This is a genomic window from uncultured Anaerobiospirillum sp. (assembly GCF_902485895.1).
GTDB lineage: Bacteria > Pseudomonadota > Gammaproteobacteria > Enterobacterales > Succinivibrionaceae > Anaerobiospirillum > Anaerobiospirillum succiniciproducens.
On sequence record NZ_CABTML010000098.1, the window covers coordinates 1 to 57,671 of the forward strand.

32 protein-coding genes (1 of these 32 running past the window's edge) are annotated in these 57,671 nt (G+C 43.4%); 8 read left to right on the forward strand and 24 right to left on the reverse strand.

The features are described 5' to 3' along the window. Positions 1 to 167: 167 nt before the first annotated feature. From RDO37_RS07790 to RDO37_RS07820, 7 genes are all read right to left on the reverse strand, one after another. A complete protein-coding gene (locus RDO37_RS07790; protein WP_308498676.1) occupies positions 168 to 683 on the reverse strand; it encodes a metal-dependent transcriptional regulator in 516 nt (171 codons plus the stop codon). Positions 684 to 1,087: 404 nt separating this feature from the next. After that, positions 1,088 to 1,537 carry a transcriptional repressor gene (locus RDO37_RS07795; RefSeq protein WP_052338892.1) on the reverse strand — a complete coding sequence of 150 codons (450 nt, stop codon included), beginning with the start codon at positions 1,535 to 1,537 and terminating at the stop codon, positions 1,088 to 1,090. A gap of 1,126 nt (positions 1,538 to 2,663) precedes the next feature. Continuing rightward, a complete protein-coding gene (locus RDO37_RS07800; RefSeq protein WP_308498677.1) occupies positions 2,664 to 2,852 on the reverse strand; it encodes a hypothetical protein in 189 nt (62 codons plus the stop codon). A 375-nt stretch (positions 2,853 to 3,227) separates the two neighbouring features. Continuing rightward, entirely contained in the window at positions 3,228 to 3,923 is a 696-nt protein-coding gene (locus RDO37_RS07805; protein WP_308498678.1) for a hypothetical protein, read from the reverse strand. A gap of 409 nt (positions 3,924 to 4,332) precedes the next feature. After that, positions 4,333 to 5,415 carry a quinolinate synthase NadA gene (gene nadA / locus RDO37_RS07810; RefSeq protein WP_308498679.1) on the reverse strand — a complete coding sequence of 361 codons (1,083 nt, stop codon included), beginning with the start codon at positions 5,413 to 5,415 and terminating at the stop codon, positions 4,333 to 4,335. 444 nt (positions 5,416 to 5,859) lie between these two features. Next, on the reverse strand, positions 5,860 to 6,657 hold the full coding sequence (locus RDO37_RS07815; protein WP_308498680.1) for a hypothetical protein: 798 nt from the start codon (positions 6,655 to 6,657) through the stop codon (positions 5,860 to 5,862). A 123-nt stretch (positions 6,658 to 6,780) separates the two neighbouring features. Beyond that, positions 6,781 to 16,380 (reverse strand): hypothetical protein, encoded by a 9,600-nt coding sequence (locus tag RDO37_RS07820; RefSeq protein WP_308498681.1) that lies wholly within the window; start codon positions 16,378 to 16,380, stop codon positions 6,781 to 6,783. A gap of 336 nt (positions 16,381 to 16,716) precedes the next feature. On the opposite strand from RDO37_RS07820, the gene RDO37_RS07825 reads away from it, so the two are divergent. Then, positions 16,717 to 17,250, forward strand: a complete 534-nt coding sequence (locus RDO37_RS07825) for a GNAT family N-acetyltransferase (protein WP_308498682.1) — start codon at positions 16,717 to 16,719, stop codon at positions 17,248 to 17,250. 117 nt (positions 17,251 to 17,367) lie between these two features. Here RDO37_RS07825 and RDO37_RS07830 read toward each other — a convergent pair whose 3' ends face one another. The 5 genes from RDO37_RS07830 to RDO37_RS07850 all read right to left on the reverse strand — a co-directional run bounded on the left by RDO37_RS07830 (position 17,368) and on the right by RDO37_RS07850 (position 23,658). Beyond that, a complete protein-coding gene (locus RDO37_RS07830) occupies positions 17,368 to 18,564 on the reverse strand; it encodes a hypothetical protein (protein WP_308498683.1) in 1,197 nt (398 codons plus the stop codon). Between the two features lie 147 nt (positions 18,565 to 18,711). After that, a complete protein-coding gene (locus RDO37_RS07835; protein WP_308498684.1) occupies positions 18,712 to 19,380 on the reverse strand; it encodes a DNA-deoxyinosine glycosylase in 669 nt (222 codons plus the stop codon). 334 nt (positions 19,381 to 19,714) lie between these two features. Next, complete coding sequence (locus tag RDO37_RS07840) at positions 19,715 to 20,209, reverse strand: YbaK/EbsC family protein (RefSeq protein ID WP_303074323.1); 495 nt, start codon at positions 20,207 to 20,209, stop codon at positions 19,715 to 19,717. A 35-nt stretch (positions 20,210 to 20,244) separates the two neighbouring features. After that, positions 20,245 to 21,414 (reverse strand): hypothetical protein, encoded by a 1,170-nt coding sequence (locus RDO37_RS07845; RefSeq protein WP_308498685.1) that lies wholly within the window; start codon positions 21,412 to 21,414, stop codon positions 20,245 to 20,247. 501 nt (positions 21,415 to 21,915) lie between these two features. Next, entirely contained in the window at positions 21,916 to 23,658 is a 1,743-nt protein-coding gene (locus RDO37_RS07850) for a putative transporter (RefSeq protein ID WP_308498686.1), read from the reverse strand. 1,336 nt (positions 23,659 to 24,994) lie between these two features. Here RDO37_RS07850 and RDO37_RS07855 point away from each other — a divergent pair. Continuing rightward, positions 24,995 to 25,489: a hypothetical protein gene (locus tag RDO37_RS07855; protein WP_027940312.1), complete on the forward strand. Its 495-nt coding sequence runs from the start codon at positions 24,995 to 24,997 to the stop codon at positions 25,487 to 25,489. 44 nt (positions 25,490 to 25,533) lie between these two features. After that, positions 25,534 to 26,031, forward strand: a complete 498-nt coding sequence (locus RDO37_RS07860) for a GNAT family protein (protein WP_308498687.1) — start codon at positions 25,534 to 25,536, stop codon at positions 26,029 to 26,031. A 353-nt stretch (positions 26,032 to 26,384) separates the two neighbouring features. Here RDO37_RS07860 and RDO37_RS07865 read toward each other — a convergent pair whose 3' ends face one another. Further along, positions 26,385 to 27,407 (reverse strand): galactose ABC transporter substrate-binding protein, encoded by a 1,023-nt coding sequence (locus RDO37_RS07865; protein WP_308498688.1) that lies wholly within the window; start codon positions 27,405 to 27,407, stop codon positions 26,385 to 26,387. 747 nt (positions 27,408 to 28,154) lie between these two features. Here RDO37_RS07865 and RDO37_RS07870 point away from each other — a divergent pair. Next, a complete protein-coding gene (locus tag RDO37_RS07870) occupies positions 28,155 to 29,432 on the forward strand; it encodes an anhydro-N-acetylmuramic acid kinase (protein WP_308498689.1) in 1,278 nt (425 codons plus the stop codon). A 372-nt stretch (positions 29,433 to 29,804) separates the two neighbouring features. Continuing rightward, positions 29,805 to 31,859, forward strand: coding sequence for a metallophosphoesterase (locus RDO37_RS07875; RefSeq protein WP_308498690.1), 2,055 nt, complete (start codon positions 29,805 to 29,807; stop codon positions 31,857 to 31,859). 279 nt (positions 31,860 to 32,138) lie between these two features. Here RDO37_RS07875 and RDO37_RS07880 read toward each other — a convergent pair whose 3' ends face one another. After that, the gene (locus RDO37_RS07880) at positions 32,139 to 36,236 is read right to left on the reverse strand and encodes a hypothetical protein (RefSeq protein ID WP_308498691.1); all 4,098 of its coding nucleotides are present in this window, start codon (positions 36,234 to 36,236) and stop codon (positions 32,139 to 32,141) included. 389 nt (positions 36,237 to 36,625) lie between these two features. Then, positions 36,626 to 37,135 (reverse strand): chemotaxis protein CheW, encoded by a 510-nt coding sequence (locus tag RDO37_RS07885; RefSeq protein ID WP_044121343.1) that lies wholly within the window; start codon positions 37,133 to 37,135, stop codon positions 36,626 to 36,628. 824 nt (positions 37,136 to 37,959) lie between these two features. Between RDO37_RS07885 and kleE the strand changes: the two genes are divergently transcribed. From kleE to RDO37_RS07900, 3 genes are all read left to right on the forward strand, one after another. After that, a complete protein-coding gene (gene kleE, locus RDO37_RS07890; RefSeq protein WP_308498692.1) occupies positions 37,960 to 38,247 on the forward strand; it encodes a KleE stable inheritance protein in 288 nt (95 codons plus the stop codon). A gap of 75 nt (positions 38,248 to 38,322) precedes the next feature. Next, positions 38,323 to 38,574 carry a hypothetical protein gene (locus tag RDO37_RS07895; protein WP_044121344.1) on the forward strand — a complete coding sequence of 84 codons (252 nt, stop codon included), beginning with the start codon at positions 38,323 to 38,325 and terminating at the stop codon, positions 38,572 to 38,574. A gap of 87 nt (positions 38,575 to 38,661) precedes the next feature. After that, positions 38,662 to 39,153: a zeta toxin family protein gene (locus RDO37_RS07900; RefSeq protein ID WP_308498693.1), complete on the forward strand. Its 492-nt coding sequence runs from the start codon at positions 38,662 to 38,664 to the stop codon at positions 39,151 to 39,153. A gap of 240 nt (positions 39,154 to 39,393) precedes the next feature. Here RDO37_RS07900 and RDO37_RS07905 read toward each other — a convergent pair whose 3' ends face one another. From RDO37_RS07905 to fliA, 9 genes are all read right to left on the reverse strand, one after another. Continuing rightward, positions 39,394 to 41,784, reverse strand: coding sequence for a chemotaxis protein CheW (locus tag RDO37_RS07905; protein WP_308498694.1), 2,391 nt, complete (start codon positions 41,782 to 41,784; stop codon positions 39,394 to 39,396). A gap of 467 nt (positions 41,785 to 42,251) precedes the next feature. Next, positions 42,252 to 43,097 carry a ParA family protein gene (locus tag RDO37_RS07910; protein WP_273320242.1) on the reverse strand — a complete coding sequence of 282 codons (846 nt, stop codon included), beginning with the start codon at positions 43,095 to 43,097 and terminating at the stop codon, positions 42,252 to 42,254. 626 nt (positions 43,098 to 43,723) lie between these two features. Then, positions 43,724 to 44,983, reverse strand: coding sequence for an OmpA family protein (locus tag RDO37_RS07915; protein ID WP_308498695.1), 1,260 nt, complete (start codon positions 44,981 to 44,983; stop codon positions 43,724 to 43,726). 271 nt (positions 44,984 to 45,254) lie between these two features. After that, positions 45,255 to 46,001 carry a motility protein A gene (locus RDO37_RS07920; protein ID WP_303074755.1) on the reverse strand — a complete coding sequence of 249 codons (747 nt, stop codon included), beginning with the start codon at positions 45,999 to 46,001 and terminating at the stop codon, positions 45,255 to 45,257. Between the two features lie 1,089 nt (positions 46,002 to 47,090). After that, positions 47,091 to 48,443, reverse strand: a complete 1,353-nt coding sequence (locus tag RDO37_RS07925; RefSeq protein WP_308498696.1) for a chemotaxis response regulator protein-glutamate methylesterase — start codon at positions 48,441 to 48,443, stop codon at positions 47,091 to 47,093. Between the two features lie 1,788 nt (positions 48,444 to 50,231). Beyond that, positions 50,232 to 52,232, reverse strand: a complete 2,001-nt coding sequence (locus RDO37_RS07930) for a chemotaxis protein CheA (RefSeq protein ID WP_308498697.1) — start codon at positions 52,230 to 52,232, stop codon at positions 50,232 to 50,234. A gap of 9 nt (positions 52,233 to 52,241) precedes the next feature. After that, positions 52,242 to 53,012: a protein phosphatase CheZ gene (locus RDO37_RS07935; protein WP_211232150.1), complete on the reverse strand. Its 771-nt coding sequence runs from the start codon at positions 53,010 to 53,012 to the stop codon at positions 52,242 to 52,244. A 21-nt stretch (positions 53,013 to 53,033) separates the two neighbouring features. Beyond that, positions 53,034 to 53,429 carry a chemotaxis response regulator CheY gene (locus RDO37_RS07940; RefSeq protein ID WP_027939146.1) on the reverse strand — a complete coding sequence of 132 codons (396 nt, stop codon included), beginning with the start codon at positions 53,427 to 53,429 and terminating at the stop codon, positions 53,034 to 53,036. Between the two features lie 1,760 nt (positions 53,430 to 55,189). Next, on the reverse strand, positions 55,190 to 57,671 hold the 3' portion of the coding sequence (gene fliA / locus RDO37_RS07945; RefSeq protein WP_308498698.1) for an RNA polymerase sigma factor FliA. The gene runs 182 nt beyond the window's last position; the window shows 2,482 of its 2,664 coding nt (coding positions 183–2,664); the start codon falls outside the window, past its right edge; the stop codon is at positions 55,190 to 55,192.

A 57,671-nucleotide genomic window follows, 5' to 3' on the forward strand; every position in this document is an offset into this window, starting at 1 on the left:
AGATACCGAAATTTCAAGGTACAGCAAGAAGGAAGAGGTAAAGAGAATTCTGCTAGAACGTCTATCCGGTGCTACTGGGCATCAATAGGCTCTAGTTGCGACATAGGTAGTGAGGATACTAACCACCTATGCCGTCAACAGAGTGCGGATAAGTCCAATAAGGATGTTTAGCTTTGAACAACTTTTTTGGAACAGAGTTCCTCAGTGTAGAGATTGTTCTCTTTTAAGAACATTACCATGCGGTCGACAGTGATATCTGAGATAACGTGCTCAATGCGGCAAGCATCCTGCTCAGCTTGAACGGCTGGTACAGAGAGAACATAGCGCAGGAAGTAAGTAAGAATACGGTGGCGCTCAAATACCTTCTTAGCGTACTCAAGGCCTTCTGGAGTAAATACGATAGCGCCAGAGAACTCAATAGTAATCAGGCCCTTATCTTTTAGCTGACCAAGTGCACGAGACACACTTGGCTTAGAGAAGCCTAGCTCATTGGCAATATCTACTGCGCGTACGAGGCCGCTTTGAGTGCGCTCTTTAATCAGAAGAATGGTCTCAAGATAAGTCTCACCTGACTCGGCAATACCGTAGTAACCGGCACCAGACTTTCCTGGTACTTCAGGAACGGCGTTTAAAACTGTTAATGGAGTTGGTTTTTCTAAATCAACCTTAACACCGTTAGTCATTAAAGAACTCCTCGTTTTTTTTGTAGTTAGCTGCTCAAAGCAGTCTCAACATAATTTGCGGTATGTAGTACGACATTACCTACATTAGCAATCTACATTGCCAAAACTATAAAGTCAGTAACTGACCAAAACTAGGTAGGTAGGATACATGAGCAAGACCGCAATAGACAAAGAGAATGAAATAACTGAGAAATCTTTTTAGCTATCTTACTCAAAGACGGCAAATTAGACATCCGTCAAATATAAAAAGTTGAAGATGTATGTGAGTTACAGTGTCTTAGTGGTGAGATTCAACAAGCACATACAACAAAGGCTGCAATGCAGCCTCTGTAAACATAATATATGTCTCTTCATTAACTCACCATGTAGACATATATATGCATAAATTTCGTAGTTATTTAGAGCTAAGATGCAATCACTACATTGATGCTCTCACCAACTAATGACAGCTCAATCTTATTGTTAGTGCCAATGACGCCAGTGGAGATAAGACCAAGGCGGACTAACTCAGTAAGTTGTACATTAGTACGTGGGGTGATGATCTGTCCGTTGTAGTTAGTGATAGAACCAAGCTGAGGGATTACACGGTTAATACCCAAATTACGATTCTTGGCTAAAACACCGATCTGCTCGAGACGATTAATGAGTCGGTAAACGGTTGCAATACCCAGATCAGGCACATACTGACGTGCCTCATACCATAACTCTTTTGGAGAGGTGCACTGACTCTTAGTAAGGATCTCGATAATATGACGTCTTTGCAAAGTCATGCGCAAGCCGCTTTGCTCCAACTTTTGTACGGTTTCTTCTGTCAAATCGCCGATCTGACTATATACCGAGTCTCGGTTTTGCATGCTTATCCTCAACTTCTCAGTGAACGGTCATTCACCCTCTAGCTGCTCTTACTAGACTTTGTTTAGCCTAAGGCAAGTATGTGAATAACCTAAAACACCACCGAAGCTTTCATCATAACAAAGCTTCTTATAGCGCTTCTGATTGATGACGCTTGCTATTAGCGTTTCAAACAGATATTGCTATTAAGCAATGATTCTAGTTGGTGTTTAACGTTTGATCTTTGCGAGCCTTGCGTTAATCTAACCTAATTTGCAGCACAGTCTAAACTGCTCTTTTAGGCCTGTATAGGCTTAACATCCGTCGAGGTTACCAAGTGCTAGGAATAGAAAAAGAGGCCACGTGAGGCATTACTTAAATGCTTTAGTGCATCTTTTAAGTAATTCACTGTAACCTAAAACAGGATCATATGTCCTGATTATCCTACACTACTAATAACACTGACTGTACAACACAAAGGCAACGCTTGTTAGGATAACGCAACTAAAAGCAAAAGGCTAGATTTAAAGCAAGTTATCTTGCTTGTGTACGTTAGATTTGTGACAAGTCTAGCTATACGACAGATCTATTAAGATAAATTGTTAGCAAGTTCAAAGTTTAGTTAAACACTACTTTAAAACAGCAAAAACACCTACTTTGTCTACAATAACCAGCACCTCTAAAGGTCGCTACGATAGAGATTTTAGTAGCTACAACTTGTCTTTAAGCCACATTTAAGCTCATTGATTGATTTAAGAAATCTACTCACAAATAAACAAAATTTTTGAGTCTAAAGCACCAATCTTTGGCAAATCTGCCGTCACTTAAGCCTATAAGTCACCAAAGCTGCAACCATTGTAGCGCATGTAATTAATGCCTTTATTAACCTTGACAAGTACGAACTAGAAACTCAAATACACCAGCACTAAGCTGTATGCTTATGTCGTAATACAAGTAGCTACTAGGCTTTGCAATCTTTGGTAGCACCATCTTCTAGTAGCTGCACTGATGAGCCTTAGCATCTGCCTAAGTCTGTAGGCTGCATGCTACGACTATGCTCTGCCACACTGTGCCTGTATAAAAATGGTCGCTTCTAGAATGACGCGACTCAAAAACGCTAATCAGGAGCTTCGTGCAAATTGACCAAAACTACATGCTGCGATGACCTGTGCCCTTTTCTGAAGAGCTGGAGTCTCCATTAGATGAGCACTTGCAGTCATTTGAACCACAGCCACAGGAGCTACCTTTCTTTGAGAACATAGCAATGATACGCTTGATACCAAAGTAGAAAGGAATGGCAAGTACTACCAAAATACCAACTAAAATGATCTGATCCATAGCAATCCCGTTTAAGTATTAGCATAGAGTTACTTTAGTTAGCATACGCTATTTAAATAGACAGCACAATAGCGTTTTAGAGATTTTTGTATGTATAGAGGGAATGTTAGACCAATTATTAGATAGATCTTGCTTGAGAAAATGCAAGTTATCACAAGTGCCTGAAGATATGGATAATGGGCGAGAAAAACTCGTCCATTATCATGAAGCTTGATGCGCCATGTTGCAGCTAATGTAAATGCAACGATCTTAGGCGCGTCAATACATCGCTAAGCGCCTTGAGGCAGAGCAGCGCCGTGGCTGTATTTCGCGTTGTTTAGCGGTATTTAGCTGTATTTGCTGATTTAGCTGTATTGATGGGTATGGTGGCTTTGTTTAGATGCCGCCAGTTAAGAAGAAGCCTAAGGCAAAGATGATGAGACCTACCATCATGAGGCCTCGAATTACCATCTTGCCAATACGGGTGTTAACCAGGATGTTATGGGCTTTCTTAACCTTTTCTTGATCAATGCGGTTTTGCAGCTCGTGAGCACGGCAATCACCATTTGGATCACGGGTAGCTAAGATCACAGGAACACCAGTGGCATGGTAGACATTAAAGCCATTGCCCATGGCGTTTTTAAGCTCAATGGTGCACTTGTAAGATACGCAAGAGTTAGCGCCAAAGTCTAGGCAGTCACGGCTCAAACGAATCTTAGCTTTCTCCTCAGTACGCTCGGTACGAGTAATTGGGTAAAGACCGCGATCGAGCACATCGTAGCCATCAGGAATATCTTCTTTTTCAAAGAGGAAGGTCGGTGGCTCACGATAATACACGTCGAGCTCTTCTGCGCTCATTGGATTTGGTACGGTGATCTCTAAAGCTGCTTGCCACTGCTCTTTTTGATTGGTGCGGCGGTTTAGTACCTCAAGAGTACCAGGTGTGAAGTCAACCTCCACATTCATCATCATGTAATCAGCGTCTTCACCCTTTTGCAGACAATCTCTATTGAAGCGGTAAAAAAGACCATCCTCTGCCTGTATACGGCCTTCGCCTTTCTTACTGTCGTAGGTCGTGATCTGTCCGCGCATGATAGTTCCTCAAACTTTGCTCTAGCTGATAGTGAGTGATGAAGCCATGATCTTTACTAAGCGTATTTGCTTAGCTGCATGGTGATGATTTATGTGTTTTTACATATGAAAAAGGCTGCACTTATTTCCTTGATCGCTGACCAAAGGAGTTTCTAAGTTGCAGCCTAATATCTTACCCTAGATTTCTTAGGGTTCTATGAGCCAATGTCTCATTGTCAGAAAGTAATGGCCAAAGCAGCGCTAAACGGCTTTGTTTCACGCACGTTAGCGTTGCTGTGGGTCACATTTGGAGCGCATATTCGCTCAGGGCTATTTTGGTGTACATAGCCGCTAGTTACTTACAATGAGCTTGGCAAAAGCCTAAGAGCGCTTGGCGTGTGATAGAGCGCGTGTTTGGCTTTATTCAAACTTACAGATCGTTTGGTAAGTCACCCTTCTTTAATGCCTCGGCAAAGCGCAGCAGACGATCGAGTGGCTTTAATGCATTAACGCGAACATCATCAGCAACCTCGATAGTGTGCTTGTCACGCTCTGCACCGGTGCTCTCTAAAGCAGAGATGATCTTGCCTAAAGAGTTTAAGGCCATCCATGGGCACTCTGCATTCTCTAAAGGCATCTCAGCACGCTGAGCAACTGCTGCCTCAACAAAGTTCTTATCTGGATTTGCCTGCTTCATCTTGTAGAAGATGCCGCGCTCGGTAGCAACGATGTAGGTTTTAGCTGAGTCAGTCTTAGTGAATGCAAGCAGCTGTGAGGTTGAGCCAACCTTGTCAGCTAAAGCAACTACGTCAGCTGGAGACTCTGGGTGTACTAAGAGCTTAGCATCTGGCATGTCTTTCTTCTGCTGAGCAATAGCAGCAGCTTCAAAAGAATCGTGCACGATGCAGCGGCCTGGCCAAGTGTAAACAGTGGACTCAGAGTTGTCAGCGATGTAACCACCTAAGTGACGATCTGGAACCCACAGGATCTCCTCACCGCGAGCTTTTAAGTACTTGCCGAGCTCAACAGCAGTAGATGAGGTAACGATCCAGTCAGACATTGCCTTAACCTCTGCTGAGGTGTTGGCATAAGCAACTACAGTAGCGTTTGGATGTGCTTCCTTCATGCGCTTGAGCTCAGAGCCCTTGCAGCATAAGTCTAAGGAGCACTCAGCGCTCATGTCTGGCATTAAAACGGTTTTCTCAGGAGAGAGAATCTTGGCTGACTCACCCATGAAGCGAACACCAGCAACAACGATGGTCTTTTTAGGGCTTTCCATACCTACACGAGCCATCTCTAAAGAGTCACCGATGAAACCACCAGTCTCCTCAGCAAGACGCTGAATGATAGGATGAGTGTAATAGTGAGCAATTAATAAAGCGTCGTGCTTTAAGATTGCCTCTTTGGCCTGATCAAACAGGCGACTGTCTTCCTCGAGCTCCTGTGCCGTGAACTTATGAGAAACCTCAAATTCCTTCGGCATAGCGATATCTTTGAGCATGATTACAGACATATGATCCTAACTCCTAAAATGAGTGGTAAATACCACCGAACAACGAACTGGCGATACAATTGTAACCCTTGATGAGCAACTAAAGCACTGCTTTGATCAAAGTATCGTACACAAAAATGATAAGTTTTATTTTTATGTACTGACGCTTTGATCTCACCTGTGCAAGAGATATCTTGCTTTATTGCTTCAGGCTCGTTTTTAAGGCTTACAAAGCCACGAGTTCAGCTAAGCTGCGTCTGTAAATATGTTGGAGCAGCTTAAACTTGTTTTTGTTGAGCACGCTTTCACGCATGCCCTCAAAACTCTGTACGGTGAGTCAAATGTCATCATGTGCCTTTGTAAGTTATAGGCACTGATGACGTTATGTAGTAGCACGCTTAAGCTTTTAGCTACCTGTTTATTTTGTTACTTAAAAGCTCTTAGCTGTACTACTAATTCTTGTGCCTAATCCACCTTGAATGACAGTGGTTCAGCACCTGCCTTAAGTAAGGCATCGTTGATCTTTTGTGCACCACGCATTGCGCCTAAAGCACGCATGCGAGAAGTACATTCCTTTAAGTTAAGGCCATCTTCTGCAGCCTCATCATTTTCATGAGAGGCCATGATCTCATTGAGCATGGCAATAGATAATGGTCTATCGTTGTTATCGTCGACGATAAGGCCATCACCCATTAAGGTTGCAGGTAAGAAGCAGTTGAGCTTTTCAGATGACATCATAACTTCAACTAAATGCTTAACGCCATTGAGAACATAGATGAACTTAAAGCGGAAGTTCTGATCACCTGGATGAGTGTCAGCCTTGCAGGCGTTAGATGCCTTTACAGACACGCATTCGTCAACGTTAACGACACCATTGGACTGATTATCACTGCTTGAGAGCATTTCACTCATAGACTCAAGCAGAATATCAAAGCGCTTTAATGCCTCTTGAGAGCCAGACTTAATTTGCATAGTCAAAAGCTCAAGACCTTCCAACTTAGGCTCATCTTTCCAGAAAGCAGCAAACTCATTGCCTGTTGGGCCATAGTGATCGTCATCTTCATCAACACTATCAACACTTAAAGCCTTAAATGCAGCTGCGTCTTTGGCAAAGATAAGTTCTTTAGAGTCGTAGTTACCATAGCCAAAAGACAGATTACACAGATTCAAAACATGCTCTGTATCTGCCAAGCCATCAACTGACACAACTCTGAACACATGATGCTCAATGCCAAGAGGGGTTAGCTTCAAAACGTACTGCATATTAACAATTACTCCTAAAAGGACAGTGCTGATACAGATCCTAACAACAGGCCTATTAGGCCTATTGTCTACCAAGCAAAGTAATCGCCCTGCCCTTCATTATAAGCTTGAGCAGGATGTGAGCTAACGGCGTGATTTTCTTGAAGATCTCTTGCCTTTAGCACCTTGCTTACGTGCTTGAGTTTGATGATTTTGATCTAGTGATTCGTCTTGAGCCTCTGATGAAGTGCTACGACCGTGACCTTTACCCGATGCCTTGCGCTTTTGCTTTGCTGCAGAATCAGCACTTGCTGCTGCGCCAGTGCCATCAGCGGCGCTCGCGGCGGTGGCGGCATCGGCGGTGACGGTGGCGGCGTCGTCGTCATCGTCATCGTCGGCGATGACGGCATCAATCACATTCTCGTCATGATCTAGAGGAGAGGATTGATTCATCAACTCTTCAAAAGCACCGTGCACGTCAAAATTACCGTCCTTGTCAAAGATACGGTCGACGATCTCGTTATCGGAGATACCTTGCTTACGCATACGCTGAATGTAAGCAGAGGCAATCATCTCAGCCATAGACTCGATGTCGGTTGGATCAAGTTCGTTGCTAGAGAGGAAGTCGATAAACTCATTTACATCGTCTTCAGAGATATCGAGGATACCTCCCTCATCTACTAGCTCAAACTCGCCATCTTCATCATCTGACTCTACGGGCATTTCAAGCTCGTCGTAATCGACTTCGCTATCATCTACCTCATCACTTTGGTAGTGACCACCTCTATTATCAATGTTTTCAGCCTCGGTATCTGCTTGTGAGTAGCCTTGTTGCTTAAGTTTTTCACCTACTTGCTCAAAGCCATCATTTTCAAAATCGTGACTGAAGATGACGGACTCTAAAGAGTGCTCTAAAGCATCGTCGCTAAGCTTGGAGATATCAATGCCTTCTTGAGACAGCTTAAGTTCATATTCATAGGCAAGATCGTGCAGTCCTGCAATTAAATGACGCAGCACCATACTTGCTGAACTAATCTCAGGAACAAAAGGATGCTCTGCATAGAATTTAGCAAACTTCTTTTGCTCCTTATGGCTAATATCAACCTGATCTCTAAACTCTGCTACGGTACCAGTCATCTTAGGAGAGTACTCAAGCATCTTATGCATGAAGGTATAGTTAGCACCGATCTCTTCTATAGTTGAGTTATCCCAAGGGTACTTATAGCTAAGCGACAGACCATAATCAATGTACTCTGCAGTAAATGGATTAGACAGCTTCTCCCAAGTAGAGTCAAATAAGAAGCTAACCAAAGCTTCCTGCATATCGGACATGCCAGTGTAGCTAGTAGCAAAATAGAGCTTATCCTCATGGCTTAGATAATCGAAACTATAACCACCAAAGGTACGAGCAATATAGCGCTCACGACGAGGATCTAAGGCTATGTCAGCTTTTGTATATGCCTTAGCTGAGCCATGGCCTATGGATAAACCACGGTGGAATCTAGCCTGCTCAGTTGTTGCATAGTAAGACTCAGTAGAGTTCACGACTAAAGTGTTGTCGAAAGTTCTCTTATCGTATGCTCTACGCAACTGCAGCTGTAGACTTCTATCTTGCTTGCATGCAGCATTGTCTGAGAATTTCTTATGAGTTCTAAAATGAGATACTTCATCTTTAGACTCATAGTACAGGCAGCCATCTACGTTCATATCTAGAGAGTCTTGATACTCCTTACTATCAGACTTAGCGTCAAGTAACTTATCAAGAGTAGCTAGATACTTGTTCGTAGGCTTAAATGGGGCCTGTAAAATATACTCAGGTAAATCAGCACACTTCACTTCTAAGAAGTCATAGAAAGGCAGCAAATTAGGTGCAGTTAATAGAAGCTCTCTGTTCATAAACAGATCGTAGAAAGCTGCATTTAACAGGGAGTCTTCTACAGTAAATGGCATATTAACTTTCTTAAAGAGCTTACGTGGTGCACTTAAAATTGCTCTATATCTGCTGCTAGCTCTTAACTCAAAATTATCCACACTTGGGTAGAGTACAGACATTAAATGAGCCTTAGTTGAGAACGGCGGCATCAGCAGCTTTTCGGCAACTTTCTTAGTAATGGCATTGCAAGCACTGTCTTCCATACCAAAGAACTTCAGACTATCCTCTGGGCCAATAATGGATGTCACTAAGCTTCTGCAGCTCATCAAGAACTCAAATTCATTTTGCTCAAAGAGTTCTTTTCTTTGGTAACGACAACGATAGGAGTAAAGCACGGTAGCGACAAAGGCACTATCGACTAAGTCACAAGCACCATAGAAATAACCAGTGCGATTGAGGTTATTTAAAGTCTTCTCTTCAAACTCATATTTCTCAATTAACTGGAATTGAGATGAGAGCACATTAATAAACAGGTGCAGCAATGCATGCAGAGGGTTCTCATCCTCATGGAACATCACTGGTCTTGTGTATTGATGCTCAAGTGACTCATCAAAATGCCAAGCATTGGAGAAGATGTAACTTGCAAAGGATGACTTGTTATCGAGCTCGTCTTTTAAGTAATCAACACCCTTATCAGTGCTTTTTACATTCATACGGCTAAACAAGCTCATGAGATCACCAGTGCCCTCAGTTTCAGAGGCATTATTGCCTGACTGAGATGCACTCATATTTTCAGCTTGGATCTCACCGTTACCACCTGAAAGCTTGCCGCTTAAGAATTCTTTGAGGCTAGTAAAGACATCCTCATCGCCACTAGCTGCACTGCTGACAAGGGTATCGGAAGTACCTTGGCTTGGTTTATCTAAGGCAGCTGCACTTAAGTTGTCTTTAATATCATTGCCATCGCTAAGACCATCGTATGATCCATGCGTTAAAGAGCTCTCATCAACCTTAGTTAAAACTGCATTGTCATCAGCATTATTCTTATCAAGCTCCTGCAAGCTTTGACGAGCTAAAGTACTACCTGCATTAGCCGCCATGATCTTGGCACGACGAATCATGGACTCTGGAGTAATCTCAGCGCGAGATACAAAGAGCTGACCGTCATAGTTTTGATGCTTATTGATGCAATCCCACAGAACTGACTCTTCAGGTAAGTATTCTTGAGCTAAAGCCCCCTCAGATAAAGTTGCAGCAGATCCCTCATCGATATCCCAGAAGGCTGCTTCAGATAATACTGAGCTTGACCATGGATTTTTAGAGTTATCTGAACTTGCATCATCATTGCTAGCGGCACTATCTAAGATATCTGACTGATAGTGATACTCATTGGCGCTGCGTTTAGCATCAGTGCTACTTACAAAAGAGGCATTGTCATTATTTGCTCTACGCTGATTAGCGATCAGCACACGCATGCTATCTACTTGATAGATAGCGTCAGAGTATGAAGAGCTAAAGGATCTTAAATTTCTCAATTCCTGAGAGTAGACCACATACTCCTTACTAATCTGCTTTACTAATTGCTCTTTACTTAAATGCCAACGGTTAGCACGCTCATCGTAGGTAATACCCCAAAGCTGAGCAGCATTTAAATCATCAGCCTCGATACGATGTAAGTTAGCTAAATACTGATCGTTGTTCTTGCCCTTGTTAACTGGCTTAAAGCTCTTATTTAAGATTAAGGCCTGATCTTCATAGCTGCAATGCTTGAGAATACTGCTTGGCAAGATAGAGCAAGACTGTGGCATCATCTTGATGAGATCATGCTTAGTCACACCGCTACGATCGTAGAAGGTGTAATTAATCCACTGACGATTATCCTCGTAAATGAGTCTTTCAATATTATCAGGGCCTAAGATACGCTCGATCTCATTACGCAGCACGAGCTCCTTTTCACCATAAGCTTTAATAAACTCATAGTCGCTAGTGTAGAAGTACTGCTCGCGCTCTTTTAAGTCAGCTTTGGACAGCTCGTCGATCTTATGCGCCCAGCCTTTAAGTGAGGAACGGGCAAACAGAGCTTGCTCAGTTGAATAGCATAAGATCTCAGAGTCTAAAAGTGAGTTTTTGACCATGCCAGTTTGAGGGTCGTACTCAAATGGAGGCACCATAAAGCGATAGGTGCCATTTACATAGCCGTTCTCTTCCTCTTCAAGAAGATCAGTAAATTCACTAAAGCCCTCCTCATACATGGATTGGGCAAACTCACTGAACTTCTCTGAATTAATATCAAGCTGCAGTACGTTCTCCACGAAGTTACGAGCAGTACTTATATGCTCGTTTTCAATAAAGAAACCCTCATGAATCTTGTACTTAAAGCGATGGGAGTTGACGTAATAATTAAAGCGCTCTAAAGCTCCTGGCATACCAAGGAGCAAATCTTTAGCAAGCAGTGAGGTATAAGAGCGCTTTGGTCCGTTCATCTTGCGGCCAAGCTGCCAACCATTACGGCTAAAGATAACGCTCTGTAATAAGCTTAAACCTTGAGAACGTTTAAAGAACTCAAAGTTAATCAGGTGCTTTAAGAAATAATTGATCGTGCACTTAATATCGAGTGCATGGCGTGCTTCACGATTGAGGTCATCAAGAAGTTCCTGCGGGTACTCATCCTTGTTTGAAAGATAGTCGCGGTAGTATGAGAACCACATATCTTGTGCGATAAACTCACTTAAGAAGGAGAAGCTAACGGTGCTTAAGCACTTATCTCCTGAATAGAAGTCAGCAAAGATCTGCACGTCATTGAGGCAAATCTGGTTGTAGCATTCTTTTACGAACTTCTCATGCAGAGTTTTGACATGATCTAAAGATGACTCGCTAAGCAAGCTTTGCAGGTCTAGAGCATTAGCTATTGCACGATCTTTTAAGCTAGATGCTAAGTTAACTCCACCATCTTTACCATCTTGGCTATGTTGCTCATCAAAATTTGACTCAATAGCAATGCCATCGGCACTTGCTATATCTTGTGTTGCTAAAGACTCATTGTCCTTATTGGCCTCATCGGCAAAATAGCTCATGCTATCTTGCTTAAACTTTGACTCAACTAAGTTCTGAATGATAGGACTATAGACACTCTCACTCTTATTGAGTTCAGAGAGCATATCTAAGTTGCTATGCTGAGCTCTTAAAACTAAACGGTCAAAAATCTTGCCGTATGGGTAATCGCTTAAATAGCCTAAATCAAGATGTACCAAGCGCTCAGCTGAGGCCATGCCCTGATTAGCAAGGAAGCGGATTAAGTTCTTAAATAAACCAAGATTTGGTCTACCAGGACCACGTAAAGCATTAAGCGCAAAGGCTGTCATGCTGTTAATGGTGATTGGAGCAAAACCACTTTCAGTAAGGTTCTTGAAGATCCTGCCTACCTCATTTGCATCGGCAAGCGGATGTGAATTGTGCTTAATTTGGCTTAATGAATAAGTACCATACAGACCTGTAAAGCTCGAGTCGAGCACATGAGTATACATACTCATCAAGAAATCGATACTAGCAATATCCTCTGGTGACTCGATTACGGTAAGCTCGAGCATGACGTTTCTAGCACTTGCCTTTAAGAACTCAGGGAAGTACTCAGAACGTGTCCAGTTAAAGAGCAGCTTAGTCTCAAAATCAGTTGTACCCTTAGCAAGACGCTCAAAGAGTTTGCCTACGATCTCTTGAATACGTTGATCGGTAATGCAGTTAATAAGATAGTTAAGATCAACGAGCTCGAAAACCTCAATGATGGAATTGCAACGTGCACTATTGCCATCAATATCCTCGTTATTCTTACGTAAGTTTTCACTCTCAATACCAAACATGCCATACCATGAGGTTTGATGATCGGTATGACGCTTGGCGATCGCTGGATTGATAAAGCCACGCTCCATGAGAGCACGCTTAAGTCCTGAATTAGAGAAGATCTGATGATACTTCTCGATAAACTCAACAAAGCGCACTTGATTTGGAGGGAGCAAATCGCCATTTTGACTGAGCAAGAAGAGCACTAAGACTGCTTGTAAATCGCTCTTAGCGAGTTCTTCTAAGTAACGAATGTAGATGACAAATGGTAATGGCTTGAAGAGATTGGCTTTTTCTAAGGCCTCTAAATCACTCATAGCCTCTGCAATGCTCATTCTTGCTGCATAGAACAAGTAAGTATGAGCCTCACTAAGACGCTTAGGATCGTCCTTTAAGCATAAATATCTCTCGTAGTAGCCATATGGACGATTTAAGTAGCAAAGCTGCTTAGAAAATGCATCACGATCGGCATTTAAATCGTTCTTGGTAAAGTAGTGAACGGCATTTTTAAAGGTCTTAGATGCAAATTGTTTGCTGCCAACTAAAGCATAGAGATCAGATTTGCTCTCATGACCTAGTGCCGACTCTACCTCGGTCATATATGACAGGGAATTGCCGTTTTGCAGCGCTGCTGAGGTCTTGTAGAGCTCATCTAAGTATGGAGCGGTTAAAGGCGCAAAGTTACCCTTAAGTGAGTCAAACTTGCTGTTTAACAGCGCATAGCCTTGATCACGGTAGTCTGAGTAGAACATACCGATCTGCAAGAACACTGCAGCAATATCGCTAAGATCAAAATCCTCACCGATTAAAGAACCTGGTACAGGCGCATTCAGACCAGATGGCATTAACTGTCTGGTAATTAAGGAGCCTAAGACTTCACGGCTATGGAAGCGATCTAAGATACGACCAGTAGAAAAAGTGCGATGAGTCCAATCTGAGCTTAAGAAGCGATACATTGCAAAGCAGCAAACAGGAGAGTACTCCTTGGCCATTTGCAGCTCAGTAAGAGACATTAAGATCTCAAGTGTCTTAATATAGCGATCGATAAGTTTTGGCTGATCTAAGAGCAGATCGCACATTAAGATGACGCTGTTGCCAAGCATAGAGCCATAGGCGCTAACTGCTAGTGGCTGAATACCATCAAAGCGATCGTTATCATGTAAGGTTGGATTTAACGACAGGACATAATCAAGCTGCTTATCTTTGTTTTGAATGACCTTATAGTACTTAGCTAGTGAACTACCATCGGTGTACACAGACTGATTGCGGAAGAAGCTAACGCGATTGAACTTCTCTTGTGCGCAGATCTCACCTAATTGATAGGCTAAAACGCCTCTTAAGTGGTACTGCAGCAGCAGTTCGCCGCGTGAGCTTAAGTATGGCTGGAACAGAGGCAGATAGTAAAGTCCAAGGTAGCTAGTGGCCATAAAGCTGCCAGTAAAGTCGGCATACTTAAGTGCACTAAAAGCAAAATCAGGGTTTTGCTCCGCTAAGAACTCACCGTAGGTATAGGCTCTACCAATTAAGAAAGCACTAAGCGCAGGAGTGCCTGGAATGATAGGAATAATGCCATTATCACCCACTAACTCAGGCTCAAACTCTTGACCAGGATAGCTCTCACCACGCATGAGAGCATCTTCTTTTTGCACTAAGGCATCTTGCCACTCAGGTGTATCTTCTTCAATTACATTGCCTTGAGCATCGTAAAGCACTTCTCTACGCATCTCATTGACAAGGAATTTAGAGTAGAAGAAGAGCATCTCCAACATGACACGATCGTTGTCCATGTTTAAGCCGCCAACAGTACCCTCACCAGCGGTGACAGTATTGTTAAGGCGTAAGCATGCCTTATTGAAGATCTCTGTATTGTGGTAGATGTGCAAGGCCCACTCTTTCATCTCATCGGTAAAAGAGTCGTTGCGCACTGCATCTTCGATGGAGTCTTTAAAGATATCTACAGCCTTTTGATACTCGTTAACACGAGTAGCATCTAAAGCCTCTTTGTTTAAGAAGATATCGCATAAGAACAGTGGACGAGTGTCATCATTGGCGATCTTTTCAGATGCCTCCATCACTGCAAGCTGTCCAATATAAGCAGCTCGCTTACCAAAGAGGAAGGTCTGTAGCGCTGGGGTAAAATCGCAATCTGCAGTAAGGTTGCCGCCTACCTTCTTGTTAAGCTCATGTCTAAAGATATTGCTTGTGGAGCTAACTAATTCATTTAACAAAGCAAAACTAGCATCATCGGCCATCAAGTGCATGAACACAGGCTCGAGATAGGCAAAGTGCAGATTATCGATCTCCATAGGATCGATATCGTCTACGCTAAGAGAGGTGTATTGAGTTAGGCCCTTAGTAAGATCGCCTTCATTCTTTAAATTAAAACGACCATAATGTCTAAAGCCATAGTCAAAGTCATTGCTAGTGATAAAGCTTTCATGAATAAGCTTGAACAGGTCGATAAAGTTACTTACATCGACTAAAACTTTATAGCTATCGATATCATGGCTAAGGTGTTTTTTAGCACAAAGCAAATACTCGTAGAAGATAGCCTCATCAAGCTGTAAGCGTCCCTCTACAGTGCCAAGTGAAGAGGTTTCCAGAGTGTCTACAAGGGAGCTTTCAACATCTAGCAAATCCTTGATAATGGTAGAGCGTGCTTTAACGTACTCTTCAGTCTCTTTAAACTCATCATCATCGACAAATAACAGGCCGATGGCTGTTTGGTCTGGATAGTATTTAAAGAAAGTTGGAGCTAACTTACGGGCTCTCTTATCAAGATAAGCAGAATAATCGATTAAACAGATGGTCTCATAGAAGTACAAAGCTGCATCTTTGATGTCATCAAACTCTGAAGAGAGCTTTTGCAGTTGCTCGTAACTAAGATCCTTGATGTAATCGCCGCCACCTAACTCCTCAAGGCGACGATAGACTAAAAGATCATTAGCAGCTGTTGAAAAGCCGCCCATGAACTCCTTTTTAGCCTTTTCTAGCAGCTCTGGAGATAAGTGCTTAAGCTCATCGACCATAGAGCTAACATCAAACTTAGAGCCATTAGCATGCTCAACTTCTGCAGGCGTCTTATAGTGGAATCTTTCTAAAGTCTTAATCCCTGCCTTGTCTTTAGTGCCCAAGAAGGCATTAAAAATACCGATACCGCTTGAGTATGGATCAAAGGCACTATTGCCCATGTTAAGACCATGGTCTACAGCGACATTAGTCTCTGCACTGTCTAGCTTTTCTTCAACACCAAAGCCTACTTGCGCATCATCAGAGCCACCGATTGCATCATAGGCAACACTCTTATCATCACTAGCCTCTAGTGCAATGCCCATAGCATCGTCGTAAGCAGCAGCATTATCTTTAAGATCAGCGCTATCTTTAGCCTTGCTCTTATCACTAGTGTGCTGAACAGAGCCATTATCATCTGCAACTACAGATACAATGGCATCAAGATCGCCAGTGCTATCTTCGCTGCTCTTAGCTGCAGTACGCTTGCTTGCTGTTTTCTTGCTGCTAGAAACTTTAGAGCCATTAGCCTCAATTGCATCGCTCTGAGAGTCCACAGCGCCATTTGCAGAAGCACTCTTTGCAGCGGCCCTTTTGGCCGCAGCTGCGCTCTTACCATGAGTAGCGCTCTTAGCCTCAGCACTCTTTGCTTTGGTACGCTTGCTCTTAACTGCAGATGTTACTGATGCGCCCTGTGCACTTTGAGCAGTATCTAAAAGCGCATCCTCATCGTTATCATGAGTGTTTTTTGAGGCAGTCTTGGCACGAGAGCTAGTCTTCTTTACAGGGGATTTACTAGAAGACTTTGAGCTTGATGACTTGCTCTTAGAGGTAGAAGACTTTGCTAATGTAGCAACATCATCGCTAGTTGATAAAGCATCACCTAACGCTTCAAGTAAAGCGGCATTATCATCAATTCTGATTACATCATCCTTAGAATTTACAGCACTCTTAGATGCGGCACTACGCTTACTCTTAGCGCTTGTAGCTCTCTTTTTAGCCGATGATGAGTTTGAACTAGTCATGATGAAAATCCCCCATTAACATGAAAACGTTCTAACTGTGGTTGAACATATGAGCGTTCATGCCTAAACATCGCCCGCTCACCCATGCATACCTCAAAAACAAATCTTGCCACCATGGCTTGTGGCAGCAAAATCTACAGAGCATCAACTTGTTTAAAGCATAGCAAAACAAGTCTAGGTATTTTATCAGAAAGGCCGTGCACTATTAGCTCAACTGGGTATTTAATGATATATCCTTGATCACATAAGCTTTTCAACGATCATCACTTGCAAGCTAAGATAAAGTTATCTTAGTTACGTAAAGCACTTTATAGTTAGATTCATCTGGGGATTTTTATGCGCAGCTTTCGAGTTTTAACAGTTGAAGAGCTCAAAGTAGAGCTCTTTAATACATTCAATCGCCATCAAGTGGTTGATCGCTGCTATCGCAAAGATCTCAATGGCAATTGGTTGATAAGATCCGATCCATTCATCGATGACTGGAGTGCCGATGAATATGCTTTTCTCTGCCAGTGTCTCAAGAACACACTACTAACCAACGGATTTGTCTATGGAGCCTTTGAAGGTAATGAGCTTAAGGGCTTTGTATCGGTAGAATCAGAGATCTTTGATGATGTGCAGCGTTATGCTGATATGACCAGCCTGCATGTATCAGAAGAGTTGAGAGGGCAAGGGATTGGCAAAGCCTTGTTCATGGCCGCAAAAGAATGGGCTAAGCAACATGGCGCTATGAAGCTTTATATCTCAGCGCACTCGTCCATAGAAACTCAAGCTTTTTACCGCTCCCTTGGCTGCAGCGATGCACTTTCACCCAATGCCAAGCATGTAGCAGCCAAGCCCTTTGACTGCCAACTAGAATGCCCTCTATGACAAACACAAGTGATTAGAAGGCAAAAGATATTCGCACTCCAAAAAGCTCAGCCATACCAAAAACACCAGGCCACGCATAGTGCTTAAGGCTTTTCAATGAGAATAGCTCTTTGGTGCTTAAGGTTTTTCTGGAAAGTCGCTTTTTTCTTGTAGCTGACGATCGGCCTCATCAAGATCAATCACTGAGCTTAAGTTACTGTTCTTAATTGATTCGCGTTGAGCTTGAGTGACAGTACGGGCCTTACCTTCCCACCATTTCATATGCGGCTTGGCAGCTTTGAGCTTGTCGATCTTAATGAAAATTGAATCGGCACTCTTACCATCCTCCTTGACTAATCCAGGAGCAAAGAAGAAGCGCAGACCATTAGCTGTAACAATGAAGTTAGATGGCCGTAATTGAGTTGCTGAGATCACCACTGGCAAGAGCTTGGAGTTGTACTTTTGGTACTTCTGTTCGATAGCACGTGCACAGAGCATGGCTGCTAGTTCATGGTTTTCAAAGAGATCTTTGAATGGAATGAACTTACCTGTACGACTATCAAAGTTGATAGTCTCAACAATTAAGATCTCATTATCCTCTGGAGGGATGCGCTGTTTGAAGATCGTAAACAGCGTCATGATTGGATCGCCAGGTGGTGAGTATGCACTCATAGTTACATGTTGCTCACCACGCTCTCGCTCTTGATAAGTAAGAAAGTTATCTTGCTCTAAAAGCTCGGCATTATTCATAAAGCTATTGGAGTAGTTAGTTACCATGTCTCTTTCAAAACGTCGAGCATAGTAGTTAACTAAACGAGTACAAATAGGCTTAAAGGTAATGTCTTCACAGCGCTTAGGCACTCTAATGTGAGAGACGCTAAAGGTACGCTCGATAGTAATATTCTTACTTTCTGGATCGTTCGACTCACCTCGTAAAGCCTTTTCATCTGGAGCACGTGTCTTCTTTCGCCCCGTCGCATTGATAGCGCTATCCCCTGCTTTACTTTCAGCAACCGCACCCACCTTAGCACTAGAATCAGCTGCAGTTGCCTTACCTGCAGCTGCTTTGGCATCAGCGGCACTTACCTTACTTGTAGCTGCTTTGGCATCAACTGCTATTGTCTTACCTGCTGCTGCATTGGCATCAGCTGCTATTGTCTTACCTGCTGCTGCATTGGCATCTGCTAAAGATGCCTTTGCATCTGATGCAGATGTGGTGGCTGTATCTGAGGGTACTTTTTCTACGGCAAAGCTAGGTGCGCACACACAAGATACTGCTAAGAGTAGTGCAGTCACCAGCTGATTGCGTCTTAAGCAAGCTTTGAACAGTGCCATATCAAGACCCTCACAAGAAAAACTAACTTAACATTATCACTAAACAATGTGCAGCGCTATAGGCTAAAAGAGCGTGCCTGATAAAGACTTATCTATAAGCATTTATGTAGCACTGTGGCTAAACGCATGGTAATTGCCCAATTAAGCTTATCCTACTTTTATGCCTAAATGCGGCAAGATAACAGCATCATAGGCCTCACACAGTTTTTCGAAGCTTACAGTATTAGCTGGTGAGGTTGACGGTAGTGCATGGTAGTCAAAGACTAATTTCCCTGTCTTAACCTCTTCGAGCGATAAAGTAGACTTCTTAAACGCCTTAGCCGCAAACCCACCAGCTGTAATCACACAGCGAATACTGCCATGCTTCTTTAAAAGCGAGGCGATATCGGCATAGGTTGCAACTTTGATGTTTGAGTCTAGCGAGCCATTACGAACACAGCTATCAACTGTATCCCACATTGCAATACCTAAAGTAGTTAAAGCAGCCTTGCGCTCGCTGACGCTAACTAGTGGCAAGGCCTTCTCTACTGAGGAGTGATTGTACAGTGCAAGATAGCGAGCAATAAGCTTAAACATGCGATTTTGCGGATGAGCATAGTAAAAGCCCTGCTCTAAGCTTTTCACTGAAGGCATGGAACCTAAGATAAGTACCTTAGCTCCCTCAGGTACAAATGGCTCAAAGCCATAAATGCGCTCTTCACAAGAGATTGCTTTAGCATCGCAAGATGTAGAGCTTTGTCCATCCTGGATAGCTTTTCTTGAAGCTTGCTTGATAGCAGCTTGCTTCTTTGCTTTAGACTCTTGCTTGCTTGACATATACACACTACCTCATCGCATCAGTAACGCTCCGACCCAATAGCTATCTGTGCATGCCAGGCTCTACATTCGATAGACATATGGGCGCTATGCTACCTATGCTTATAGACATATGGACGCTAGGCTACCTAAGCTTATAGCTATCTGTGCATGCCAGGCTCTACATTCGATAGACATATGGGCGCTAGGCTGCATAAGCTTATAGCTATCTGTGCATGCCTAGCTCTACATTTGATATACGTATGGGCGCTAGGCTGCATAAGCATATAGACATATGGCCATAGCTAAGCACGTTCATATTGAATAGCTACTGATTAAGGCGCACTTTGGGACTCTAGTCAATGATGACGGCACCTTCTACTTTGCACACCTCATGGCCAGTCTTTGCAACTAATGCTTCAAGATCATGGCGAGCAATATCTACTGAAAAGTGATTGTCCAGAGGATGGCAGTTCACTAGATCAAAGTTATCAAGCTCAACTGGCTGCACGTACTTAAACTGCAGATTTAGATCATTGAGCAGACAAAAAGGACTTACATGCCCTGGTGGAATACCAATGTAAGTAAGATCACTTACTGAAGCAAAAGAAAAGCGTGGCACACCTAAGGCGTTGGATAAAGCTTTGAGATTTGCTCTGTAGTGAAGCGGCAAGGTGAACAAGTAGAGATCACGATTCTTATTGGTAAGCACCAGATTCTTAAGCATGGTGCCCTTCATGTCAGGCAAATCAAACTCAATATCACCATGAGCAATAGCATCATGTTGATAGATGGTGTAGTTAATATTCTGCTGATCTAATAATGGCAGCAGTGTGTCCTTAATGTACACGGCGTTTTCCTACAAAATTAGTATGAATTACAAGCTTATCTTACTGATGCAATGGCGCTCTTATTAGAGCGATGCAGCAGTGGCACGGCATTGAGCGACATCAAAATCACAAACATGAATGCCACGCAAAATGCATAAACAATATAAAGTCTCAGAGCAATAAATGGCATGCCTGGATCAAAGTAAGAATGACCAAGTACCATTGCCTCAACGGCGATAACTCTTAAGTGCGCATAGTAACGCTCAACGACTACAAACACGGCATATAAGATACTCATCAGCACAGCAAAGCCTGGTAAGTTTCTAAAGAGCACAGAAAAAGCTGTTTTAAGCGGGCTAATGGATGCTACATCAGCGCCATCTACAGTGGATGCAGTGCCCTGTTCACCACTCTTGTTTGCAATGTTGTTAATACTATCCTTGATAGCAGCTACTACGATGAGCGCAAAGATCACAATCAAGGTTAAGAAGATCACGATGCCGGATATGGTTAGAATGTTATTTACCGCGTTGGCATAATCAAGCTGTTCTGTAGTTGCAATTTGAAGCTGCTTTGAGTTTTTTGCTTTCTCTACATAGATCATCATGGCATTGGAGATAGCAAAGCCAGCAGTCACAAAGACAGAAAAGAAAATAGTGTAGTAAGAAAGCAAGCTTAATGATAAGAGCTTCATATGTGCTGCAATAAAAGCGCTAGTGTTATAGCTTGATAGTGCTGTAGCTACATACTCATGCTTACGCTTAGCTGCATCTTCATCAGATTGCACCTCATCTTCAATGCGCTGTGTACGTTCAGCGACGTTTACAGCTTCTTTCATCTCATCACTAAGTAAGACATCATCAGAACTAACTGCAGAGCCACTTGAAGCTGCACCATTGATCTTCCCCGTCGCTTTACCAGCTGCAGCTTCATTGGCAGCTTTATTGGCAGATTCCTTAGTGGCGCTCGTACCCTCTTTATTTAAAACTGTATCAAAGGCACCTTTCTTGGTATGAGTAAGTCTGTAGTGCCTCGAGAGCACATGCAACAAGTACAGTGGCAAAATGATAGGCAAGAGCAAAATCAGTGGAGATGCAATCAAACAGTAAATTGGACAGAGCAAATACCATGGCAGGCTCTTGCTATAGCCAGTAAGTCCGGTAAACAAGGCCGCTAATGGTCCGCCTATTCCTGTAGTAATTGGTGAAGGAAAGATTGAGCTCATACCAATTTGTCCTGTTGATTAACGATGCCAAAGTGAAAAGTTATCTTAGACGCTCATAAAAGCAACGTCAATTGCCATCACGCGCAAGCCAAAGCGCGGCGGTTTTTGGCCATCACGCGCAAGCAAAAGCGCAGCGAGTTCAAGTCCATCTTACGCAAGCAAATGCACTGCGGTTTTTGGCCATCCGCGCAAGCAAGTGCGGGGCTGTTTATGGCCATCCGCACAAGCAACCGCTGGCCAATTGCTGTTAGAGACTGCTTGGCAATTGTATTTTTGGCATGTCTATCATACGCAATCTATCTTAGCTAAGACTTTAGTATGCAAGATAGCGCTGTCGAAAGTGCTAATTGAGGGACATGCTTTGTGGCGTAGTTTGAGGTTATGGGCAGGATTGAGGTTATGGGCAGGATGAATTTGGGTGGTCTAAAAGCAACAAAGCCGTCTTACTTTGAGCAAGACGGCTTTGTGTTTAGTTAAAGATCAAGCTTAATGCTAGATGCTTTAGATTCCCGATACGAGAACTGCGATGATAATCATCACTTGAGGCGAGAGGATACGCAAGAACATGGTTACTGGGTAAACAGTTGCATAACCTAATGAAGAAGCCTCTGGGTTTGAATGCAGACCGTTAGCAAAAGCAAGTGCTGGAGGGTCTGTCATGGAGCCAGCGATCATACCGCACAGCACGAGGTAGTTAACCTTGGAGATCTTGTAAGCCAGGATACCCACAGTGATGATTGGGATGAAGGTAATTAAGCTACCACACAGCATCCAAGTGAAGCCAGGGCCCTGAGTTAAGGTTGCCCAGAAACCGTTTGCACCTGCACAAATACCTACGATAGATAAGAACAGGGTAATACCGATTTCACGCAGAGCTGACAGACCAGCTGCTGGCATGTACCAACGAATGCGTCTAAAGGTCCAACTCTCACCAAAACGAGACAGTAAGATAGCCATAACCAGAGGGCCACCAGCAATACCAAGCTTTAAAGGAGCAGGAACGCCAGATACTGGAATTGGGATGGAGCCAAGGAGAATACCTAAGAAGATACCAATGAAGATTGGTAACATGGCAACCTTGTGCAGCTCAACTACGGAGTTACCTAAGATCTTAGAAGCGGCATCAATGTGCTCTTTAGTACCGATAACGTTTAAGTAGTCACCAAACTGCAGCTTCATGTCGTGTGATGGAATAAATTGCACACCAGCACGAATGAGTCGAGAGGTTACGATATCAAAACGCTCTTCTAAGTGCAGTGACTCAAGTGGCTTACCAATGATGAGGTTATTGGTTACTAAGATACGCTTAACGGTCTTGTTAGTACCACGAGTAGTGGTGAACACGCTATCTGCGATCTTACCGACTAAGGTAGTAGTTTCATCAAGGTGCTCTTTGTTACCAACTAAGTGCAGCACGTCGTTTTCGTGGATGATAGTATCGTTGTGAGGAACAATCAGCTCGTTGCCACGCTTAATACGTGAACATACGATGAGCTCTTCGCGGATACCAGCAATATCGCCAAGCTGCTTTTCAAAGAACTTGTCGTTGAGCACAGTTACGTTAGTAGTAACGATAGTGCCCTGACCAGCGCTCTTAGACTCTAAGTACTTACGGCCTTCTTCTTCAATGTTAACGCGGAAGAAGACACGAATTAAAATCATGGTCAGTAAGATGCCGCATACACCAAATGGGTAAGCCATAGCGTAAGCTGATGGAACCACAAAGGTGTCGAAGCCTTCTGCCTTAGCATCGATGCCTTGCTCAGCTAGGACTGTCTGCATATCTGTAATCATCTGATTTGCAGCGCCCAGGGCAGGGGTATTAGTGATTGCACCAGAGTACATACCCACCATGGCGTCGATCTTTACGATACCGATGAAGTGGAGAGATAAAGCAACGGTACAACCCATTACGATGATTACAACGACCCAGCCGATTAACTTTGCGCCCATAGAACGTAATGAGGCAAAGAAGCTTGGACCGACCTGTACACCAATGGCATAGACGAACAAGATCAGACCGAACTCTTGAACGTAGCCTAAGATTTCACCCTCTGAGGTTAAGCCATCTGGAGTTCTGACGGTAAGACCGAACCACTCATTGAAGAAGTGACCAACCAAAATGCCTGAGAACAGGACACCGCCGATACCTAAGCCGATACCGCGATAACGCACTTCACCTAGCAAAATACCTAAGATGGCAGCTAGAGCGACAGTCAGCGTTAAAAAAGGAATTGTTGCCATAAACTTTTCCTAACCAAACACCTGCCGTACTAAAAGCCTGATGGCCTAAAAGCACAGATTGCAAACATACAGCTATAAATCAAGGGCAGTTTTAGGTGCTGATTAAAACCATCAGCTTGAAAAGAGCGCACAAGATTTGTAAGTAGCCTAAGTTATACCAAGACTAAACTTACTTAAGCTGCTGAAAGTTCGAAGAGCAACTATCCCCAAGGAGTTCTCATGTAGCTCACCTTAGAGCCTTCTACTGCAAATCTTTGCACAATAAGGACTTTTGCGTTGCTGCAACAAACTATCACTCGACTACTGCAAGTTGCAAAAAATAATCACGCTATAGGCTGCAAAACCATAGCTTCAAGCTGTGGTCATAAACAAGCAAACTTTTGTCCAAAAACCTGATATTTATGCTATTTATTAGCAACAAACATCAGTTTTGGCAGCGTAGTAAGTTTTGCAATCATGTCAGTTGCAACTTGTTATTTTCGTCAATTCTGTGACTTAAAGCAAGGTTATTTATATCTAAGTTATCCTAGCTTCATTGTTTCATTGCCATCACAAAAATTGATGTGAAATATCGCTCCCCAAAACATGGCACGAATAACCGCATAGCAATAGGCTTTCTACAAAATTTTGCAAAAACTCAGCGGCGATCTTGCCTTTTTGCATCACCATAGAGCACAAGAGCGAAATAGCCTGTTAAATCTTTGATAAACCTTGCAAATAAGCCAATTAACATAACTAAAAAGCTTAAAACTCTCTCTGCAAAATATTGTGTTGCTTTGTGCACACTTTATGTGCATACAATTACCATCAATCTATATGTAAGATGCCTTTGTACAGATATAAGCTTGTATTTATCGCAAAAGGAAGTTATGCAAAAATTTGCAGTAAAACTTGCATTAAAACAATGCGACCACCTCACCCTACTTACACCAACTACTGTTAATTGCTCCCTGCTAGCAATCAGCAACAGCTACCACTTACACAAGTCACATAAGATAGCTATATTAATGTGTTCTAAGATCTAACAAGAGTATGGTTAGAGGCTAAACAAACAGGCTGAGTTAACACTTACACATGTACTTTGTATGCCGTACTCTTTATGTGCTTTATTAGTTACTAAATGGTTAGATTAAGGCTTTGCATATGAGCTTTTTAACAACTAGCCAGCATAGCTATGCATATTCGTAAGCCATCGAGTGTAAAAATCTCTTGTATTGTGCTTTGCATGCGTATGGACGCATACAAATGTGCTAATCTAGCCACTGAGCTTTAGAGAATATGTTAATAATTAAGTCTCTAACATCATGGTACCGTGCACATAACACCGAGGTATGCCTTGTTAATCCGCAAAACACACGAAGATGATCTGCCATACTTAGACGCTATTTTCGATACCTGCAGAGCCTACATGGTCGAACAAGGTAACCCAACTCAATGGGATAGCAATTATCCAACTTCTAAGGTTGTAGCCGAAGACATTAAAAACGGCACTGGCTATGTTTGCGTCAAAGAGATCACCAACGAGATTTTGGCTACCTTCTGTGTCGGTGATTATGAGGCTGAATACGAGCACTTACGTGACGGCAAATGGAGTGCTGATCGCCCATATACTGTTATTCATCGTATGGCATCACTGCCAGGCTCAGGTGCAGGTCAGTTTATCTTTAACCAGCTCATGCAAGAGCATGAATACATCCGTATCGATACCCATGCAGATAACTGCACCATGCTGCATATTCTGCAAAAGCTAGGCTTTCGCTACTGCGGACTAGTAACCTACGAAGGTTATGGTGATCGCGTTTGCTTTGACTACTTACGCGATGACAAATAAGCAAGATCACCGATCTATTCAACAGATACATATTGGGGAAGAACATGTTACAGATTAGAGAAGTTGCTCAGTCTGACTTTGAGCGTATTGATGAGCTTTACGATCAAGCACGCGCCTTTATGTTTAGCTACGGCAATACCACTCAGTGGACTAATGGCTTCCCAAACAGTTCAACCTTAATTCCGGCCATGGAAAAGCATCAGGCCTTCGTCTGCTTCGATGATGAAAAAGACAATAAAGTAGTTGGCGTCTTTGTGCTTGCTGACGATGAGCCTGTCTATACTCAAGATACAGTTAAGTGGACTATTGACGCTCCATACGTTGTAATCCACCGTCTTGCCTCAGAGCCTGGATCTGGCGCTGGTCAATTCATCTTCCGCCATGTAATGGATAACTATCCATACATCCGTGTGGACACTGGTGAGAGTAATAAGCCTATGCTCCACCTGATGGACAAATTAGGCTTTAAGTACACTGGCACTGTTTTTTATGACCGTCCAGGCGGTGGCATCCGCGTAGCTTACGACTACGTACGCCCATAAGCACACCAGATACCTGCCTTTTTATATAAGCTACGGCCCCGCGCCGTAGCCTATCCACCACAATCTGCAGCGCCGCCGCCCTCTTTTCTCACTCAGACTAATCTGCAGCACCCTGCCTTCTCATCTCGCTCCGACTAATTCTTTAGCACCTGCTCTACAATTTCTTTGCTTAGGTAAAATCCACTAATTTGTGGCGATCTTTCCTTACTTGCGCAAAATACAAATCCCACCGCGTCCGAACGCTTAAATTTGCTCATTAAAGCGATGGGATTGTACATTCATTCTGCCTTTAGCCTTGCACTGGGACTAGCGCACAACAAAAGCTTGGCGGCTGTGAGTTGATCTTGCTACTCTCACTGGCAACGGCAGACGCGAACGTATGGAATATCGATAATACGATCATCAATGGGGTAGCCGATGCGCTCATAAGTAATCGGAATATCGTTTAAATATAGATTAGCAATACGCATGGCGACATCTGCAACAGCATTTGCGTCATTGTACACAGAGCCTAGCATGGTGCCGCGCTCAACCGCATCGATTGCCTCAGGCAATGCATCAATGCCCACTACAGGAATATAAGGCACTTTTGGCATGGTTGCCCTCATAGCTTTAGGATTACTGTTATTAGCCTCGGGCACATTAACACCGCGTGGGATGTTATAGCCAAACTTATACAGGGCATGAATAACTCCTAAAGCCATAGCATCATTATTAGAGACAATCAGCTCAATGTTCTCAGGTGACAAATTATTCATGATATATGTCATCTTGCTTTGAGCTTTAGCTGCGTCCCAATGCGCATACACAGAGTCAATTGCCTTGAGCTTATATTGAGAGTCGCGCATAGTATTAATAAATGAATTGGTACGTATAGCAGTGTCGTGATGCGCTGGATCTCCTTGGAAGATCAGATAGTTGATCTTGCCATCTTTATTTTTATCGGCATCTGGATGGGTTTTAAGGTAGCTAATTACTATTTGCGCTTGGATCTTACCTGCGTCCTGTGCATTTGAACTGACAAACCATGCTTTATCAAAAGAGCCAAAGTTGGTCATATCTGGATTGCGGTTAAAAAAGATAATTGGAGTGTCGTGATCTTTTGCTAGCTCAAGCAGTACATGCGCTGTCTCAGTATCCACAGGATTGACCAAGATTGGATGATGGTTACCCTGAGTTTCAAGAACTTTCTTAACCTGCTCTATCTGAGTCTTGGCATCAACATTAGCATCGTGCTGACGCAATCTAATACGCTTAGAAATGGCAGTATTTTGCAGCTCAACACTTAGTTGACTCAAAAACAAGTCATTGAGCGTAAAGTAAAAGACATTAATCTCATTCTTTGCAGCATGAACAGTGCTTGTAAAGAAACTCATGGCACATGCTAACGCTATTGCGCCTTTCTTAAAATACCCCATAGATCACTCCTTTCTTCCCTCATTATACGCATAAGCAAGGGCATAATGGATCCCATCTGAACTTGACCACATAGACTATGATCTATAAATACATTCTGTACAGTTTTCATAGTGACATTGAGCTCTATTAAATTATAGACAAATTTATAGAAAGCTACAGTTTGTACTAAGCATTGACTGCACTTGGCCACTATAAGAACGACGAGCTTACTGTATCTCGATAATAACGATAAGCTGGCTGTATCTCGATAATAACGACGAGCTTGCTGTAGCTCGATAATATCGACGAGCTTGTTGTAGCTCGATAATAACGATGAGCTTGCTGTATCTCGATAATAACGAAGAGCTTGCTGTAGCTCGATAATAACGATGAGCTTGCTGTAGCTCGATAATAACGATGAGCTGGCTGTATCTCGATAAGAACGACGAGCTTGTTGTAGCTACATAATAAGTAAAGGCTTGCGCTAGTGCATAACTACGCTACGCTGGCTTAATAGAATGCAGAAGAGCAAGGTAATTTTTGTCTTAATGGTATGCAGAGGCGCAAGGCAACTTTGAGCTTAATAGTTAAATTCATTGCATACCAAGTTTGAATTAACTACCTCACCTTTGATCTCAAAGAGTTCAGATATCGACAAAGTTTTGTTTGACTCTACAGTGGTACGTATAATGTAGATAGTTTTCATTATGCACAAAGAGGCGGCCATGTCACTTAACAGCACTAGCGATAATCAATCATGTGAGCGTGAAATCTATATTGGTCTCATGAGTGGTACTAGTATTGACTCTCTTGAAGCTGCCATGCTTTTTGTTAGCACTAAAGATCATGAGATCTGCGATCTTAGCATCGGTAAAGTGGTCTCATATGAGTGGTTAAGTGACGAAAAAGAACTACTGCATGGACTGTGCGATCCTTATAGTCGTTTTAACAATGTACAAAGCCAAGCTCAAGGTGCACAGCTTATTTCTCAGCGCAGTGCTCAATTAGTCAATGATTTACTTAAGATCACAGGCTATAGCGCATCTGATATTGTAGCGATCGGATCGCACGGCCAGACTATCTTTCATCAGCCTGAAAAATCTATTAGCGTCCAAATTGACAATGGACCAAATCTAGCCGCTCTTACCGGCATCGATGCGATCGTGAACTTTAGAGCTGCAGATCTAGCTGCTGGCGGTCAAGGTGCACCGCTTGCTCAAATCTTTCACTCAGCCCTCTTTGGTAAAAACAATCGCCCTGTATTCATGCTCAATTTAGGCGGCATTGCTAATATCACCGCTTTAGATGCAAAAGGTAATATCATTGCTGCCTTCGATACAGGTCCTGCCAATACGCTCATTGATCTTATTTGTCGCGAGGCTTTTAATGAGCCATATGACAAAGACGGTAACTACGCCCGCTCAGGTAAAGTAAATGAGCTTTTACTCAACGCCATGCTCACTCACGAGTACTTTGCTACTCCATATCCAAAATCCACAGGTCGAGAGCTCTTTAATGCCGAGTTTTTAAAACGTTTTGATGCTCTTCCTGACTTTAATAACTCATCTCGAGAGGACATCCTCAACTTACTTGCAACCTTAACTGAGCTTACTGCCTGTACCGTGCTAGATGGCATAAAACAAGTAGTCACTAGTATTAACTCCACAGCAAAGAGCAATGCTTGCAGTGATGCCCAATCCTATACTTCAGATTCTTGTGAGCTTATAGTGGCCGGCGGTGGTGCTGATAATGGCTATATGATGGAGCGTTTTAAAGTACTAGCTGATGCAATGGGTCTTAAGCTCTCCATTAGCAGCATTAAGCAACAAGGTATTGCCCCACAATCTCTTGAACCTGCTGCATTTGCCTATTTTGCAGCTTTATGTACTCATGGTATTCAAGTAAACCTCAACAGCAGTACAGGTGCTAAAGCTCCATCCATCTTAGGCTGCATTTGTCCAAGTATAAATGGCCACTTTGTGCGCTCACTCAGAGCTAAATAACAAAGAGTAGAGTGCTAGATAATAGACAAGTTGCATTAACTGTGCTTTATCTTTCCCCGCTTGTCTGTGCACTGCGATCGAGCTTAACTTGTGATCTTGAGGATTTTGTTTTGCACACTGTCCTGAACCTAAGTATTTTTAGCTAAACTTGTAGCGCTGTTTTATAACAGCTAATGCGAGCAAAAGATCAGTAGCTTACTATGCTTACTTAGCAAGCTTAGTAATGCCCAAGCCTTTAATTGGCAGTGTGGTACTTAAAAAGGTTGCATAGCTTATTTTAAAACTTAGGCTTAGTACTCTAGTTATTGTCTATGTTTAAGACTATGCGCCGTAATTGGGATTTCCAACACTCAAAGCAATGGGAGATTGCCTGTGAACACATTAACTATGGTGACAATTGCTGTCATTGTCATTCTGATCACGGGACTGATTATTCCACTGCGTATGTCCATACGTAGCAAGCTTATTATTAGCCTATTACTTGTTGGTGGCATGTGCCGTAATTACATCTACCTTGTTGTGGGTGGAACAGCCTACGATCCTAATATCCCATACAATCTGTACTTTATCCTTGAGATGACCCGCAGCATCCTCATTACTTTAGCTGCACTCGTGCTCATTAGAGTGGTCATCAATCTTGTCTACAAAGCCATACGTGTCGACTATCGAGCCTTCATAATTCCTGCGCACTCGCTGTTCTATCTTATGATCATGCTGTCCATCGCAACAGCTATCTCAATTTACGGAACCGCCTGTACTTACAGAAAGCCAAACTTAACTCACTATCAAGTTAAGATGGATAAGCTCGCTCCTGAGCTTGATAAGCTGCGTATTGTAGTGCTTAGCGACATGCATATCTCTTCGCAGTCTAATCCATCATATGTTGCGGATATCATTGCTCGAGTTAACCGTCTTCACCCTGATCTTGTCTTACTACCTGGTGATCTTATCGACGGTCAAGTGCACAAACGTCATGCTCTTGCTAAGCTCTACTTTGATTTACGCGCCAAGTATGGCGTTTACTTTAGCTCGGGCAATCATGAGTACTACTCTGACTATAACAAGTGGCAAAACTATCTTACGCAAGGTGGCCTCATTAGCCTTGATAACAAAGTAGCCCACATTAAAGATGAGCATGGTAATACCATTTTGACTTTAGGCGGCGTTACTGATCCTAAGGCTGCTAACTACAACCTGCCAATGCCAGATATTACAGGTGTGAAAGCTATGCTCAAGAGCAAGGCCCCAACCATTGTGCTCTCACATCGCCCTGCCTATGGTGATGATTTCTCTACAGGCGACAATAAAGCCGATCTCGTAGTCTCAGGACATACCCATGGCGGCTTGATGAATATTGCCGCACCAATAGTTTCATTTCTGAACAATGGATTTGTCTCAGGTCACTACAAGGTCAATAACACCAATGTCATTGTTAGCCGTGGTATCAATGTATGGCAAGGCTATCCAATGCGCTTAGGCGTGCCTAATGAGATTGTGGTGATCTCCTTAAGATCAAAGGTAAAGCCACCTAAGGGTACTATCAGCATGACTAAAGCATCTGAAGTAGCGCTTAAAGAGCGTGAAGATAAGCAAAAGCTAGAAGATGCTAAAGCTAAGTTACATGCTACTCAAGTAACAGCGAATAACGCTGCTATCCAAAGCAAGCCAGGCACCTTAATCCTAAGCGGCACTCGCTCTGATAATGTGAAAACAAAGAGCAATGAGCTTACCAATGGCAAGGCAGAAGATAGCACTAGCGAGCTTAATGCCTATGATGAAAGCGTGATGGACTCATCCATTATGCGTGCTGACGGAGCGGCAACTGATCTGCAGATCATATTACCAATGGTCAATATCGAAAGTGGCGAGATCTCACGTAAGGTTACTGATTTAGCCGTACTACCAAAGAATCTTACCTACGATCAGAAGCGTCGTATTATCGATATTCTTTCTGAGGGCACTGCACTTGCCAAACTCCGTGAGCAAGAGGAGGCTAAAGCCAAATACGATCAGCTCTTAGAAGACAAGATTAACATTCTGCCAATGGGCTATAGCCTCGATGTTAGAGAGTCAATAAACTCACACAGAACACCTTCGCAAATGCAACAAGAGGCTCAAAAGCAGCAAGATAAAAACAAGCACAAAGCCTCAGCAAAACAACAGCAAGGCAACAGCTTTGTTAAAGATGAGTATATGGATGAGACCAGACTTACTAGCAAACTGCATCAGCAAGTCATTACTGACGATGAGACCTTATTTAGACTTGAAAATGAGAGCATGTCAGATGTGAATGATATTGCTGCAGAGTATGGTATCTCCATCGGCACCGGCAATATCAACCAAGCAGACCATGGTGTTAATGACCTCATTGAAAAGCAGCAAGTGCAGCGCAACCTCCCTGAGGCCCCAAGCGGCGCATCCGAATAATAGCGCCTTTCAAGGCTGTTGCGGCGCATCTTATTAGGTTGCGGCTGCCATTCTATTGCGGCGCATCCGAATAATAGCGCCTTTCAAGTCTGTTGCAGCGCATCTTATTAGGCTGCGGCTGCCATTCTATTGAGGCTTATATGTGTAGGATGACTCTGCCAAGGCTTTTTCATCTGCATTGATGAGATTGCTGTTGGCAGGATTTCTTTGCAGCAGCTAGTAACAAAAAGGGCAAGCTTAGAGCTTGCCCTTTTTGCTTAGGTGATATGAGGCACTTTTCTAGCGGCGAGTAATACCGTAGGCATTACGTGCTTGGTAGTTGGCGTAATGCGGGCCTGTCGCACCGTTGTTTTGCAGATCGCTAAGAATATCCAGCTGATCTTGGCTTAAAGTGGAGACGGAGTTTAAGCCTCCGGCCACGACCTGACTCAAGATGTCGGCTGGATTTTCATCAGCGGCTAAGCCCTGCTGAGGATTGTAATTGCCACCAGGAGCTTCAATGCTACCTAAAGCCATTGGTGCCATAGCAACTACATCAGACATACCTGGATTCATAGCTGTAACTGCTGAGAAGTTGGTTGCACCTCGCGCTGAACTGCCTACCGCGCCAATAGAGAGTGGTCCACCACGAGCCGGAGCAGGAGCTGTCATTCTAGGAGCGCTACCTACCATGGTGTTTACATTAGCTCCGGCTGAGGTCATTGGAGCTGATGCAAGCGGGGCCTGAGCAGGAGCGTGTGCCTGAGCTTGGGCATGGGGCTGAGCTTGAGCTTGTGCCTGTGCCTGTGCCTGAGCTTGTGCTTGAGCACGAGCTGCAGCCTCACGGGCTGTACGAGCTGCGATCTCAGCAATCTCATAAGGATCAGCCTTCTCATGACGCTCTGAAGTGGCAGAACCAACTGCACCAATACGACCTTGCTCAGCTAATGCCTTACGACGTGCACTATGTACTGCAGCAGCTGCAGCGGCAGCACGAGCGGCATTAGACTCAACATTATTATCTGATGCCAAAGCACCAGCATAGGCATCAGCCTCTGCTTGTGCTGCACGAGCAACGGCTTCACGTGCCTCGTTACGAGCCGAGGTGTTGGTATTAGCACTCATCATGCGAGCAGCATTAGGCAAACGATCACGACCATGTAAAGTTACGCTATCGTCAGCGAGCTCTTCATCAATATCAGCCTTTAAGTCATTGATGTACTCACTGTTACCAGAGAGATTATCAAATGACATAGCATGAGCGATCTCTTGAGATGCGCCCATTGCATCAGCACTATTGTTGATAGTTGCACGAGCACTCTGAGCATAAACAGTGTTGTTATCATCACCACTTAAGCCTAAAGCACCGGCAAGAGCTGACTCATAATCAGCATCCTGAGCGACATTAGATGAAGCTGCAACTTGAGCCTTACGTGCCTGATCTTTGACTAAATTCTCTTTGATGATGCTATCTGCTAAACGGTCGATAGCCTCAAGATTTTGTTCAAAGTTATCAGACTCTAAAGACTCTAATGCCGCATCATTATCAAAGGACTTGCCATCTTCTGTTGAAGCAGCCAGAATCTGCGCTAAGCTCTCTTCTTCATCTTTTTCATCATCGTAGATGTCGCTGTCATTAGACTTAGTTACATCTTTGATTGCTGAGGCGTTAGCAAGGCTTTCGGCAAGCATTTCTTCTTCATGCTTTTCCTCTTCAACTTCAACACCACCAGAGATGATCTTAGCTAAGTCCTCAGCCTCACCGATATCAACCTGAGCAGATACTACCTGTTCAGACTCATCAGGAGTTAAAGCGCCAAAACTTAAAGAGAGACTTTCTTCTTCATTCTTCTCATCAGAGCCTTCTACAGCACCGCTGATGATGCTTCGTAAACTTTCAGCCTCATCTTTTTCTTCAAAGTCAGTGCTGCTTGCAACTTCAGATGGTGTGCCATCAACATCTTGAGTGTATGACGGTTCTGATTTCTTGCCCATAATGGACTCAATAACCGCACGCTCATCACTATCTAAAGCGGCTGACGGACTATCAGCGCTTACAGCTAATGCTGTATCGGCCTTAGCTACAGCAGCGCCACTACCATCATGTTGTGCATCAGTAGAGCTATGGTCGATGATGTCATCTGAGCTCTTAAAGCTATCAGAATCGCTCTCGGCTCTAAATGGAGCGCTGTTATCGATAACCTTACCGTTCTCATCAACCTCGTAAAGCAGCCTTAACTCATCTTCGCTAAGACCAGTACGGGCAGATAACTCGGTTAAGGAAACACCAGCTTCAATAAAAGCATGGGCCTTATCTAAGGTAGCGATATCAATACCAAATGGCTTTTCGTCCTTTTGCTTACGCACATAGTCCTCATCGTAGATCATATCTACAACAGGAGCATTGCCATTGTTCTGCTCGCTATTAGAGTAAGCAACATTAGCTGCACTCATGTCACCGGTAATGTCCTTACCACTAACTGAGTTGTCTTGAGCACCATTGCTTACACTAACCTTAAGCTTATCAACATCTAAAGACTCGCTTGGCACAATATCAATAGTCAGCTGAGTCTTATCAGTAGCTTGTGATAATGAGTCTGATGCTACTTGCTTAGTTGCGCTCTCATAAGTTGCAACTTTATTAAGTCCCTTGCCAAAGCCTGGCTCCTTATCTGAGGAGTTTAAATTGATATCGCAAGAGTCTTCATCTACAGTAAGTCCTGAGGCGCGGTTATACATGCGCTCCATAGACGGCATCTTATTGTCAGCCTCTTTGCGCGATTGCACTTGAGTACTTGGTTTAGACTCGTCTAATGGCTCGGCCTTATCACTAGAAATAGTGATATCAGCTGAAAGAGAGCTCAAGGTGCTCTTATCAGATTGGCCATCTCCACTTGCAGCTAAAGAGCTATCAGCTATTGATTTTTTAGACTTAGCAAGCATCTCACTTTGGCCAAAGGTACCAGCTAAAGCGGCACGCTCAGCATCATTAAGTGCAGTCTCAGGTAATACCACCTCATCCATATATGATGGAGTGCTAGACATCATTGCGGCGCTGCTAGCAAACTCATCATTATCTGAATCAATGCCCTTAGCTAGAGTTGCATCTACAGTGTTGATGATGCTGCTAGCGGCATTAACCACATCATTAAGCACAGCGATAGCATCGCGCTTTGAGCCATCTTGGGATGCATTTAAGGCATAGGCATCCTCTTCGCTCAAGCTATTGCTTTGAGCGCTTTTAGCATCAGTGCTTGCTGTAGCTACTAAGTTGCTCTTTGAGTCAGATAATTCATTGGTAAGATTTGCTTCAGCTTTGTCAGCATTAAGAGCTGAAGTTGGACGAGGCTCTACCTCAACCTCGATGAATGTGCCCTCATGGGGTAACCCCTGCCTGGGAGCTCCAGACGAGCCTCCTAAAGAATGAGTTCTATCGCCAGGATCGGCACCAAAGGCCATACCTAATGGGTTTAAAGGATCACGAGTGCTACCTTGACGGTTAGATCTTTGATTAGAGTGGTTTTCTTTCTTGCTTGCATGTGATGTATCAGCTTGAGCATTGGCCATGTGCTCACCAATGGTGGCAGGACCAGCATTTGGATCGATCTTAGAAAAATCGACAGTGCCCACTAACTTAGCAATATCAGATGCAGTTTGGGCAAAGGATGCATCAAAAGGCTCATCTTCAGCACTAGCATGATTTTGTGCAGCAAAGGCTTGCTGTGGATCATACATACCATCATCAGAGGCATCATTGTGCTGTGGTGCATAAGTAGACTTTGCATCAGACATGACGGAGCGCGCAGCCTGCTGCTGTGCAGCACGAGCTTTTTTACGTGCTTCACGAGTGCTAGACTCTCGGCCCTGATGAGAAGCAGATGGAGCGTTATTCGATGAGGCATTGTTCTCATGTGAACCGCTGCTACGCTGAGCTGCACTTACTGCAGCATTGCCAGGGAGCGCAGCCATAAGGGTCTTAAGCTGAGAAACAGCATGCACCAGACCTTGCTGATCTTTTTGAATACCTTCAAGTGAGCTAGCTTGCTCCTCACGGATCTTATCTACCTCATCGCAAATCTGAGAGATGGTGTCCTTGAGATTGTGCTCTTCTCCATCTTCATCGGTGAACACAATATCCTCAAGTCTATAGCGTTGCTCAGGTACTTTTAGCTCGCCACGTGCTTTACGTCCAAAGAGTTCATCTAAGGAACGTTTGGCATCTTCTAGAGCTATTTCACTAACTTGCAGACGCTCCTGCAGCTCATCAATTGTATTCTCTAATCGTGCACTACGACGGGAATTTAAGATGAATGAAACTAGCACTAGGATGATAACTATAAACACTACTCCTGCAAGGTACAGGGTTAGCAAACTTGGCGCTGAATAACTACCGTCCACAACGAAAGTCCTGTCTAGAAAAATACCTAAGCTATGCTAAAAAGTTAATAATTGCACGATAAGACGCAATTGTTATTACAAGCAAAGCAAAAGGGCTATGGTCAAGCTACATATTACGGGCGCACATCACCATCTAACACCATAATGATGTCAGATCACTTTAGGCACGCCACTTCTAGTGAAATTCTGAGAGGCAAATTATATCACGTTATCTAAAATGCACAGCTTTAAGGCTACATCTAACGTATGTTTAACTGTCACAATTTGCGCATTTGAACAAACAGATTATGACCTGTTGTAAGTTTGATTTTACTTGCCTTAGAAAAACAAAAGCCTCGCAATGCGAGGCCTCTGTAAACTCATGCAACGCAGCTTACGCTGCCTTAACATTAGTTTGAAATGTTGGCGATGTCCTGCCACTCTTCTTCAGTAAGAAGCTTGTACAGGTCGATGAGGATGAGCAGATCATCTTCACGATTGCAAACACCGCAAATGAACTTAGCGCTCTCTTCGGTACCTACGTTAGGGGTATCGTCGATCTCATTAGTGTTGAGGTCAACTACTTCAGCAACAGAGTCAACTAAAATACCAACAACCTGACGCTCAGACTCGATGATCATGATACGGGTGTTATCAGTAATCTCTGATGGTGGCAGACCGAAACGCATACGGGTATCAATAACAGATACTACGTTACCACGCAGGTTGATAATACCTAATACGTAAGCTGGTGCACCAGGAACTGGAGCGATGTCAGAGTAACGTAATACTTCACGAACCTGCATTACGTTAACACCGTACATTTCACGGTCGAGCTGGAAAGTTACCCAACGTAAAACCTCACCCTGGCTGCTATCTGGATCGTAAATTGAGGTTGAAGTTGTCTCTTCATTAGCCATTTGTATAAAGTCCTCTGAACTCAATCTCCAACTCTACAACATTATGTTGGAGAATCCCCCGACAAGCTAAAGGTATTAAACCTAATGCATCCTTATGCTCTGATGATCAAAGCAGGAGTACTGCCTTATGACAGTAGCATAACAATGCTAGCAGCATGATAGCAAAACAAGCTGTTACACAAAAGTAACCCTTAATGCTTAAGCTGCTCTGTCTATAAGTTCAGTATACCCTTATCGGTCTACGCTGATTGCACGAACGTGCTCAATTCATGCCTAAACTACACTAGATTGACCTTGATGTGACTAATAGACTTATCATCAAGTCTTAAGTCGCATTATGAGCCACTATTTTAGTTTATAGGCGGTATATATAAGCTGCATGGCAATAAAAAACAATCACCTGCGCCTAATGCATTGCTCATAGCACCGTCAAAATAACTAACACTTTGTGTAAGTCATGTATAGTGCTATCCTCATGATTATAGCCTAGAAAATCGTTTGCTTACATGATCAAAGGCAAAATATTGAATACAAGTGCGCCTAAAGTGCCGATTGCAACAAGCTTTTTGACAAAAACCTAGTTCCAACATGCCCAACGAGTGATCATAAAGGCAAACTCGACTAATCAATAAGCGAACAAGCAATTCATCTCTGTGCTGCTTTTGTAAAACATTTCAGTACAACTGCACCAATAACATACCAAAAATATATCTACCATGGACAGTAAAGTACGCCAAATGACCTAAGACAGCAAGGGCCGCTAAATGGCCATGGACAGTAAAGTCCGCTAAGTGGTCTAAGACGGCAATGGCCGCTAAAATGCCATGGACAGTAAAGACCGCGAGCGGATGATTACTGTTCAGCGTTATAAAGAATTTTACGTTGGTGCTCGATGTGAAATCGTGAGTGTGCATCATCCGGTGTTTGCTAAAAATATTGGCACTATTGTAAAAATCGTTACGATATACGATTCAGGATGTGTGGAGTTTTTTAAAATGCTGTTTAAATGGAGTGATGGCCCATTTGCTGCAGCCTGGCCGTTCGTGACCAGTTTCCTTGTACTGGCTACTCTCACTTACATTATGGCAACATGGAAACCCAAAGTGTCATAGATAGAATGAATGCGTTGGCATTTCTGATTGTATAATGTCAGTTAATTTCTAATTGTAAATTATAGAGGGTTGAATATGAGTATGGATCTATCTCATCTGGCCGAAATGACACCTTCTGATGAAGCACGATTTTTTACCGTTTTTGATAGACAACTTGGATATGATGCAGGTGAAGAAGCCCGTGCTAATCTTCTTAGTGGCGTACCTATTTATTACGCTGAACGAAATACACCAGAAGGGTGTGTTATAAAAGAATATCCAGATGGTCGTAAGGAACTGGTGAGTTTCATGACTGGTACAGAAAAAGTAGTTGAGGTTAAGCCCTGATGCGTCCTCAACTCTGGGTTATTGCAGGGCCTAATGGTGCAGGAAAATCTACCCTAGTTAAGCGACATATCCTTGGTAAAATAGAGGTTGTTAACTGCGCGGGAACAAGGTATAAGCAATCGAAAGGCAGGAGAGCAGGCACTTTTTCTGCGCACGGAAAATCTCAAAAATAGATGTACTTTCGCTGTAGAAACGACACTCACAGGAATGGGGGAGATTAAGTTAATGCAGCTTGCTGCGACTGCAAGTTACAAAATTAATTTAATCTATGTGGGGGTAAAAGATGTAGGAATGTCAGTAGCTCGCGTTAACCAGCGTGTAAGCCTTGGTGGTCATAATGTGCCTGTTGATGATCTTTTCAGACGATACGAGCGTTCTGTAACCAACCTACCTAAAGCTATGGCCGTGGCTGACCGGGTATGGGTATTTGATAACAGTTATAACAGACGGCGATTACTTTTCCGCACAGAACAAGATAAAACAAAGTTCATTTCTAATGATTTGCCTGATTGGTTTAAAAAAGTCGCTGGGACAGAGATTGAGCAGGCCAGAATGAAAAAGAAGAAATTAAGTCGTTAGTTAAATGTCTAAGGATAAACCGGCTATAAGCCGGTTTTTTTTTGATAATCTCTTTTACACACACTTGTGTTTAGCTAAATATTTTATTTAACTAAACGGGGTTCCGTGGGAATTTCTGCGATAACACCCGCTAAGCGATTTCTCCCTGACGGAAATCACTTAAAGGACATAAGGCAGCAAGGGCCGCTAATGCGGCCCTTGGCAATCATATTCTTTTGTATCAGTGCCTATAAGAACTAACTAAGCGTTCTTAGTGCCTTTAGTGCCATTGTCACCTTTTTCTTCGGTGATATTACGCACTAAGTCTTCGATATCTGCACCGGCCTCAAATAAAGCGATTAAAGCCTTAACATGCAGTAAGGCGCACTTCTCGGCAGTTACGATACCAGCAAGCCATGGACGGTTACCAGGAATCTCACGCCACTTGATCTGAGAGCTAGTTAAAGTACGGTTACCCTCTAAGACGTCACAGCCAATAGACCATGGAGACATGCCTAAAGATATTAAGTAAGGGTACTTCTCTGGGCTTTGCTTAATATCTGGCTTAACCCAACGTAAGGTATCAACGATATTAATCTTATCGCCACGAACATCAGTAATACCCATGAACCATGAAGGCTTACCAAAGAGGTTGGTAATCTTATCGCACTCGAAGATACCACCAAGGTCGATAAGAGGTACAGCAAAGCGTACGCCCTGAACTAAGAAGAACAGTACCTGGAATTGCTCGCCAAGATCAACGTTCTTCCAATCCTTGTTAATAGCGTGCAGCTTATCAGCCATACGCTGTTCAGCAGTCTGAGGAGGAGCCTTGGTAACCTGCTCAATCTTCTGAACTTGCTCAACTTTAACCTCAGGCTCTGCAACCTTAGTCTCAACCTTGACCTCAGGCTTTGCAACCTTGGCCTCAACCTTGACCTCAGGCTTAGCAACCTTGGTCTCAACCTTAACCTCAGGCTCTGCAACCTTGGTCTCAACCTTAACCTCAGGCTCTGCAACCTTAGTCTCAACCTTAACCTCAGGCTCTGCAACCTTAGTCTCAGTAGCAGTCTGAGGAACAATGGTATTAAGCAGACGCTGCAGTCTTTCGCTATCACCAGGTTCAGCAAACTCAAGCTCTTTAGCAGTTTCAGTCTTAGTTGCGGTCTGCAGCTGTGGCTCATAGCTTACAGCTGAAGACACTGATGAAGAACTCTCATCGTCAGCAGAACTTTGTGCAGCAGCGATCATGGCTGCGTCGGCTGCGCTTTCAGCAGTGGCAGCATCTGCCTTGTCCTTTTCCGCCTGCTCTGCTGCAGCGATCATGGCTGCATCTGCTGCGCTTTCAGCAGCGGCAGCATCAGCCTTGTCCTTATCAGACTGCTCAGCTGCAGCGATCATGGCTGCATCAGCAGCGCTCTCGGCTGTAGCAGCAACTGCCTTGTCCTTTTCAGATTGCTCGGCTGCGGCGATCATGGCAGCATCAGCAGCGCTCTCGGCTGCAGCAGCATCTGCCTTGTCCTTTTCAGATAGCTCGGCTGCGGCGATCATGGCTGCATCGGCAGCGCTCTCGACTGCAGCAGCATCTGCCTTGTCCTTTTCAGATTGCTCGGCTGCAGCGATCATGGCAGCATCAGCAGCGCTCTCGGCATCAACAGTATCTGCCTTGTCCTTTTCAGATTGCTCGGCTGCAGCGATCATGGCTGCATCAGCAGCGCTCTCAGCATCAACAGGGATCTCATTGGCGCTTTCAGATGCACTCTTATTGCCACTTTCAGATGCGCTTTGCTCAGCATCTTCCTGAGCTAAGCTTTCTGCTACGCTTGGCTGTGCAATGCTATCAGATGATGACTCAGGGCTCTGTGCTCCCTTATCATCAGCAACATGCTCTGCATCTTCAACACTAGTACCAGAAACCACCTTCTCGATAACGATCGCGTCATCGGTAGTATGGGTATGAATAACCTCAGTGCTATCAGGTGTGGTGGTAACAACTGTTTGAGTCTGAACAGCTGTTGTTGAAGAAGTCGTTACGCTGCTTGTAACTGCCTTTGGCTGAATGCCGATTTGCACAAACTCGCTAGTGCTTGGCTCTTCTTCATCAATAGAGATGAATGGCTCTTTAGAGATCGCATCATAGTCACGATCGACTGATGAACCTGTAGCAACTTCTTGCTCTTGAGCTTGGGTTGCAGATACAGTCTCATCAGCAGCTGAAGAGATAACGATACCCTCAGTTGAAGCCTTAGCACTTTCTAAGTTAGAAGGCTCTGTCTTAAGAGGTGCAGACTGCTCATTAAGCCCCGTAGAGACAACACTCTGAGTAACAACTGCAGCGTTAGTAGCGCTGACTGTTAAGGAGTCGCTGCCTGCAATAGTCTTAGAGGATACTTCACCTTGAGCACTCACAATAGTGCTTGCAGCGCCAGTTGATGCTAAAGCTGCATGGTTAGCGTCAATAGCGGCATTGGCACTCGTAAGTACACTTTCATTGGCTTCTTTTGAGTAGGAGGATTCGTCGGCAGGTGCAGCCTGCATGTCCCCTTGTTCTTGGAGCTCACCGTTAAACTCCTCATCATCTACTTCAGCAAGCATTTGCTGGAAGTAGGCAATGAGAGTTTCCTCTTCACGGTCGTGATGACTTGGAGCCATTACAAATTCTCCTTGAGCAGCTTATTAGCGTGCCTACTAAAAGACCTGACCTTAATCTTGGCAATTTAAAGATCATCAGTCTTAATACAAACCTGCACTTTCACTAACTGCAGCTTTGCCAAATGTAATTGTCTTTAAGCTTGCTCTGCGTAGCCTCATGCACTGCATGAGCAAAACTCATAATTCTTTTTAGTAAGAAAAAAGCATTTAATGATCAACTGTAATCTAACTACAACTCTGAGCTCTTAACTATCAACGCTACTGAGAGTGGCAAGTAACGTAAATTTAGGCATATTTAGCTGTCTATTTGTAGATTACTAGTGCTCTATTGACTTCATATGTGCTTGATGCGCAAGAGTAAAACTATGAAATCGTTTATATCTTTTGCTTTTCTTACTGATGCATGCTGCACTATTAAGTTTGTTAACTTATGTGGCAGTCAAACACCTTAAAACTGCACCTTTAAGCTAGATCATCTCAAGCTTAATGGCGTCGCCTACATCCTTGAGATTTTCTGATACACGATCAGGATGACGCTCTAACTCGCTCTCAATGAGAGATTTGAGTAAGTTACGGTAGGCAACAGAACCCTGACGGGAATCATCCATAAGTGGCAGAGGTAATCTACGTGCAGATGACTCTCTAAAGGAGATATCAATCGGAATACTGCCACGCCAAATATGATCGCGATAGTGAGTCTTTAAATAGCTAAGGCTCTGTACTGAGGCCTTGGTGCGACGGTCATACATGGTTGGGATGATGGTGTAATCAAAATGTACGCTCTTGTTAGCACGCTGCATCACAGTAAAGGTACGCACCATACCCTCAAGGCCCTTAAGAGCTAAGAACTCGGTTTGGGTTGGAACAATGATGGTAGTTGCGGCTACTAAAGCATTAACCATCAGAGCGCCTAAGACAGGAGGACAGTCGATGAGGACTACATCGTAGCAATCTTCGATGAGGCTTAAAGAGCGAGATAAAATACGACCTACACCCTGACGACCGGATAAATGACGGTCAATGGTAGCTAAGGTCATAGAGGCTGAGATCAGATCTAAGCCCTCATGAGCGGTCTTGGTAATACAGCGCAAGATACCCTCACGAGTTGGGGTCTTCATTGCGTATAAGTCGAACAGATTGTTTTGATCGATCCTTTCGTCATCTATACCTAAATATGAGGTAAGAGAAGCATGCGGATCTGTGTCGACCACCAATACGCGGAGGTTTTCTTTTTGTAACCAGCCAGCAATTGAGGCGACTGTTGTGGTCTTACCCACACCGCCTTTCTGGCTTGCAACGGCCCATACTAACACTGCCCACTCCCGATAAAATAAATGAAACCGGTAAAGCTTATATCCTAAAGCTGCATACAAAAGTGTCTATTTACGCTGCATAAGGTACTAATGTGCTTGATAGAACACACTGCACACAAGTAAAAGCTTAAATATGTATTTTAGCAAGATACATCATCGATGTGAGTATCTTATGACGTGATTCTCAACTCTAAAAGCAAAAAAGATAACTCTATCCAACTCAAGCTTTACAGCATCGCAAAACTTCATGTGCCCATATGCACTCATAACTATCACAAAATAGCTTAAAGAAAAGCACAAGCAAGTTACTGCTAATTGCTCCTTTTGTTTGCTTAAAGTGCCAGATGTGGCATTGAGATTGGCAGAAACGTCATAAAACCTGCCAAAGAAAAGTGCTCAAAGGAATACTGCTTTTTAATGCACACGTAGATGCTGCAGTGCTCGTTTGAGAACTCTTGTAAAAGAGTGTCAAAGCTATGGCCTATCTTGAGGAGAGAAAGGTCGATGCTAGAGTGCCATGAGGGTTTGTCTGTGTTTTTGCTTTGCAAATTTTTGCGGCCATAAAAACACAAACAGGCGCTGCCTTGCGACAGCGCCTTTAATCAAACTAATGATCAATGTGTATATTAGTTCTGAGGACCAAAGTTTGGCAGCTCTACTCTGCCAGCACCTGCATCGCCCTCAGCTGGAGGAGCTTCCTCCACCATAACACCAACATCTTGATCGATTGGGTCAGCCTTGAAGCTTACAGAACCATCAGGGTTTGCCTCGAAGTTAAAGCCACCACTACCTGCTCTACGTGTAGGGATCATGTTCTCAGAGCTACCTGGAACAACCTGTAGATTCTGATTCTTCAGAGCCTCACGAGAGATAGCGATTACTACACGTCTATTCTGTGCACGACCAGCGCGGGTGGCATTAGAGTAGAACGGTGAGTACTGGCCATATGCCTCAGCTGCTAAACGCTGTGGATCAATACCGTTAGCCTCAAGCTCCTGCAGCACGTTAATAGCACGGCGAGAAGAAAGCTCCCAGTTATTGCCGTAAATAGCGCTTGGCACGAAAGAGTTATCAGTATAACCGCGTACACGGATATAGTTGTTAACGCTCTTGAGCGTATTGGCAATAGAAGCAATCACTGGACGTGAGCGTGTCAGGATTGATGAAGAGTTAGGGGCAAACAGCATGGTTGAAGAAATGTTGATGGTAATCCAGTTTGGATCGTGCTCAACAATCACTTCATTGCTTAAGCCTTGCTCTGAAATGGTCTCAGAGATGGAACGCATCAGAGTATCGAATGGCTGACCAGATGGGTTCTCACCTTCAAACTCGCTTTCAGCAGGACCAACACCGCCTTCTGAAACCTCATCAAGCTTACCGCCTTCGGTCATACCAGAAGACTTATCAGTCTGAGAGTCTGGGGTTACATTAGTTAAGGTACCCTGAGTTGGCTCAATAACCTCGGAGGCCTCTAAGTTACCCTGAGTTACAGCCTCAGCGTTCTCATCGGAGTTAGCAGTCTGCTCCATAGCACCTGCATCTTCTAAGCTCTGCTGAGTAACACCGAAGTCCATAACACCGCCGCCACCAGGAGCCTCAGTCTGTACTTCGCCCTTTTGAGCTGCAGCAGATGCTAAAGAAGCATCAGCCATCAGATTGGCAACTGGACCTGGCAGTGCAATAACACCTGGTACTGCTGACACCATGCCCATTTCGCTGAATGATGCCATCAGACCCTTAATCATGGACTGAGCATCAACAGACTTAGCCATAGCAAACGAATACAGCACCACAAACACCGCGAACAACAGTGTCATGAAGTCAGCATAAGAAACCAGCCAACGCTCTAGGTTCTCATGGCCTGCATGTTTTTTCTTTCTTGCCATTGTTAAATCCCTTACAGATCTAGCTACTACCTAAGAGCAACTAGACCGTCAAAAGCACGTGGCTCGCAGGAAAATCCTGTGCTCTTGCTAAACCGCCGCAACGTGCGACGATGCGGCCTGTGCTTTTGTTCAATGCACTGACTACTTTCATAGTCCTTGCATGATTAAGATGAGTCATTAACTCTTAAGAACATTAGTTCAGGCACTAAGCTTAAAACTAAGATCTTTTTATAAGGCTCATCTAAATGTTTAATCAGGAGACGAGTAGAAACTAATCACCATTGAGGTTGCCAGTGTAAACACCGATACGACGCTTGAGCATCAGGGTGTTCTCAGAGCTGGCGATAGATACGAGACCTTCTAAGGTCATGTACTTATACAGGGCGATTTCAGCATTTAAGGTACGAATACGGTTAGCAGCTGGAATCAAGAATACGTTAGCACCTGCCACACCGTAAATGGTTGCAACGAATGCCACAGCAATGGAAGGACCTAACAGGTCAGGACGGTCTAACAGGGACATAGCGTGAATCAGACCCATAACCGCACCAATAATACCCATACATGGGAAGTAACCACCTAAGGACTCATAGAACTTAGCGTTTGGCTCAAGCTTCTGCTGCTCAAGCTCAATTGCGTTCTCAAGCAGAGCATAAAGAGCATCTTTATCTACACCGTCCACAATCATCTGAATGCCAGTACGGGTAAAGTCGTCATTAGCGGAAGCTACGGAGTTTTCCAAAGCCAGAGGGCCCTGCTGACGAGCAATGGTGGACATACCAGCAAGCAGTTCACCTTGGGACTGGAAGTTTAAGCGTGGAGCTGAAATGAGCCATAAGAAGTGCTTGAAAGCGCTGAGAATTTCTTTTGGAGAGAACTGCACGAAACCGGCACCAAGACCAGCACCGCACACGATCAGGAATGCAGGGACATTCAACAGCGCTGAAGGGTGAGTACCTTCAATCAGCATGGTCGCAATCATACAGCCGATTGCGATAACAAGACCAAAAACGTTCATACTTATATACACAGAACCAAGTTATAGGCCTATAGCTATATAAGCTTTCTTAAAGAGAAGCATAAAAACATGCCCCCTTGAAGAACTCTCAATAAGCTAAAGAGCACATCAGTTTCTTAAGTTTTACTTAAGCAACTTTGAACCTAGTTCCTGGTGTCTCCTTAGTCAACCTAACTAAATGACTTGAAAAAACTGGCCTAAGATCCTGCATACGATAGCAAGAGCGCTCCGTATACAGCCACTAAAGCCATGTCACTGCTGTGACTTTTGTGTCCTTAGACACGTATGCAGAGCATTCCCTCTGCAATTCTGCTCACGACAACCTTAGATCATACTTAGAGCAACTTAGGACTACTCTATAGAGTGGTTGTCATTACAAGGCATCATTTGATGCTTTGCAATTGTTTTTAACGAGACTCATGAGTTAAAGGCCATGCTTAAACTTTTTCTAAGCATCGTTAAAAACAATCGCAAGTATGCCTAATTATGCATGCTATTTAGTCGCATGCAAAAGTAAACAGTTCAAGTTTGAGTCTAAGACCACCAAGATCCTGACTACCATACTTTAGTACATAGACATAAAGTTCTCATGTACTATGAAACAAGGTTGTGATGAACACGAGATTATTGCACTGCAAATCAGCAAAGATCATGTGATTTGATGGCCTCAAGGCCCAAATACATCAGTGCTTGTGCATTTATGCTAGCTTTATGCCAATAGATGAGCCAAAAAACCGCCAGATCTCAGTATTGACGGGCTTTATCAAAATACCTAGTTACAATCAAAGCTGTAAGTATCCTAATATTTTTCATCTTTATTGGCCACAATGCACCATATTAACTCGCAAACAAGCTCAAGGACCTACGTCTCTAGCATCCTAACTCTTGCCATAGTCAAAACTACAACAACTAAAAAAACAACCACGGCCCAAGCATGTAGCTGTAGCCTTGCTGCTGCAAAGCAAAGATGATGTGGCCATGACCTTACTGCTGTAAAGTAAAGATGATGCGGCTATTAAAAGCAAAAAAGCTCCGCATCTTAATTTGGATGTGGAGCTTTTTTTATCAAGTTAAGCTTTTGATATTAGCTTACTTACGCATCTCTTGAATGATGCAGTCAGCAAACTTATCTAAAGGTAAGATCTGATCTGCTAAACCTGCATTAACAACAGCCTGTGGCATGCCGTAAACAACGCAAGTATCCTCATTCTGAGCCCAAACTACAGAGCCCTTAGAACGTAACATGCGGCAGCCTTCGCAACCATCTGAGCCCATGCCAGTTAAGATCATGGAAAGAACAGAACCGCCATAGATATTGGCAATAGAGGCAAAAGTTACGTCAACGCAAGGATGGTAAACCACACGAGGATCAGCTGGAAGCACACGGGTACGAACACGACCTGCAGCCTTCTCAAGGATCATCTGACGACCGCCTGGAGCAATATAAACATGTCCTGGCTCTAATACCATGCCATCAGCTGCCTCTAATACTTCGTTCTGGCTTAAGCCATTTAAACGCTGCGCAAAGGTAGTGGTGAATGATGCTGGCATGTGCTGCACGATAACAACAGGTACGTTCATACGTGGCAGCTTAGGAATAATGTTCTGCAGAGCAATTGGGCCGCCAGTTGATGAGCCGATCGCAATAAGATCGTGAGACTTACCAGATACTTTAAATGCAGTTGAAACGCCCTTAGCGTTACCAAAAGTAAACTGCATAGCTGCGGCAGGACGACCTTGGTTTACACTACCTAATGAGTTGTAAATCTTATCGAAGTCCTGACGTATAGTACCAGTCATTGGTGCAGTAGCGGCACCTGCTGTAGCGGCGGCGCTCTCAGTCGGACGTACAGTGCTAGTAGTACGGCTTAAAGTAGAGCTAGTAGCAGTAGTACGGCCAAGTGGACTAGTGCTTGAAGTTACAGTGGTTGTACGTGAAGTTGCTAAAGTAGAGGTACGAGCGCCAAGTGTAGAAGTAGCTGGAGTTGAAGTTGCAGCTGGGCGTGAGCTTAAAGCGCTTGGACGTGCAGGTGTTCTACGAATGTGTGAACGAGCAACAGCCTTAATTGAAGAACGTAACTCATTTAAGGCTTCCTCACGCTTGTGAGCAATATCCTCAAAGTTCTTTGGCATGAAGTCGACGGCACCGGCTTCAAGTGCCTTAAAGGTTGAGTTGGCACCTTCAAAAGTTAAGGAGGAGAACATTAAGATCGGAGTAGGACACTTGCTCATGATCTCCTGAACAGCAGTAATACCGTCCATGACAGGCATTTCCACGTCCATAGTAATCACGTCAGGCTTTAAAGACATAGTCTTTTCTACGCCTTCTTTACCATCCTTAGCCTCACCAACAACCTCCAGGCTAGGATCGCCGGAGATGATCTCAGTAAGTCTCTTTCTAAAGAAGGTAGAGTCATCTACTATGAGTACCTTAGTTGCCATAAGAACCTCTTACGTTTGTTCTTCCGTACTCGTTTGTATGGCATTGTACGGAAGCCTCTCAATCTGTTCACTCAGTCGCGTAACCTATCTATTTTCGGCTACTTGACAGTCTGACTCGTCCCAAACACTAACTTGGCAACTTGTCTTAAATATGACAAGTACTTGAATGCTTGCCTTTTCGTTACGTTGTTTGTGACTACAGCAAGATCATTACACTTGAAACAAAAGTCAAGCTAAGTATTGCTGTAAGCAATCTATTGGATAATCCTAAGTCACACCATTATTCATCTATGAGCTCTAGTGAAAATTACCAGCATAAGCTCTTAAGTTAATTATATTAATGCACCTTTAATCAAAGATCACTTGTAAAGCAGGTACATTGAGCTTTTTACTTAGGTAGACAAAATCACTTAATGACTTTTAAAGTCTAGCTTCGATTTTATCTTATACATACTGGCAAAAGCTTGGCATGCACAATGGAGTCAATGACTTTTCATTTTACGACAACAGGAGGTAAAACCCTTATGTTTACGCCGAAAATGCTGACAAATGCACACTTTACAACCAATTAATTTGAATCGCAATGCTAGTTGTAACTCAATAGCGCATCATAGCTTACAGATTAATTATGCTGTGTGCGCAAACCTCGATACCGCCATGTTACTAAAAACCTTAGTGCACACAATGTAAGGTTGATAAGTACTGCTTTAATAAAGCTACTAACATAGCAACTAGCTTAAAGCACTAAGATTAATTAAGCTCGCTTACAAGTTGCTTAAAGGCTTATTCAGGCGATCTTGTATCAGTGGAGCGGTATGTTTAGCTTGAGCCTATAAGTACAAAACGGTAGCACGATTAGGCATTTGAATCTGGCTTACTTATAAGCTTTTTCTTAGGCCTAATTAATGAGCATTTAGTTAGTGACTATAATTCTTTTATGATTGTGACTAACCAGCCAAGTAAACAATGTACCTTATTACACTTATTCGCTTACAAGGCGGCTAGATAGTGGCATTTGCATGTGTATCCTAGATACTACGAAAGCGTAGTTTATCCTCCAAAGTGTAAACAAGGCAATAGATAAGTTAACACTTATGTACTTGACTTTTTAAAGTGCATGCCACTCTCAAGACAACAAGATTCCCACTGAGAACGCAATGTAAACTTAACCACTTGCAAGGCTCTTATTTAAAAGTCGATAAATAAGCTATATGTAAGCACAGAGTTGTAAAAAATTAGGAAACTACTCTCTAAGTTTTGTTCAATCTAGCCAAAGTTTTAAACATTAAAATTAGCTCAAGTTGCAACTTTCTATCAATTCTTGTGAAAACTCAAAACTAACATAACTTTCGTAAACTGCACCAATGCGAATATAGTCTTGTATTACAGTATCTTTAGCTACTCTCATGATTAGCCTAATGAGTCATTAAGCTTAGTACTAAGATCATTCCTCAATGATGGATCTAGAGCTTGCGATGTGCAAAGAGCTTGAGTTTTTTTTGGGAGAAGAAAGAGTCTTAGAGTTGGCGGGAATAAAAATTGAGGTATATAAAAAACAAAAGAGAGGAAGTCTATGACCACCTCTCTTTTAGGCATGGCGTATTAGGCCATGCATTAATTGCAGTTAAGTCTGTTTTAAAGCACCTGTAACTAGCTGGTGATGTGCAAAGCTAGAACATAGCTTAGACAACTGAATCCATGGTATTGTACAAGTACTTTTTTTAAGCTCAGCGCAATAACTTATTAGCTACTCTATGCTTTTTGTACTGCGCTGCACTTGTTAATTGATTAGTAGCGATTGCCGCCCTTACGAGCGTAGGCACGGATTAATCCAGGAATATCGAGGATTAATGCGATACCACCATCAGAGGTGATGGTTGCACCGGACATACCTGGGGTATGACGGAGCAAGCTATCTAAAGGCTTAATCACAACTTCTTCCTGACCAACTAACTCATCAACTACAAAGCCAACGAGGTTAGATGCAGGAACTTGAACTAAGACGATGTGCGCCTTGCCCTTCAAGTATTCGTTGATAGAGCAGTTCTCGAACCACTGCTTTAAGAAGAACAGTGGAACTGCCTTATCACGAATAATGACAGTGTTCTGGCCATCAACATTACGCATAGTAGAGAGATCAATGTAGAAGATCTCAGATACTGAGGTAAGAGGCAGAGCAAAGGTACGACCTGAGATCTGAACCATCAGGGTAGGTAAAATTGCTAAGGTTAATGGAACCTTAATTTCAATAGTAGTACCTACGCCGACTTCAGATATTACGCGTACAGAGCCGTTGAGCTTGGAGATGTTGGTCTTAACAACGTCCATGCCCACACCACGACCTGAAATATCGGTAATCTCAGTATTAGTTGAGAAACCTGGAGCGAAAATCAGGTTGTAGGCTTCTTCATCAGAAATCCTAGCAGCAGCTTCCTCATCAAGCACGCCCTTGCGAATAGCAACTTGACGTAACTTGTTAGGATCCATACCTGCACCGTCGTCAATAATACGGAGCAGAATGTGATCACCTTGCTGAGCAGCAGACAGAGTAACAGTACCAGTTGCAGGCTTGCCAAAGGCAGTACGCTCAGATGGCAACTCAATACCGTGGTCGCAGCAGTTACGAACCATGTGAATCATTGGATCAGCCAATGCATCAACGAGGTTCTTATCAAGCTCGGTGTCTTCACCAGCCATCTCGAGGTTAATCTGCTTATTGAGCTTACGTGCAAGGTCACGAACTAAGCGAGGGAAGCGGCCAAATACCTTCTTGATTGGCTGCAGACGGGTCTTCATTACAGAGCCCTGTAAGTCTGCGGTTACCACATCAAGGTTAGCTATTACCTTGTTCATCTCCTGATCGGAACGATGTGCGGCAATAGAAACAAGACGGTTACGAACAAGTACGAGCTCACCTACCATGTTCATGATGTCATCGAGAACCTTGCTATCAACACGCATGGTGGTCTCAACATCAGGAGCGGCGGCAGCTTGAGTCTTTTGTACTGGTGGCTTAGCTGCAGCAATAGCAGCAGCGCCCTTAACTGGTGCCTTCTTTTGCTCAACTACCTTAGCAGCGGCTGGAGCAGGAGCAGGAGCTGCAGCAGGCTTTGCTACAGGAGCTGGGGCAGGAGCTGCCTTATCTGAGTCATGACCTGCATCGTGCAGCATCTTGTCAAACTCAGCATCAGTAGCATCAACTGACTTATTGTTTTGCTCATCGTTCTCTGCACCAGGAGCATGACCCTTACCATGAAGCTGATCAAGCAGAGCCTCGAACTCATCTTCAGTGATGTCATCAACACTGCGATTTTCATCAGCAGGTGCTGGCTCTGGCTGTGGCTCTGGCTCAGGTTCTGGCTCTGGCTCAGGTTCTGGAGCTGCCGCAGCAGCAGCATCACCACCTACGCTCTTACCATCAGCAATATCATGCAGACGGGTAATGAGCTCAGCAGGAACTGGATCTAAAGGCTCTCGATTCTGAACTGCAGTGAACAGACGAGTAATCTCGTCATAAGCCTGTAAAACCGCATCCATGGAGGCTGCATTTAAGGTGATCTTACCGTTACGCAGCATGTCGAATACGTTCTCAGCTGCGTGACAGATATCAACGAGTTCGTTTAATCCAAGGAAGCCTGCACCGCCTTTCACGGTATGGAAGCCGCGGAAGATGGAGTTCAGCAAATCCTTGTCGTCAGGGGCTTTCTCAATTTGGACCAGCTGTTCATCGAGTTGCTCGATAATTTCGCCAGCCTCAACCAAGAAGTCCTGCAAAATCTCCTCATCCATGTCGCACTCCTAAAAGCCGAGACTTGCAAGTAAGTCATCCACTTCGTCTTGTGAAGCGGCGGCTGTGTTGTCTTCGATTTGGCTATCTAGAGCAGGGCCCTGAGCCTCAATTGCTTTCTGCTTGATGCGTTCCTGATCGGCCTCAGGAGTGTACTGACCGAAGAAACGTAAGAACTCAACGAGCTTACCCTCAACCTCAGTAACAAGTCCAATAACACGTTGGATCATCTGACCTGTTAAGTCTTGGAAATCCTGAGCCATCAGAATTTCGTTTAACTGATTAGAAAGATCTGAGGCATCTTCAGCTGTCTTCTTGAGCAGATCGTCAATTCGATGACATAAGAAAACGAATTCAAAACGATCGATACGACCGTTCATAAGATGCTTCCAAATAGGCATCAAGTCATCAATAGAGGACTTTAATGCATATGAAATTGGAGTACATCTATCAACTGCATCAAGAGTACGTGTAGCAGCCTTATCAGTTACAGAAATAATGTAACGTAAACGTTCAGATGCATTTGGGATCTCCTCATCGGTGATCTCACGTAATCTTGGGTCGTAGGCAAACTTCTGAACTGCAGTATGCAGATCACGGGTTAAATAACCCACTTGCTGATAGAAGCTCTCCTCATGTTGCTGAGTAATAGCAATCAGCTTACGATCAGCTTCTTTTTGCATTCCTGCCTCGAGCAGCATGACAAGCTCACGAGCGTCCTCTAAGGTGAGGATTGGCTTATCATTGTCGATCACAGGTGCTACATTCTCTATTTCGGACATGAGCCGCTCCACCTATTGTTGTTATTCACCACCACCATCGATACGCTCGAAGATCTTGTCGAGCTTACCTTTGAGGATGTCAGCGGTAAAAGGCTTAACGACATAGCCGTTAACGCCAGCCTGTGCTGCTGTAACAATCTGCTCACGCTTAGCTTCAGCGGTAACCATAAGCACAGGAATTGACTTTAGCTTTGGATTGGAGCGAATAGCCTTGAGAAGGTCAATGCCCTGCATAATAGGCATATTCCAGTCGGTGATTACGAATTCAAAATCGCCGCTCTCGAGCATTGGAAGAGCTGTTGCACCATCATCGGCTTCAAAAGTGTTGTTGTAGCCAAGATCGCGCAGCAGATTCTTAATAATGCGTCGCATTGTAGAAAAGTCATCAACGATCAAAATCTTGATATTTTTATCCAAGATCTTCTCCTTAACTGCAAAAAGTCTCAGGCAATGAAAATATGAAAAGAAAAATAAAGCCTGATTTGACTAGGTGGAACATACCACCAGGCCACTTAGTGTGACACTTCATCTGCTTAGAATGTAGCCTAAGCCACATACTACAGATCGTATGTATTTTGACAACCATTGCAAAAGGAGTGCTAGCTATCTTTGTATGTAAGACTCATAGCAAAGCTAGATCTAATCATCACCCTTACATCTGATTGAAAGATTGCTGCATGTTCTTAAGAGTGCCTACATTGCAAGACGAAGTTGCCTTTGCTTGCACACTCATAAGAACTAGCTAATGTTTAACTAGCCTACATCAATCAAGTGGCGGATTATATACACCGCACTCAAAATACAGTGAACTACTAAGCCCAAAGTAGTGACTTAGCTTAGTCACAAAGCTAAACGCATTGTAACAGGAATATTCACCTTCCCTTTTACGTAACAAGCTAAAAGCTTATTACAAGAAATCTGTCTTACCTTTAAAGCTTAATTAAGCTTATACGTAAGTTAGTTTATCAAACAGCTTACTTACACAGTAGCTTTTGATATTGGCACTAATCATTTTGCCTCAAGCTATAGCTCAGATTAAACGCTTTGATATCCGAGCATAGATTATAGCCTTTTTTGAATGCAAAAGGACTCATGCAAGCAATCGCCTGTGAGTCAAATATGCCTCAGTGATTATACGCGTGCCTGATAAGAACTAAGTAGTTGCTCGTCACAAAGTACAAACAACTTCCCGGCTTTCTCGCACATACAAACAATATTAACGCCAAATGGCATTGCCTGCAAATAACCAAGCAGCTGTTTTGCCCATAGATAGCACATTTTTGATAGTTTCTTTTACACAATCAAAAACCTAGATGCCATGGACAAACTTCAATTATTGAACATCGATTGGCAAATATATGTGATTGTACGCTGTAGCTAGTTCCATGCCCAAGTAAAACTTTACACTGCAAACTTAACAATGCAGTTGTATGACGAGCTATACGGATACTGAGCAAAAAACTTGATTATTGCACTGACATCGCGCACAGATGACAAGCTTGTATTTTCTCTTCCTGAACGTTACTTGCTGCTCTTTAATAAAGTCGTAAGAATGACGATCAGATTATTAATGCTAGCAAACGTTGTAATTTGAGTGTGTTATACCACAACCAATGAACAATAACTCATATCTATGCCACACAAAGCGCATAAGGTTAAAGCAAGATCAAAGCATTGTGTGCAAGATCATAGTTATTTTATAGCTTAAACTACGCTATATTGCACTTAGTGCATATCACTTTATCCACAAAAGTATCTTTTGCAGCATGTGCACAGATATGAAAAGATCATATTAAAAGATCACGGCTTCAAAAATACTACACTAACTCCTTAAGATCACCACATGATAGATATTAGTTGTATCTACCATTTCGTAATATAAGCATGTTCATGCAAAGCTTACAAAGCGATTATAGTCAACAATCAAGCCTAAATTAGAAGCACAAAGATCACTCCTTATTTAGCCTATCTGACCTCAATATCATAGATCAAAGATCAAAGATCATAAGATCTTAGCTCGCCATAGACCTTGTAGTTTGTATCTTGCAATACGCACTTACTATTGTTGTAGCAAAGCTGCTGCTTGTTAGAAGCTGTAGCCTCTTTTGATTAAGCTGCAGTTGCTGCTTAACTAGGCGTAGAGCAACTACAAATAATCAGATAAGTTTGGAGCTATCCTAGCTATCCTTGTTGCTACGCTCGCGCTCCATAGCAAGGAACTCCTCTAATGAGAGCACAATCGGCTGAGCACGAGGACGTCCACGTTTAGGTGATGTACCATCGTTTCTAGTATCACTTGATGCTTTTGCACTTACCTTGCTTGTAGATGATCTTCTAGTACGTGTGGTTCTAGTTGTCTGTCGCTTCTTTAAGCCAACCAAATCAAGATCGCCATTTGTAGCATCTTCGCTCTCATAGCTTGGGCTGCTATACAAATCATCAGCGCTACTTGAATTTAAGGTCTGAGCATACATAGCCTCATCAGCAAGCTCGTTAAGATACTCTTGCGCTGGTCCTTGTTGATAGTTTGGAGCGCAAGCTGCATGAGAAGCTGAGTCAGGCTCTGTAAGATTTGAAACTGCAACAAATTGAGCCACTGCCTTCTTTTGCATGGCAATGAGCTGATTTTCTTTACGTTGCATTTCACTGGCGCGTTGATGCTTGCGAGCCTCAACTACTTCAATAGTCTTAAAGATAAGCTCAGCAAATTCCTTTTGCGCCATGAACTTCTGTCGCTTAGCCTTAGCTAGCTGCACAATCGTAGCAGTACGCATGATGATATCGTTGAACTCTGCCTGAGCCTGCTCTTTAGAGAGCGTTACATCACGCTTCGGAGCCTCAACTTGTGGTAGATCAGCAGAGAAGTCGCTAATAAAAGCTGGCTCGGTCTGATCGCACATAGCATCAATTTCTTCAAGTAAGTGTTCCGGTATGTCAGATGGAATACTACTAAAATTCGGCTTTTTAGCTACAGCAGCTTGATCCTTGCTTTCTTGATTATTGCTATCTTGATTATTGCTATCTTGATCATTTGCCTTGAAGGCTTTATTCGCGCTTTCATCTAGAAGGTTAAGATCAATTAACTCCTGAATATTCTCAGACTGCTGCTTTTCAAAAACCATCTGACCAAATGCAGCTTTAATCGGATCATACTGCGGTGAGGACGGATCAAGCTCAGGAGCTAGTAAGCGATTACGCTTATCAGCATTAGCTGCACTTGAATCGCCTGATGATTTTTTACCGTCAGCAGCCTTAGTTGTCTGTGCTTCAATATCCGCAGCATAATTTTCAGCAAAAGGATTTGGCATATCAGAAAGACCAACATCAGGCAGAGCAATGTCTGACATGCTGATCTTTACTTCGCGCTTAGACTTAACCTTAGAACGTGATGGTACTGTAATTGACGGAAGAGCAATGCCGTTAATTGATTCGCTATCACTCTTAGATGCACTGCTTGAATCTTTGTCCTCAGAGCTATTAGCCTCTACTGCACCAACGAGATCATCTTGAGAGATGTCAAACTCTTCATCAAGCTGCTCCTTTCGAGCTAACTTAGACTGCTTGAGAGCATGTCTCTTACTATCGGCAATCATAGTAGGAGTATCTTCAAGCTCAGGCTTATCATTGGCAAAAGGTCTATTAGCATCACGTTTCTTTAATCGCGCAGTTGGCGCAATAAGAGCTTCTTGACGCTTACGTTTTACCTGGGCAATAGTATAGGCAAGACGCTCTTGTTCTATGCGTCTTTCTTCTTCACGCTCAGCTACAATTCTTCTACCATGCTCGGTCTTAACATCAATTTCGCCGTCCTCATCAAAGAGCAAGGAAGGCTTCTTTGCTGTCTTTTTAGGAATTGGACGAGCACCTTCAGACATAATGCGATCGATCTTACGCATCTTGTCAGAATCAGCGTCATCCTTAGCATCAACATTGAGTTGATTGTCTGAGCCATAGGCAAATGCAAAGTCATCTGCATAAAGATCTTCAATACTAGATCTACGGAATTTTTTAGGTTTTTCTTCGGCAACTTTGAAGCCGTCGATTACCATTACTTCATCGCTAGGAGCTTGTCCTTCACGGTTCTTGCCCCATAAGTAAAGATCTTTACGAATATGCTTAAAGCCATTAGCCATTAATTGACAGATACGAGAGCTAGACACGCCAAGGATCGCAGATATTTCCTTAACGTTCATATGCTTTTCGTAGTATAGGCCAATGACATAACGCTCTTTATCAGGAAGATTCTTAAGAGCCTTAACTAAATCCTGATTGAACTGTTCAGCAATGATGCCATCGTAGAGGGTGTCATCATGGAATGGAATGTTCTCACTTTGAGATAGTTCGTAAAGAAAGTCTTCAGTACAGCCTGTATCTTCCACAGCCATAACTTGAGACTGATTCGTGTCCACCATGATTAGATGCAGATCGTTAATATCTACGCCTACATCTTTAGCAATTTCATAATCAGATGGTTCACGACCAAGAATCTGACTTAAACGCTCACGAGCCTCGGTAATAATACGAGCATTAACATGAACAGTACGTGGGGCCCAATCACTACGTCGCAAGCCATCAATGATACTGCCACGAATACGCAATGCAGCATAGCTTTTAAATGACGCGCCTTTGCCGTCAACAAAGTTATTCACAGCATCGATT

Coding starts and splice junctions, on each gene's coding strand:
- RDO37_RS07790 (WP_308498676.1), bottom strand. CDS start 683: ATGACTAACGGTGTTAAGGTTGATTTAGAAAAACCAACTCCATTAACA.
- RDO37_RS07885 (WP_044121343.1), bottom strand. CDS start 37,135: ATGGCTAATGAAGAGACAACTTCAACCTCAATTTACGATCCAGATAGC.
- RDO37_RS07805 (WP_308498678.1), bottom strand. CDS start 3,923: ATGCGCGGACAGATCACGACCTACGACAGTAAGAAAGGCGAAGGCCGT.
- RDO37_RS07830 (WP_308498683.1), bottom strand. CDS start 18,564: ATGGCACTGTTCAAAGCTTGCTTAAGACGCAATCAGCTGGTGACTGCA.
- RDO37_RS07865 (WP_308498688.1), bottom strand. CDS start 27,407: ATGAGTTTCTTTACAAGCACTGTTCATGCTGCAAAGAATGAGATTAAT.
- RDO37_RS07920 (WP_303074755.1), bottom strand. CDS start 46,001: ATGAACGTTTTTGGTCTTGTTATCGCAATCGGCTGTATGATTGCGACC.
- RDO37_RS07935 (WP_211232150.1), bottom strand. CDS start 53,012: ATGTCCGAAATAGAGAATGTAGCACCTGTGATCGACAATGATAAGCCA.
- RDO37_RS07845 (WP_308498685.1), bottom strand. CDS start 21,414: ATGAGCTCAATCTTTCCTTCACCAATTACTACAGGAATAGGCGGACCA.
- RDO37_RS07820 (WP_308498681.1), bottom strand. CDS start 16,380: ATGACTAGTTCAAACTCATCATCGGCTAAAAAGAGAGCTACAAGCGCT.
- RDO37_RS07915 (WP_308498695.1), bottom strand. CDS start 44,983: ATGGCAAGAAAGAAAAAACATGCAGGCCATGAGAACCTAGAGCGTTGG.
- RDO37_RS07930 (WP_308498697.1), bottom strand. CDS start 52,232: ATGGATGAGGAGATTTTGCAGGACTTCTTGGTTGAGGCTGGCGAAATT.
- RDO37_RS07860 (WP_308498687.1), top strand. CDS start 25,534: ATGTTACAGATTAGAGAAGTTGCTCAGTCTGACTTTGAGCGTATTGAT.
- RDO37_RS07815 (WP_308498680.1), bottom strand. CDS start 6,657: ATGCAGTACGTTTTGAAGCTAACCCCTCTTGGCATTGAGCATCATGTG.
- nadA (WP_308498679.1), bottom strand. CDS start 5,415: ATGTCTGTAATCATGCTCAAAGATATCGCTATGCCGAAGGAATTTGAG.
- RDO37_RS07800 (WP_308498677.1), bottom strand. CDS start 2,852: ATGGATCAGATCATTTTAGTTGGTATTTTGGTAGTACTTGCCATTCCT.
- RDO37_RS07925 (WP_308498696.1), bottom strand. CDS start 48,443: ATGGCAACTAAGGTACTCATAGTAGATGACTCTACCTTCTTTAGAAAG.
- RDO37_RS07795 (WP_052338892.1), bottom strand. CDS start 1,537: ATGCAAAACCGAGACTCGGTATATAGTCAGATCGGCGATTTGACAGAA.
- RDO37_RS07825 (WP_308498682.1), top strand. CDS start 16,717: ATGCGCAGCTTTCGAGTTTTAACAGTTGAAGAGCTCAAAGTAGAGCTC.
- RDO37_RS07835 (WP_308498684.1), bottom strand. CDS start 19,380: ATGTCAAGCAAGCAAGAGTCTAAAGCAAAGAAGCAAGCTGCTATCAAG.
- kleE (WP_308498692.1), top strand. CDS start 37,960: ATGGACAGTAAAGACCGCGAGCGGATGATTACTGTTCAGCGTTATAAA.
- RDO37_RS07905 (WP_308498694.1), bottom strand. CDS start 41,784: ATGGCTCCAAGTCATCACGACCGTGAAGAGGAAACTCTCATTGCCTAC.
- RDO37_RS07895 (WP_044121344.1), top strand. CDS start 38,323: ATGAGTATGGATCTATCTCATCTGGCCGAAATGACACCTTCTGATGAA.
- RDO37_RS07850 (WP_308498686.1), bottom strand. CDS start 23,658: ATGGCAACAATTCCTTTTTTAACGCTGACTGTCGCTCTAGCTGCCATC.
- RDO37_RS07870 (WP_308498689.1), top strand. CDS start 28,155: ATGTCACTTAACAGCACTAGCGATAATCAATCATGTGAGCGTGAAATC.